Source organism: Candidatus Thiodiazotropha sp. AKAK3, from assembly GCF_058244645.1.
Genome location: NZ_JBSYOQ010000024.1, coordinates 57,179 through 114,849, shown reverse-complemented (window position 1 = coordinate 114,849; position 57,671 = coordinate 57,179). Strand labels below are relative to the sequence as shown.

Annotated in this window: 51 protein-coding genes (2 of these 51 running past the window's edge); 28 read left to right on the top strand and 23 right to left on the bottom strand. The window is 50.1% G+C overall.

Features of this window, described 5'->3' with window-relative positions; translation table 11 throughout:
- The 3 genes from AC4IE7_RS04370 to AC4IE7_RS04360 all read right to left on the bottom strand — a co-directional run.
- Window positions 1–228 carry the 5' portion of a c-type cytochrome gene (locus AC4IE7_RS04370; RefSeq protein ID WP_490775588.1) on the bottom strand. Its footprint begins 96 nt before the window's first position, so the window shows 228 of its 324 coding nt (coding positions 1–228); it begins with the start codon at window positions 226–228; its stop codon lies beyond the left edge, outside the window.
- 131 nt (window positions 229–359) lie between these two features.
- Window positions 360–821, bottom strand: coding sequence for a GIY-YIG nuclease family protein (locus tag AC4IE7_RS04365; protein WP_490775587.1), 462 nt, complete (start codon window positions 819–821; stop codon window positions 360–362).
- A gap of 18 nt (window positions 822–839) precedes the next feature.
- Window positions 840–1,355: a YqhA family protein gene (locus AC4IE7_RS04360; protein WP_490775586.1), complete on the bottom strand. Its 516-nt coding sequence runs from the start codon at window positions 1,353–1,355 to the stop codon at window positions 840–842.
- A 235-nt stretch (window positions 1,356–1,590) separates the two neighbouring features.
- On the opposite strand from AC4IE7_RS04360, the gene rapA reads away from it, so the two are divergent.
- From rapA to AC4IE7_RS04345, 3 genes are all read left to right on the top strand, one after another.
- Window positions 1,591–4,470 (top strand): RNA polymerase-associated protein RapA, encoded by a 2,880-nt coding sequence (rapA, locus tag AC4IE7_RS04355; RefSeq protein ID WP_490775585.1) that lies wholly within the window; start codon window positions 1,591–1,593, stop codon window positions 4,468–4,470.
- A 195-nt stretch (window positions 4,471–4,665) separates the two neighbouring features.
- The gene (locus AC4IE7_RS04350; RefSeq protein WP_490775584.1) at window positions 4,666–4,848 is read left to right on the top strand and encodes a hypothetical protein; all 183 of its coding nucleotides are present in this window, start codon (window positions 4,666–4,668) and stop codon (window positions 4,846–4,848) included.
- Between the two features lie 176 nt (window positions 4,849–5,024).
- Entirely contained in the window at window positions 5,025–5,282 is a 258-nt protein-coding gene (locus AC4IE7_RS04345; RefSeq protein WP_490775583.1) for a hypothetical protein, read from the top strand.
- A gap of 3 nt (window positions 5,283–5,285) precedes the next feature.
- Here AC4IE7_RS04345 and AC4IE7_RS04340 read toward each other — a convergent pair whose 3' ends face one another.
- The 3 genes from AC4IE7_RS04340 to AC4IE7_RS04330 are packed head-to-tail and all read right to left on the bottom strand — an operon-like array spanning window position 5,286 to window position 8,616.
- Window positions 5,286–6,212 carry an ABC transporter substrate-binding protein gene (locus tag AC4IE7_RS04340; RefSeq protein WP_490775582.1) on the bottom strand — a complete coding sequence of 309 codons (927 nt, stop codon included), beginning with the start codon at window positions 6,210–6,212 and terminating at the stop codon, window positions 5,286–5,288.
- Window positions 6,202–6,996 (bottom strand): PhnD/SsuA/transferrin family substrate-binding protein, encoded by a 795-nt coding sequence (locus AC4IE7_RS04335; protein ID WP_490775581.1) that lies wholly within the window; start codon window positions 6,994–6,996, stop codon window positions 6,202–6,204. Before AC4IE7_RS04335 ends, AC4IE7_RS04340 begins: the two co-directional genes overlap by 11 nt.
- Before the next feature lie 18 nt (window positions 6,997–7,014).
- The gene (locus tag AC4IE7_RS04330) at window positions 7,015–8,616 is read right to left on the bottom strand and encodes a sensor histidine kinase (RefSeq protein WP_490775580.1); all 1,602 of its coding nucleotides are present in this window, start codon (window positions 8,614–8,616) and stop codon (window positions 7,015–7,017) included.
- Window positions 8,617–8,812: 196 nt separating this feature from the next.
- On the opposite strand from AC4IE7_RS04330, the gene AC4IE7_RS04325 reads away from it, so the two are divergent.
- From AC4IE7_RS04325 to AC4IE7_RS04310, 4 genes are all read left to right on the top strand, one after another.
- Window positions 8,813–10,990 (top strand): TonB-dependent receptor plug domain-containing protein, encoded by a 2,178-nt coding sequence (locus tag AC4IE7_RS04325; protein ID WP_490775579.1) that lies wholly within the window; start codon window positions 8,813–8,815, stop codon window positions 10,988–10,990.
- Entirely contained in the window at window positions 10,987–13,245 is a 2,259-nt protein-coding gene (locus tag AC4IE7_RS04320) for a TonB-dependent receptor plug domain-containing protein (protein ID WP_490775578.1), read from the top strand. The genes AC4IE7_RS04325 and AC4IE7_RS04320 overlap by 4 nt, the downstream gene beginning before the upstream one ends.
- 95 nt (window positions 13,246–13,340) lie before the next feature.
- Window positions 13,341–13,655 (top strand): helix-turn-helix domain-containing protein, encoded by a 315-nt coding sequence (locus AC4IE7_RS04315; RefSeq protein ID WP_490775577.1) that lies wholly within the window; start codon window positions 13,341–13,343, stop codon window positions 13,653–13,655.
- Window positions 13,655–14,896 carry a type II toxin-antitoxin system HipA family toxin gene (locus AC4IE7_RS04310; protein WP_490775576.1) on the top strand — a complete coding sequence of 414 codons (1,242 nt, stop codon included), beginning with the start codon at window positions 13,655–13,657 and terminating at the stop codon, window positions 14,894–14,896. The genes AC4IE7_RS04315 and AC4IE7_RS04310 overlap by 1 nt, the downstream gene beginning before the upstream one ends.
- Window positions 14,897–14,909: 13 nt before the next feature.
- Here the strand turns inward: AC4IE7_RS04310 and AC4IE7_RS04305 are convergent, their stop codons facing one another.
- The 5 genes from AC4IE7_RS04305 to glnE form a co-directional block, all read right to left on the bottom strand.
- Complete coding sequence (locus tag AC4IE7_RS04305; RefSeq protein WP_490775575.1) at window positions 14,910–16,613, bottom strand: two-component system response regulator; 1,704 nt, start codon at window positions 16,611–16,613, stop codon at window positions 14,910–14,912.
- Window positions 16,610–17,038, bottom strand: coding sequence for a response regulator (locus tag AC4IE7_RS04300; protein ID WP_490775574.1), 429 nt, complete (start codon window positions 17,036–17,038; stop codon window positions 16,610–16,612). The genes AC4IE7_RS04305 and AC4IE7_RS04300 overlap by 4 nt, the downstream gene beginning before the upstream one ends.
- A gap of 292 nt (window positions 17,039–17,330) precedes the next feature.
- Window positions 17,331–17,519 carry a zinc-finger domain-containing protein gene (locus AC4IE7_RS04295; RefSeq protein ID WP_490775573.1) on the bottom strand — a complete coding sequence of 63 codons (189 nt, stop codon included), beginning with the start codon at window positions 17,517–17,519 and terminating at the stop codon, window positions 17,331–17,333.
- Between the two features lie 75 nt (window positions 17,520–17,594).
- Window positions 17,595–18,518, bottom strand: a complete 924-nt coding sequence (locus AC4IE7_RS04290) for a branched-chain amino acid transaminase (RefSeq protein WP_490775601.1) — start codon at window positions 18,516–18,518, stop codon at window positions 17,595–17,597.
- Entirely contained in the window at window positions 18,518–21,403 is a 2,886-nt protein-coding gene (glnE, locus tag AC4IE7_RS04285; RefSeq protein WP_490775572.1) for a bifunctional [glutamate--ammonia ligase]-adenylyl-L-tyrosine phosphorylase/[glutamate--ammonia-ligase] adenylyltransferase, read from the bottom strand. Before glnE ends, AC4IE7_RS04290 begins: the two co-directional genes overlap by 1 nt.
- A gap of 353 nt (window positions 21,404–21,756) precedes the next feature.
- Between glnE and AC4IE7_RS04280 the strand changes: the two genes are divergently transcribed.
- From AC4IE7_RS04280 to AC4IE7_RS04260, 5 genes are all read left to right on the top strand, one after another.
- Window positions 21,757–22,680 (top strand): ABC transporter ATP-binding protein, encoded by a 924-nt coding sequence (locus AC4IE7_RS04280; protein WP_490775571.1) that lies wholly within the window; start codon window positions 21,757–21,759, stop codon window positions 22,678–22,680.
- Window positions 22,681–22,683: 3 nt separating this feature from the next.
- A complete protein-coding gene (locus tag AC4IE7_RS04275) occupies window positions 22,684–23,874 on the top strand; it encodes an ABC transporter permease (protein WP_490775570.1) in 1,191 nt (396 codons plus the stop codon).
- Window positions 23,874–24,143, top strand: a complete 270-nt coding sequence (locus tag AC4IE7_RS04270; RefSeq protein ID WP_490775569.1) for an acyl carrier protein — start codon at window positions 23,874–23,876, stop codon at window positions 24,141–24,143. The genes AC4IE7_RS04275 and AC4IE7_RS04270 overlap by 1 nt, the downstream gene beginning before the upstream one ends.
- Window positions 24,144–24,259: 116 nt before the next feature.
- Entirely contained in the window at window positions 24,260–25,411 is a 1,152-nt protein-coding gene (locus tag AC4IE7_RS04265; protein WP_490775568.1) for a beta-ketoacyl synthase N-terminal-like domain-containing protein, read from the top strand.
- The gene (locus AC4IE7_RS04260; protein WP_490775567.1) at window positions 25,411–26,280 is read left to right on the top strand and encodes a hypothetical protein; all 870 of its coding nucleotides are present in this window, start codon (window positions 25,411–25,413) and stop codon (window positions 26,278–26,280) included. Before AC4IE7_RS04265 ends, AC4IE7_RS04260 begins: the two co-directional genes overlap by 1 nt.
- Here the strand turns inward: AC4IE7_RS04260 and darH are convergent.
- From darH to AC4IE7_RS04220, 8 genes are all read right to left on the bottom strand, one after another.
- Window positions 26,258–27,271: a BtrH-related acyltransferase DarH gene (gene darH, locus AC4IE7_RS04255; RefSeq protein ID WP_490775566.1), complete on the bottom strand. Its 1,014-nt coding sequence runs from the start codon at window positions 27,269–27,271 to the stop codon at window positions 26,258–26,260. The two genes, AC4IE7_RS04260 and darH, sit on opposite strands and share 23 nt — an antisense overlap.
- Complete coding sequence (locus AC4IE7_RS04250; protein WP_490775565.1) at window positions 27,264–27,671, bottom strand: DarG family dialkylresorcinol biosynthesis protein; 408 nt, start codon at window positions 27,669–27,671, stop codon at window positions 27,264–27,266. The genes darH and AC4IE7_RS04250 overlap by 8 nt, the downstream gene beginning before the upstream one ends.
- Window positions 27,668–28,816, bottom strand: coding sequence for a beta-ketoacyl-ACP synthase III (locus AC4IE7_RS04245; protein WP_490775564.1), 1,149 nt, complete (start codon window positions 28,814–28,816; stop codon window positions 27,668–27,670). The genes AC4IE7_RS04250 and AC4IE7_RS04245 overlap by 4 nt, the downstream gene beginning before the upstream one ends.
- Entirely contained in the window at window positions 28,813–29,766 is a 954-nt protein-coding gene (locus AC4IE7_RS04240) for a dialkylresorcinol condensing enzyme (protein WP_490775563.1), read from the bottom strand. The genes AC4IE7_RS04245 and AC4IE7_RS04240 overlap by 4 nt, the downstream gene beginning before the upstream one ends.
- 429 nt (window positions 29,767–30,195) lie before the next feature.
- Window positions 30,196–30,516 (bottom strand): CZB domain-containing protein, encoded by a 321-nt coding sequence (locus AC4IE7_RS04235; protein ID WP_490775562.1) that lies wholly within the window; start codon window positions 30,514–30,516, stop codon window positions 30,196–30,198.
- Between the two features lie 15 nt (window positions 30,517–30,531).
- Window positions 30,532–32,457, bottom strand: a complete 1,926-nt coding sequence (locus AC4IE7_RS04230; protein WP_490775561.1) for a methyl-accepting chemotaxis protein — start codon at window positions 32,455–32,457, stop codon at window positions 30,532–30,534.
- Window positions 32,458–32,614: 157 nt separating this feature from the next.
- Window positions 32,615–34,267 (bottom strand): chaperonin GroEL, encoded by a 1,653-nt coding sequence (groL, locus tag AC4IE7_RS04225; RefSeq protein ID WP_490775560.1) that lies wholly within the window; start codon window positions 34,265–34,267, stop codon window positions 32,615–32,617.
- A 71-nt stretch (window positions 34,268–34,338) separates the two neighbouring features.
- Entirely contained in the window at window positions 34,339–34,629 is a 291-nt protein-coding gene (locus tag AC4IE7_RS04220; protein WP_490775559.1) for a co-chaperone GroES, read from the bottom strand.
- Between the two features lie 432 nt (window positions 34,630–35,061).
- Here AC4IE7_RS04220 and ppk2 point away from each other — a divergent pair, with 432 nt between their 5' ends.
- The gene (ppk2, locus tag AC4IE7_RS04215) at window positions 35,062–35,895 is read left to right on the top strand and encodes a polyphosphate kinase 2 (RefSeq protein ID WP_490775558.1); all 834 of its coding nucleotides are present in this window, start codon (window positions 35,062–35,064) and stop codon (window positions 35,893–35,895) included.
- A gap of 96 nt (window positions 35,896–35,991) precedes the next feature.
- On the opposite strand, the gene AC4IE7_RS04210 is transcribed toward ppk2, so the two are convergent.
- Window positions 35,992–36,441, bottom strand: coding sequence for an FxsA family protein (locus AC4IE7_RS04210; protein WP_490775557.1), 450 nt, complete (start codon window positions 36,439–36,441; stop codon window positions 35,992–35,994).
- A gap of 132 nt (window positions 36,442–36,573) precedes the next feature.
- Here AC4IE7_RS04210 and AC4IE7_RS04205 point away from each other — a divergent pair, with 132 nt between their 5' ends.
- From AC4IE7_RS04205 to AC4IE7_RS04135, 15 genes are all read left to right on the top strand, one after another.
- Window positions 36,574–37,419: a CsgG/HfaB family protein gene (locus AC4IE7_RS04205; RefSeq protein WP_490775556.1), complete on the top strand. Its 846-nt coding sequence runs from the start codon at window positions 36,574–36,576 to the stop codon at window positions 37,417–37,419.
- A gap of 302 nt (window positions 37,420–37,721) precedes the next feature.
- Window positions 37,722–38,051 carry a divalent-cation tolerance protein CutA gene (cutA, locus tag AC4IE7_RS04200; RefSeq protein WP_490775555.1) on the top strand — a complete coding sequence of 110 codons (330 nt, stop codon included), beginning with the start codon at window positions 37,722–37,724 and terminating at the stop codon, window positions 38,049–38,051.
- Window positions 38,030–40,333: a protein-disulfide reductase DsbD gene (locus tag AC4IE7_RS04195; protein WP_490775554.1), complete on the top strand. Its 2,304-nt coding sequence runs from the start codon at window positions 38,030–38,032 to the stop codon at window positions 40,331–40,333. Before cutA ends, AC4IE7_RS04195 begins: the two co-directional genes overlap by 22 nt.
- Before the next feature lie 239 nt (window positions 40,334–40,572).
- Window positions 40,573–41,013 (top strand): type II 3-dehydroquinate dehydratase, encoded by a 441-nt coding sequence (aroQ, locus tag AC4IE7_RS04190; RefSeq protein WP_490775553.1) that lies wholly within the window; start codon window positions 40,573–40,575, stop codon window positions 41,011–41,013.
- A 21-nt stretch (window positions 41,014–41,034) separates the two neighbouring features.
- On the top strand, window positions 41,035–41,496 hold the full coding sequence (gene accB, locus AC4IE7_RS04185; protein WP_490775552.1) for an acetyl-CoA carboxylase biotin carboxyl carrier protein: 462 nt from the start codon (window positions 41,035–41,037) through the stop codon (window positions 41,494–41,496).
- Window positions 41,497–41,504: 8 nt separating this feature from the next.
- Window positions 41,505–42,845: an acetyl-CoA carboxylase biotin carboxylase subunit gene (gene accC / locus AC4IE7_RS04180; protein ID WP_490775551.1), complete on the top strand. Its 1,341-nt coding sequence runs from the start codon at window positions 41,505–41,507 to the stop codon at window positions 42,843–42,845.
- 19 nt (window positions 42,846–42,864) lie between these two features.
- Window positions 42,865–43,743, top strand: a complete 879-nt coding sequence (gene prmA / locus AC4IE7_RS04175; RefSeq protein ID WP_490775550.1) for a 50S ribosomal protein L11 methyltransferase — start codon at window positions 42,865–42,867, stop codon at window positions 43,741–43,743.
- 115 nt (window positions 43,744–43,858) lie between these two features.
- Entirely contained in the window at window positions 43,859–45,088 is a 1,230-nt protein-coding gene (locus tag AC4IE7_RS04170; RefSeq protein ID WP_490775549.1) for a DUF3426 domain-containing protein, read from the top strand.
- Between the two features lie 388 nt (window positions 45,089–45,476).
- Complete coding sequence (dusB, locus tag AC4IE7_RS04165) at window positions 45,477–46,463, top strand: tRNA dihydrouridine synthase DusB (RefSeq protein WP_490775548.1); 987 nt, start codon at window positions 45,477–45,479, stop codon at window positions 46,461–46,463.
- Window positions 46,460–46,756, top strand: a complete 297-nt coding sequence (gene fis, locus AC4IE7_RS04160; RefSeq protein WP_490775547.1) for a DNA-binding transcriptional regulator Fis — start codon at window positions 46,460–46,462, stop codon at window positions 46,754–46,756. Before dusB ends, fis begins: the two co-directional genes overlap by 4 nt.
- Window positions 46,757–46,943: 187 nt before the next feature.
- Window positions 46,944–48,503, top strand: coding sequence for a bifunctional phosphoribosylaminoimidazolecarboxamide formyltransferase/IMP cyclohydrolase (gene purH, locus AC4IE7_RS04155; RefSeq protein WP_490775546.1), 1,560 nt, complete (start codon window positions 46,944–46,946; stop codon window positions 48,501–48,503).
- Window positions 48,503–49,801 carry a phosphoribosylamine--glycine ligase gene (gene purD / locus AC4IE7_RS04150; protein WP_490775545.1) on the top strand — a complete coding sequence of 433 codons (1,299 nt, stop codon included), beginning with the start codon at window positions 48,503–48,505 and terminating at the stop codon, window positions 49,799–49,801. Before purH ends, purD begins: the two co-directional genes overlap by 1 nt.
- A complete protein-coding gene (locus tag AC4IE7_RS04145) occupies window positions 49,791–50,180 on the top strand; it encodes a VanZ family protein (RefSeq protein WP_490775544.1) in 390 nt (129 codons plus the stop codon). The genes purD and AC4IE7_RS04145 overlap by 11 nt, the downstream gene beginning before the upstream one ends.
- A 144-nt stretch (window positions 50,181–50,324) precedes the next feature.
- Window positions 50,325–52,799: a glycogen/starch/alpha-glucan phosphorylase gene (locus tag AC4IE7_RS04140; RefSeq protein WP_490775543.1), complete on the top strand. Its 2,475-nt coding sequence runs from the start codon at window positions 50,325–50,327 to the stop codon at window positions 52,797–52,799.
- A 242-nt stretch (window positions 52,800–53,041) separates the two neighbouring features.
- Window positions 53,042–54,799: a cytochrome C gene (locus tag AC4IE7_RS04135; protein ID WP_490775542.1), complete on the top strand. Its 1,758-nt coding sequence runs from the start codon at window positions 53,042–53,044 to the stop codon at window positions 54,797–54,799.
- 656 nt (window positions 54,800–55,455) lie between these two features.
- On the opposite strand, the gene ptsP is transcribed toward AC4IE7_RS04135, so the two are convergent.
- The 3 genes in view from ptsP to AC4IE7_RS04120 are tightly spaced (at most 8 nt apart) and all read right to left on the bottom strand, a layout consistent with a single transcriptional unit that may run on beyond the window.
- The gene (gene ptsP, locus AC4IE7_RS04130; RefSeq protein WP_490775541.1) at window positions 55,456–57,189 is read right to left on the bottom strand and encodes a phosphoenolpyruvate--protein phosphotransferase; all 1,734 of its coding nucleotides are present in this window, start codon (window positions 57,187–57,189) and stop codon (window positions 55,456–55,458) included.
- Entirely contained in the window at window positions 57,186–57,455 is a 270-nt protein-coding gene (locus AC4IE7_RS04125; protein ID WP_490775540.1) for an HPr family phosphocarrier protein, read from the bottom strand. The genes ptsP and AC4IE7_RS04125 overlap by 4 nt, the downstream gene beginning before the upstream one ends.
- 8 nt (window positions 57,456–57,463) lie before the next feature.
- Window positions 57,464–57,671: the 3' portion of a PTS sugar transporter subunit IIA gene (locus AC4IE7_RS04120; protein ID WP_490775539.1), read on the bottom strand. 191 nt of this gene lie beyond the right edge of the window; only the last 208 of its 399 coding nucleotides appear in the window; the start codon falls outside the window, past its right edge; it ends in the stop codon at window positions 57,464–57,466.

Sequence of the window (57,671 nt, the reverse complement as noted above, 5' to 3'; positions counted from 1 at the left end):
ACCAGCTTTAACCTTGGCTACCAACGCATCTACCGCACCGTCCTGACCTTTATATTTGGCAGCAACTTCTTTGTATGCTGGACCAACAACCTTAGTCTCAACCTGGTGGCAAGCCATGCAACCACGCTGTGTAGCAAGCGCAACAGGATCAGCTGACGCAGTAGCAACAGCACCAAGAGCAAGGAGGGAAGCGCTGGTAGACAGCAGCAATGATTTCATCTTATTCATCAGGGATTTATCCTCATGTAGTTCAGTTATTTAGGGTACACCTGCGGGGGTTAATTCAAGAGTCCTTTCCCACAAAAATGCTGGATTATACGTTAAACGGGCAGTAAATGCCTATAAACGATAATTGTCAATTAAACAATTTCACAAAAGATAACTTTCTGCCCGTTCAAAAGTTCCCCAGCCAGCCCTGCAAATCTACTCCAGTTGGGTTTGACATCAGAAATAGAGAGGTGACTCCCACAATCACAATCTGAAGCGCCGAATCCAGGAATCGGCTGCCTGAGTTTTAGGTGTTCGGCAAACAATCCAGCCCACTCATGCTCTCGCCGGCACGGGTCATGAGTGAACCATATCTCTCTCAACACCGTCTCAGCACGCAGATAATCGATATGCCAGTGGGGACGCTGACTGACGCGCTTATGGTGTCCACATCGCGCTGCCACCCCCCCAGGGCCAAAAGCACTGCCAACATAGAGATACCAGCCTTTTGGGAATTCACAATTGCCCAGACGCCCCACGTTGATGGCTTTCTGCCTGCTGTTTTTCAGTAGCAGAACATAGGTGCCAGGCAATTTGGGTTGCAGGCCGGTCACCTAGTGTGGTGCGTCATACTAGTGAGAGCCCTTATCCGCCATGTGCGATAGATAGAGGGCCAATCCAAGCAGGGCAATCCCCCCTGCGAACTGAAGCAGATCCAATGGGGTTGTGAACTCCATCCCCAGGGCAAATTCGAAATAGCGCACCACCAGGATCATCATCACCACCTTCGCCAGGCGGCTTTTCAGATCATCCAGACTGGTTATCATCAACACATTGGAAGCGCTTTCGGATCCTTCAGCATGACCGATCTTACTGATAAACAGCTCATACAGACCCAGAGAGAAGATCAGTAACACCGTGGCCAGCAGATAACCATCGACAATTTCCACCACATGGGTCACCGTGGATGAACGCAGAGCAACCCGCTCTTCGCCAGTCAATGCCGGCGATGCATATGAACCCAGATGGGAAATCATGTAGACGGCGTCAATAGAGGCCATATAAAACATAGCGACAGCTGCAGCCAGGCTTGCAATCACAGCTGCCAATACGATCAGGCGGCTGTTCCAGAGTATTTTCTCAAACATTGCTTCCACGATTCAATTATTCTCAGTCTTGTTAAAAAGCGGTCAAATCATACCAGACATGGCCCGCCAACTTAATATCACCCGCTCTCTGAGAAAAGAGCTTATCGGCGGGATTTTCTAATCATCCCAGAATCCATATCTGAGTCACGATCATCAGCTCCGAGCTAAAAAACCATATGGCATGCTGAGCGGATAGCCATTATCATCTGCCCCTTTTCGTCAGGACCATATCAACATGCCATCTTTTCTACCGGGCCAACGCTGGATCAGCGACACAGAATCTGAACTTGGCCTGGGGGTTGTTGCCGACTGTGAAGGACGACGTGTCAGCATCAATTTCCCCGCGATAGACGAAACCCGTGTCTACGCCATAGAAGGAGCGCCCTTGACTCGGGTAGCCTTCGCCACCGGTGATGAGATTCAAAGCCGGGAAGGGTGGCAGATGCAGGTTCGTGAAACCCAGCTCAACGACGGACTGATCACCTATCTGGGAGAAAAAACCGACGGCAGCCAGGCTCGTTTGGAAGAGATAGATCTGGACGATACACTACGCATTGATCAGCCCAAACAGCGCCTGCTCACCGGCCAGATCGATCCACCGCACTGGTTCAATCTTCGACAGCTTACCCTTAAACAGATTGGGGAGCGGCAACAATCATCACTGCTCGGTCTGGTGGGCCCCCGTATTGACCTGATACCCCATCAACTCTATATCGCTCATGAAGTGGCAAGTCGTCCCACCCCGAGAGTTCTGCTTGCTGATGAGGTTGGCCTCGGTAAGACGATCGAGGCCTGCCTGATACTCCATCAGCAGCTGCTGACAGGCCGTGCCAGCAGGGCGCTGATTCTTGTACCCGACCCTCTTGTACACCAGTGGCTGGTGGAGCTTCTGCGACGCTTCAACCTCAAATTCCGCATTCTCGACGAAGAGACCTGCCAAGCCATCCAGGACTCAGGCCAGGGGGACAACCCTTTTCACTCAGAGCAACTGGTACTCTGCAGCCTGAACCTGTTTCATCATAACCCCGACCGTCTCAGCCAGGCGCTGAATGGCGAGTGGGATCTGTTGATCGTGGATGAGGCCCATCATCTGACCTGGTCAGAGGAGGATCCAAGCGCCGAGTACCTACTGGTAGAGGCGCTCTCCCTGAGAACTCCAGGCGTATTGTTACTCACTGCCACGCCAGAACAGCTCGGCCAGGCCGGTCACTTCGCCAGGTTGAGACTGCTCGACCCCGACCGCTACTATGACCTGCAGAGTTTTTTACAAGAGGAGCGCCACTATCAACCTGTCGCCGAAGCGGTCGAGCACTTGCTGCGAAAGGAGCCCCTCCCTGAGCAGGCAACCCAGGCGCTGCTGAGCAAACTGGATGAGACCGAGAGCACTCCTCTGCTCAATCTGCTGAATGATCCTGGCAGTAGTGAGCACGAATGCAGTGAAGCCAGGGAGACATTGATCAATATGCTGCTCGACCGGCATGGCACAGGCCGAGTGCTGTTCCGCAATACCCGGGCACGCATCAGCGGCTTCCCTGAACGCGAGTTGTTAGCGACGCCGCTGCCACTTCCAGAGTCCTATGCAGATCTGCTGGAGAGCTCTGATATAGAGTCTGCTGAGTTACGTTTGACACCTGAGCGGATCTTTAGCGAGCAGGGGCACAAAACCTGGTGGCAGGATGACCCCCGCGTGCCCTGGTTGATCGAACTGTTACGACAACACCCTGAGACTAAGTTTTTACTGATCTGCACCCATGGGGAGACAGCCGTAGAGTTGCAGGAAGCGGTTCGCACTCAATCCGGTATCTCTGCCGGACTGTTCCATCAGGAGATGAGCATCGTTGAACGCGACAGGGCTGCCGCCTGGTTTGCTGACCCGGAAGGCACGCGTCTTTTAATCAGCTCAGAGATCGGCAGTGAAGGCCGCAATTTTCAATTCGCTCACCACCTGATTCTGTTCGATCTGCCCCTTGACCCAGACCTATTGGAACAACGTATTGGCCGACTTGACCGAATCGGTCAAAAGCAGACGGTAAAGATACATCAACCCTATCTCGACCCAGGCCCACAGTCGGTCATACTGCACTGGTACCGGGATGGTTTAGATGCCTTCAATCACCACGTACCAGGTGCCCAGCAGATCAGTGAGCAACTCAGCTCAGAACTTTGGCAGCTGATTGAAAATGGACAGGATAACGCAGCACTGCCTCAGCTGATTGAGCAAACCCGACAACTCAAGGAGGAGATCCAGACCCGGCTACAACAGGGCCGAGACCATCTACTTGAGCTGGGCGCCTGTAGAGAACCTGTGGCCAGCCAGGTGGTGGAGCAGCTCAAACAGCAAGACAGTTCCAAAGCCCTGACTGATTATCTAAGCCGTCTTTTTGACAGCTACAACATCGAAACCGAGGAGCTGGGCAAAGCCGGGCTCATCCTGCGTCCGGGAGAGCAGGTAGTCGCCGGTTCCCTACCTGGTCTGCCGGCAGATGGATTGACAGTAACATTCAGTCGACAGGATGCACTGAGCCACGAAGAGCGGCAATTCCTGACCTGGGAACACCCACTGGTACGGGGAGCCATGGAACAGGTCATAGGCATACAGACTGGTAACAGTAGCGTTATTGCCTGTGGTCACCCTAAACTGAAAAAGGGGCAGCTGCTGCTGGAGTGCCTCTTCGTTCTAGAGTGCCCTGCCCCACGAAAACTGCAGATTGGCCGTTTTCTACCACCAACCCTGAAGCGTATTTTCATAGATGCAAAAGGGACTCGATACGATCATCTGATCGACTGTGACAGCCTCTTGGAACATGCCCAGGATCTGGATCGACAAAGCCTTTTACCCGTTATCAACAGTTACCGGCAAGCGATCAGAGCTCTGATATCACGCGCTGAAGAGGTTGCACAACAGCAGATCGAAAAGACAGTCAAGCAAGCCTCAGCGGAAATGATGAGCCACTATACGACGGAGATCAAACGTATGCAGGCGCTGAAAAAGCACAATCCGTCAGTCAGAAGCGAAGAGATCGATCTGCTCCAGGATCAGGGATTATCACTGCACCAGCATCTTCAATCAGCCCGCTTGCGTCTTGATGCAGTGAGGCTGGTGGTTACAGTTTGAATAGAAATTCTTTAGATGTTGAATTAGAAAAGGAGCGGCGGTGACGTACTGTACGATTCAACATTACTTTTGGTGGGGCATGGCCCCACCCTACCCCAAATCGGAATAAAGTCGAGTGTAGGGTGCGGCCCTGCCGCACCATGCCCAACTGAAACAAAAGCCACCTGACGAACCGCTTTACTGACACTGCGGGTAATGAACCAAGTAACTGGTTTTTTGCGAATGCATACCCTGGGTGGTGCGGCAGGCCGTAAGTACGATTCAACATGGCTTTTGGTGGGGCATGGCCCCACCCTACCCCAAATCGGAAAAATTCGAGCGCTGGGTGGGGGGACGCCCCGCTATAAGTGGTCTCGAAGCCGTGCCCATCGTCGGTAATTTTGGAGAGTCCTGAAAAGCATTTTCATACAATCTTCCACCTCTATTGCTGGTGTAAGAGCATCTCAGTTGCTCGCAGTGACTTCATCGACATTTTTGATTAGAATCGACCATTCTGATCCATAGGATTGGAAACGGATTATTTAGGATATGATCGAGAAGAGGGACGTTTTCTCATGGCCAAGGAACAGAGAACAGGCTTACCGCCCGTGCCAGACGACTTTCAGCAACTGCTCAATCAATGGCAGCAAATGACCTTGCAGAAGATCGAGGGCTTTGGCTGGAAAATTAAATTTATCAGAAGACCGCTTTTTCAGGATGTAACGATTGTTGTCTCCAATCCTTCAGGAGACCAGATCGGTGTACTCGAGGAAAACGGCGAAGTAGTGGTTCATCCTGTTACGGACTTCCGAGATGCAACAAGCATCTCATAATTATTATTCGACCACCTCATCCGCCAACAACAGCACGCTTTCCGTTAGCTCAAGTCCTATTTTACTGGCTGTTTTTGCATTCAAGGTCATGCGGGTACCCAATGGGTCCTGCACGCCAATCTGTGACGGTTTCACACCATGTTGCAGTATATCTTCTGCCAGGCCTGCAGCCTGGGCCCCGACGCTTGGGATATCCGGATTGACCGCCAACAGCAATCCGAGACGAACGATATTGTCAGATTGGCCGATACAGATCAGACGATCTTTAACGCATTGGCGTTTTAACCAATGGATATTCTCCAGTGTGTAGAGCACAGGGTCGGTTGGCAGCCACACAGCATTAACCTTTCCTGCCAATCGACGGTATGCCTGCTTAAGCTCTTTTGCCCGCTCAATTGGTTCAGCTGATATTTCAACACCAACCAGTTCTGCGGCACTGATTGCCTCTTCAACACTCGCCAAACTATGTGTATTGCTATAGATAACACCTAAACGGGTGACATCGGGAAACAGCAGATTCATCGAAAGCAGTTGTGTACCAGGGGCGACCTCAGCATCGATTCCTGCAAGGTTGTCCTGTCCCTCCAGCAGTCGATAGCGTTGCCAATTAAGTACCATGGCAAAAATCACCGGTATCTCCTGCCTCGATTGGGTAGCCAATTTAGCAAAATAGGCGGCTTTAGCACCAAATGCCGCAATCAAACCAGGTTTGGATGCCATAACCTCTGCCATCACCTCTGGCGCCCGCTGTATATCCCCTTTTAGATTGAACACCTCAACCGGACGTTTCAATTTAGATCTGAATTGAACAAGGGGCTGTTCGTAAACTGCTTCTGAATCGGAGAGCAACACAACAACCGGTGCCTGATCTGACCAGGCAGACAAGGTCATCATAATCATGACTAAAAATAGCAGACACCTATCTCGCATGATCACTCCACCCATCAATCTGAAGAGTACGCATCACCGTACTGTCTTGGGATGAAAGTATGAATTTTATCAGTTGATCTGATTGCTCTTTAGTGACGGCACCATCCATGTAGCCCAATACCGGCATATCAACTGGAGTAAAATCGCTATAGACCCGTAGAGAATCGATCAGTTTTGGGTTAATGCTCTTAAACAGTTTCAAGTTTGTCTGAGTTACCAGAGCGACATCGACCTGCCCCAATGCAGCCGCAAAAATTGCATCCGCATCCTTGGGCACCTCAACAATACTGACCTGATCAACATCAATCAGATCACTAGCATCCAATATGCCACTCAGTAACTTTTTGGAGTCTGGTCCCAAGCTGGTCATCGCCAAAGTTTTCCTCCCTGACTTACGAAATTCACTATTCCCTTTACGCTTACTAACCAGCAATTTTTGGTAGTCGTTTCGTTGATGACGTACTGCTTGCAATAACGGATTGAACCCAAGCTCATCAACATAGCGCTTCAGATACCAATGGGGCGCAAACACAAATGCAGGTCGATCCTCACGTACCCGTTGATCAAAATCGTTCAGATGAGCAAACGGCTGAAACTCTATGGATATGCTGAAATCTCTAAGCAGCATCTCCATATCACTTTTCAATCGGCCCAGATTATTCTGTGGTGAATCGGGATTGAAATAATAGAAACGCAGACCGCTATCCCCAAGTAAGGCACCTGGGAAGATCAGCAGCCAAAGCCATAGCAGGCAAGCGTTAATGTTTAATGTAGTACGCAGCAAGACCACTCCAAGAGCATCTTATTCACCTGGCAACTCGAAATAGAAAGTGGCACCTTTATCTACCTCTGACTCAGCCCAGACGGAACCGCCATGTCGATGTATAATTCTGGCTACTGTTGCCAGGCCAATTCCGGAACCTTCAAATTCACTATTTTTATGGAGACGCTGAAAAGCACCAAACAATTTATCAGCATAGCGCATATCAAACCCAGCGCCATTATCTTTGACATAAAAGCATGGCATCCCTTTATTAACTGTTTTACCAAAAATAATTTCGGCCCGTTCGACACGACTGCTATATTTCCAGGCATTACCAATCAGATTATCGAGCGCTATCGCCAGTAAGCTTTGATCTCCACGGACTTTCAACCCAGACTCCACCTGATAGTGGATCTGTCGCTCAGTTTCCTCTCCCTTTAACTTCTCCACTACGTTGTTAGCCAGTTCACTCAAATCAATATCACTGATCTCCATCTCCTGACGACCAAGACGTGAGAGCCTTAACATGTCGTCGATCAAATGGCCCATGCGGGTAGCAGCCGACCTGACACGACGCAAATAGTCATGCCCCATCTCATCAATACTATCCTCATACTCCTCAGAGAGCGCCTGACTGAATCCCTCTATACTTCGTAAGGGTGCACGCAGATCATGGGAGACCGAGTAGTTAAAGGCCTCCAGCTCTTTATTACTCCGTTCCAGCTCAATCGTCCGCTCGGCCACTTTCTTTTCAAGCGATCTGTTGTACTCATCCAACTGACCATGGGAGATCTCCAGGTTGCTTGTCATTCGGTTGAAAGAAGTGGCAAACGAGCCAAATTCAGAACAGAGTAAGCCATCCATACTGAGACGATAGTTCAGGTCTCCTGCAGATACCTCCTTTACACCCTTATCGAGCTGACTGACCGCTCTCAGCAGACGTTGAGTAAAGATCAAGGCCACAAGAAAACCAAACAGGATAAATGCCGCTGCAACTGAGATGTAGAAAATGCGGATTTGGCGCATCTTCTCATCCCACTGTTCGATGCGCGCATCGATGCTTGCCTGTAAGCCGACCAGTGATATTCCACAACGTAAAACACCCCATAGTTCTTGCCCATTAAATACTGGTGTCACTACCTGCATCGACTCTTCAGCCAGTAAGTCATTTGATGAATCACTGACAAACCGTACCGAAAAGTCACTTACCGTATCGCCTGCAAAGTCACTCTCAATCAGAGAGAGCGCTTCGATATCAACAGCATCTTTAGGTGTGGCGCCCACCTGTTGCGGCAAACTGTGAGCAACAATCTGACCCAGTTTACTGACCACCAAACAGAACCGAATATCACCATCGCCATCTGCAACCCGTTTCATCAGGGCATTCAGAAAACTGAAATCATAACCAACAATCGCTTGATTTGAGCTGAGTGCCATACTGCGCACCAATGATGCGTTCCTTGCCTGCATAGCACTGTGTATGGCAGCAATATCCGCCTTATGCTCTGTTTGGCGAAAGTCACTGATTTGTTGCCAGAATAGAAGACTGATGGTTGTAAATAACAGCAGTAATGCCAGATTCATCGATACCAGATAGAGTCGGATCGAGGGCAGTTTTCCGGTGGGCAACAAGAATTTCATCACTCTCATAGACAAAAGAGTTTAAATAGTTACTTGCGCTATGTCAGCTAAGAATCCGATTTCTCTTGATTTTTCTCAATCGCGCTCCTAGCTTTATAAGCTCAATCAAGAAAAATGAGCGCAGATCTTATGGCGATAGCCTTTTTGGAATTCTTATTACTATCTCTTCAGCGACTTTACTGAACAGACTGTAAACATGCCCACTAGACGCCATAGTAAACTCATCTTCATGTTTTTTCTGAGCTGCCATTTCGCTGCCACAGCAACTGAAGCTCCCCTGATCTCTGATGAACAGATGCAGGAGGCAGAGCGTCTCTTCAGTGGTCCTGTTGAGGAGGACTACTATCGAACCGATGCTGTTTTGGTAAGCGCCACTGGCAGTGCAAAACCGGTATTCCTGGCACCATCTGTTGCAACGGTGATCACAAAAGAGGAGATCAGAGCAATGGGGGCCACTACGCTGGATGAAGTACTGGAAACCGTTCCGGGACTTCATGTCTACATGCCCCAGTCACCCAACTATCAGACCCAGTGGTCTATTCGGGGTATCCACACCAATGCCAATCCCCACGTCCTGCTGCTGTTCAATGGACAGCCGGTTCAGGATCTTCATCGGGGAAGACGCCCCAGTCAAGTTCAGTTACCGGTCAGCATGATCTCAAGAGTGGAGGTCATTCGTGGGCCAGGCTCAGCCGTACATGGCGCCAATGCCTTCGCCGGCACCATCAATGTCATTACCAAGGACGGGCAGGAGATTAATGGCAGTCAAGGTGGATACCGAGGCGGCTCCTTTTCCCGCAAAGATGCCTGGGCACTACAGGGAGGACAGTACCAGGGTTGGGACATCGCAGTCAGCTTAGACATGATGAAATCGGATGGCGATAACGACAGGGTCATCGAACGTGACCTCCAAACCTCGCTGGATGAGAGCTTCGGTACCTCAGCCTCATTGGCTCCCCGCGCCATGGACACCCAACATGACATTCTAAATGGCTACATCGGTCTCAATCGTGAGAACTGGCAGCTCTATCTCTGGGGCTGGCGTGAGAACGACGGGGGCGTCAGAGCAGGACTGGCAAACGCAATGGCCGACGACAACCGTCTTGAGAGTGATACCTTGTTGGGAGATATCAACTATAAAAACGATCAGTGGGCAGAAGAGTGGAGCTTCGACCTCAGTCTCAGTTATCTCTATCTGAAGGCCTCGACCTATTTACAGCTCTTTCCGCCAGGCTCCCTGCTACCCATCGGTAGTGACGGAAATCTCAGCTTTACCAACCCAGCAACTCTGACGCTGTTCACCGATGGATATATAGGTTTTCCAATACGTACTCAGAACCAGCTCAGTACTGAAAGCAGTGCTTTATATGATGGCCTGGCCCAGCATCAACTTCGGTTTGCACTTGGTTACCAGTACACTGAGACTCGCTATAAAGCCTATCAAAACTGGGGGCCAGGGGTACTCGACGGTACTCAAACCGAGGTTGATGGAACCCTGACCGAGCTCACAGGCGATCCGAGAGTATTCATGCCAGACGTAGAACGCAGGTTATGGTATGTCTCCGCACAGGATGAATGGAATTTTGCAAAAAATTGGGAATTGACACTGGGCGCCCGCTACGACCGCTATTCAGACTTTGGTGGCACATTTAATCCCAGAGCTGCCCTGGTTTGGCAAACCCGCTATGACCTGACGACCAAGCTGCTCTACGGACGCGGATTCCGTGCGCCGAGCTTTACCAATGTACATGCCCAAAACAATCCCATAGGCCTTGGTAATCCTGACCTGGATCCAGAGACCCTGGATACTCTGGAACTGGTCTTCGACTACCGCCCAACGGTAGATTTAAGACTCGCGGCCAATCTCTATGCCTATAATATCAAAGGGTTGATCGAGTTCTTACCCGACGATGGGGAGACAACCTCAACATCTCAAAATGCCCGTGACCAGAAAGGTAAGGGGGTCGAACTGGAGGGGGACTGGCAGATTACAGAAACTCTCAGACTCAACTCCAATATTGCCTGGCAGGACTCGAAAGACAAAGAGACAGGAGAGAGAGTGCCCCATGCCCCCAGGCTACAAGGCTACTTCTCTTCCGATTGGCGTCCTGTTCCTGACTGGTCCGTCAATGCACAATGGTTCTGGGTCGGACAGCGGGAGCGAGACAAAGGGGATCCCCGGGACAATGTCGATGACTACAGTATCGTCAACCTTACCCTGCGTCGTCAGCAGTTGTTTGAACATTTCGATGTTTCACTGGCAGTACGCAACCTTTTTGATGAGGATGTACGGGAGCCGAGCACTACAGCTATCCCCGATGATTATCCGATGAAAGGCCGTGAAATCTGGACTGAAGTTCAAGTAAGCCTATGAAATATAAACCAAAATCATCTGACAAACCAATCCATTTCGATGGTCTCTATACGGAGATAGCTCAACACCCTTTCACATCAAGCAGCAGAAATCTGTGTATTTCACTCTTTTTCATCCTTGCCCAGACTGCTACGACCGGCGCTTTTGCGGATACCCCTGTGATCACAGACCAGCAGATGAGAGAGGCTGAGGCGTTATTCAGCGGCCCAGGAGAAGATGACTACTACAGAACCGACGCAGTACTTGTCTCTGCCACTGGCAGCGCCAAACCAGTATTTCTTGCTCCATCGGTCGCCAGTGTGATCAGCAAAGAGGAGATCCAGGCCATGGGGGCCAGAACGCTCTTTGAAATTCTCGAAACCGTGCCTGGTGTTCATATATCTCCCTCCAGCAATTATGGCCCGCTGATCACCAACATTAATATTCGCGGCATCACTACTGCCCTTAACCCGCAAGTTTTAGTATTGATCAATGGGGTACAGATCAAGGATCTGTGGAATGGTAATCTCGGTCACCGCTTCGAAATGCCTGCTGAGATGATCTCCCGAGTGGAGGTTGTGCGAGGACCAGGGTCAGCAGTACATGGCGCTGACGCCTTTGCTGGCACCATCAACATCATCACCAAAGATGGTCAAGAGATAGATGGTGCCCGTGTAGGACTCCGTCAGGGATCTTTCAACACCTCCAATGGCTGGATGCAGTACGGCACCAACCACCAGGGCTGGGATCTGGTCGCCAGTCTGGAAGCCTTAAAGCAGGGCACAGACGATGAACGAGTCATTGAACAGGATCTTCAATCCACACTGGATGAAAGTTTCGGCACTGAGGCGTCTCTGGCCCCAGGTGCGATGAACCTTGACCAGCGCCTCATCAACTACCATCTCGGTTTGAGTAAGGATAACTGGAGTGCTCGTATCTGGGGCCTGCGGCAGAGGAATGTCGGTGTCGGCGTGGGTGCAGCGCCTGTGCTCGATTCTGAGGGAAGTCTGGAGAAGGACATTTACAACCTCGATCTCCTCTACCAGAACCAGGATCTTCACCCGGACTGGGCGTTAAATTTTCGCTTCAACTACAACTACACCGACTACACCAATAGATTCACACTCTTCCCTGCTGGCGCCACTCTGCCTATAGGCGCCGACGGCAACCTGAATTTCAATAACCCAGTCGGGCTCACCCACTTCACAGAAGGATATATTGGCCAGCCGAACAGCAGCAATAAAACTCTCGGCTATGAGGCAACAGGGTTCTACGATGGTTTTGCCAATCACCACTATCGTATTGCAACAGGCTATAAAAAGTTAACATTGGAACCCCATGCAAAGCAGAACTTTGGCCCGGGGGTGATCGACGGCAACCAACCGGTGGTGGATGGCGATCTGACTAATGTCGCCACACCTTATCTCTACGGCCCCAGCAAGACTCGTCATCTCCGCTACCTCTCCCTGCAGGATGAATGGACGCTGACAAGAGGGTGGGATCTGACCCTGGGGGCACGCTACGACAGCTATTCGGACTTTGGTGACACCTTCAATCCTCGGTTCGCCCTGGTGTGGCAAACCCGCTACGACTTAACCACCAAGCTGCTCTATGGCCAGGCATTTCGCCCACCCTCTTTTTCCGAACTCTACGCACAAAACAATCCAGTCCAACTGGGCAATGAGGCGTTAGATCCTGAGACTATTGATACCCTTGAGCTGGCACTGGACTGGCGACCAACCTCAGACCTGAGACTGGCCACTAACCTATATGCGTATCAGATCAATGATCTGATCGAGGCCGTCCCTGATGCCGACGGCGCCAGTAACACCAACCAAAACGCACGGGATCAAGAGGGACAGGGTGTCGAATTTGAGATCGAATGGCAGGTCAACCAAGCCCTAAAACTCCAGGCGAATGGTGCCTGGCAACAGAGTGAAGATAGTGACAGTGGAGAGGAAGTAGCCAACACGCCAGGATTTCAATACTACGCCCGTGCGAATTGGCAATTCCTACCTAAGTGGTCACTTGATAGCCAGTGGTTCTGGATTGGCGATAGAGCGCGTGCTGAGGGAGATAGCCGCCCCGACATTGATGACTATCAGATCGTCAACCTGACTCTGCATCGAAAACAGATTATGCAATACCTGGATCTGACCATGGCCGTCAGAAACCTGTTTGATGCCGATGTTCGCGAACCGGCCAATTCATCTATAGTCAATGACTACCCAATGGATAGCCGTGGCTATTGGGTTACAGTAGAAGTCAGATACTAACCGCCTAAGCCATGCTTTCATAGGGTTCATCCGCTGCTATACTTTCTTTAAATTGGTCACTATAATTACCATTATTTGAAATATTGGTAACTGTAGTGTCCATTAAAGTATCTAACCAAAAACGAAGCGCCGTGGTTTTCCCCAATAATCAAAAATACCTTTCGCAGTTGGGGGCAAACATCAAGCTTGCACGAAAGCGCCGGAATTACACTCAAACACTGATTTCAGAACGCACCGGTTTGAGCCGTTTGACCATTCGAAAAATAGAACACGGAGATCCCAAAGTCTCCTTGGGCCACTATGTGGCAGTGTTGAGCGTACTTGGCCTGGTGAAAGATTTAGCGATGGTGGCTAGTGATGATGAGCTGGGCCAAAAGCTTCAGGACATCAAGCTGATGAGTAAAAAATAATGGATACTGAAATATTCGTCTTTGCCAATTGGGAGGAATTCGCAAAACCGGTTTTAGTGGGGAGACTCCGTTCGGCGGTTAGTAACAAAAACAGGGAGCACTACAGCTTCACTTATGATGAAGCGTGGCTGAAGTCACCCAATGCCCAAAAGATAGATCCGGATCTCCATCTGTTCTCCGGAGAACAACACAATATGGATTCCAATAACTTCCACGTTTTCCTGGATTCCTGTCCGGATCGTTGGGGGCGGCTGCTGATGAAGCGTCGCGAAGCCATTCTTGCTCGTCAGCAAGAACGCCGGCCTCGGATGCTGTATGAAGTGGACTATCTTCTTGGCGTTCATGATATTTACCGCCAAGGCGCGTTGCGATTTAAAAGCTCACTGGACGGAGAATTTCTGGACAATGATGAACGACTATCCGCACCGCCCATGTCTTCATTGAGAGATCTTGAATATGCAGTTCAACAAGTTGAAGTTGGTGATAGGGATGATGCGGATTATTTAAAATGGTTGTTTATGCTGATATCGCCAGGCTCCTCCTTGGGTGGTGCTCGGCCCAAAGCAAGTGTGGTCGATGATGAAAATCATCTATGGATTGCAAAATTCCCAAGCCAGTATGATGATTACGATATCGCTGCCTGGGAATATCTTGCCTACAAGCTCGCACTGGATGCAGGTATTAAAATGGCACCCTGCCGAATCGAAAAATTTAATAACCATCACCATACATTCCTGACTCAGCGTTTTGACCGCACTGCAATGGGTCGCAAACACTTTACATCAGCGCTGACACAGCTTGGCTACTATGACGGAGAGTATGACGCCAGCTATCTTGAGTTAGCTCAATTCCTCACAGAACATGGCACAAATACTAAAAAAGACCTTGAACAATTGTGGCGTCGCATCGTCTTTAATATCGCTGTCTCCAATACGGATGATCATTTGAGAAACCACGGATTTATCTATCACAAAGGCGGCTGGCTCTTATCACCCGCTTATGACATCAACCCTGTCACTCCCACAAATGGATTACATTTAAACATTAGCGATGATGACAACAGCTTGAATTACGATCTGGCAATGGAAGTAAGTGATTTTTTTCAGCTGCAATACGCAGATGCTGAAAAGATAAAAGGTGAAGTGCTGACGAGTGTACGTCAGTGGGAAAGGGTGGCTAAAAGCATCGGGATCAGCCGTCATGAGCTGCAAATAATGTCCACGGCGTTTAATATTGGGTAGAGCTGCAACTCAATTATTGATTATCCGGTTCCAATGGTTCAGGCCGCTGAATACCATAACCCTGGGCAAAGTCGACCCCCATCTCCTGTAACACAACACGAGTCTCTTGCCGCTCGACAAACTCTGCAATGGTTTTTAAGCCGGCAACATGGCCAATGGTATTGATCGCATCAACAATCGCCCGGCTCATCTCGTCACCTTCGACCTGCTTAACGAAAGAGCCATCAATTTTCAGAAAATCGACCGAAAGGGACTTTAAATAGGAAAATGAACTGAGACCTGTGCCAAAATCATCCAACGCAAAGAAACAGCCCATCTCCCGTATCTCCTGAATGAAATTCTCAGTAGTACCAAGATTATTGATCGCTGCAGTCTCGGTTACCTCAAAACAGATGGCTTGTGGCGGCACCTTGAGGTGGTTCATCCGCTCCTGAATAAAATTAAAGAAGCCAGGATCACTCAAAGAGGTTCCGGAGAGATTGATAAAATAGAGACGCCCATCATCACAGCGTTCTCTATCTTTCCCCAGATAGGTAAAGATGGTATTAACCACCCAGCGATCCAAACGCTGCATCAGATCGTAACGTTCGGCTGCGGGAATAAACGCACCTGGGGGGATAATCTCACCATCACTGCTGAGCATACGCAGCAGTATCTCCATATGTTTGGGGCTACTGTCGTCAGCCAGAGAGACAATCGGTTGCCGATAGAGTAAAAATCGCTCTTCATTTAAGGCACTGTTTATTCGACTGACCCACTGCATCTCGTCACGTCGTAACGCCAGCTCATCATCTTCTGCGGTGTAGATATGCACACGATTGCGGCCTCGGCTTTTAGCGGCGAAACAAGCCATATCCGCATTACTCAAAACCTCATCACTACTCTTCGTATCTGGTGTAATATCCACCAGACCTATACTGACACTGGTACTAAAAGGCCGGGCATCCCAGATAAACTTGTGTTTCTCTACAGTCTCCCTGAGCATATTCGCCAATACTTCTGCTTGAGGAAGCGAGCAGTTGCTCAATATCACACCAAACTCATCTCCACCCAAACGGGCCAGGAGATCACTCTCCCGAACCTGCTTTTTCAGTAGCGTGGAAACCTGACGCAGTAACTCATCCCCAGCAATATGGCCACAGGTATCGTTAACCACCTTGAACTGATCCAGGTCCAGGTACATGAAAGCGTGGTGCTCCTGGTTACTCCTGGCACTATTGAGGTTCTGATTCAGAGCCTGATCCAGTTCCCTGCGATTTTTCAGGTCAGTCAAAGAATCATGGTAGGCCATATGCTGAAGCTGACTCTCTGCTCTACGTCTTGCAGCTCTGGATTGGGCTTCCAGCAACTCACGCTCGATAGCTGGTCCCAGTCGAGCAAGGTTATCCTTCATGATGTAATCAGCCGCGCCACTTTTCATCATTGATACAGCCAGCTCTTCACCGATACTACCCGAAACAATAATGACCGGAATATCCAGATCGGTGGTACGTACAATTTGCAACGCCTCCTTCGAATCGAAGGAAGGCATGTTATGGTCTGTTATAACCAGATCCCAATGAGTGCCATCCAATGCCTCTTGCAAGGATCTAGAGCTGTCGACCCGAATATAGTGCTCGATTACCCAATCATCTCTCTTCAGATGGTGCAGCAACAGCAAGGCATCATCTTCAGAATCCTCCGCAAGTAACAGACGAATCGGTTGCTTACGCTTCATTTAACGGTTCTCGGCGTCATATTCATGGCCATCCAGTAAGTCACCAGTTTCTGAACCGCTTCAACAAATTGAGTAAAACCCACAGGCTTGCGTATATAACTGTTGGCCCCCAGTTGGTAGCTCTCAACCATATCCTTCTCTTCATCAGATGAGGTGAGCACTACAACGGGGAGCAATTGTGTACGTGGCGACTCGCGAATGATTTTCAACACATCCAGACCACTTAACTTGGGCAGTTGAAGATCTAGGAGCACAACTTTTGGCAGGGGGGCTTTCTCACTCCTTCCAAGCAGATACTCCACAGCTTCACTACCATCACGAGCTACCTGAACCTTGTGTTTTAATTTGTTCTTTTTTAAGGCACGCAGAGCCAACAGCTCATCATCGGGGTTATCTTCAACCAACAGGATGAGATCATTTTTCATAACCGAAGTTTCCCAGGCGGCCATTCACTTTCAAGTAGCAATACAAATAGCAGCAGCCAATATTTTTTTATTAAGGGTATTACTACGCCCATTTGCGCATAGCAGCCAATCACAAAACGACTAATTTCTCCTGCATTGACTCCTGCGCTGTTCAAGCCATTCGAACTCCAAGCAGGCCTTTGAAAACAAATCAATGACTCGGTCCGGAATAGTTTTCAGGGCCAGGCTCCTACCCAACCAGATTAGAGAGGTGCCTCTAATTCAGAACAGTGCGGCCACCTTTACTTTATCGTTAATCACTCAACTGATAAATGGTGCCACAATAGGGGCAGGTAGCAGTGCCGCTCTTTTCAATTGGCAGGTAGACCCGCGGGTGGAGTGAAGCCAGGGTTTCACCAGGTCTTGGACAACTGAGAGGTAGATCGTTTCTGGTGACCTTGTGTACATCCTGCTGTGTTGATTGTTTTTCTGCCTGGGTCATATTTAATTCTCCTGATTAGGGAGTCTCAGCTTGATTTCGAACCGTGGGTGGTTAGAACTATCGGCCAGTGACTTATTAGACATAGGCCAGCCACTCGGGATGGGAGGCCAGACGTCCATGCACCAGATCGAAATAACGCTTCTGCAACTGTTCGGTGATCGGACCACGACCACCCTCACCGATGCTGCGGTTATCAACTTCGCGGATCGGGGTTACCTCCGCAGCAGTACCGGTGAAAAATGCCTCGTCGGCGATATAGACTTCGTCACGGGTGATGCGTTTTTCAATCACCTTGTAGTTCAGCTCTTCAGCAAGCTCAATGACTGTTTTACGGGTGATGCCGTCCAGCGCCGAGGTAAGATCAGGGGTGTAGATCACTCCGTCTCTGACGATGAAGATATTTTCACCTGAGCCCTCCATCACATACCCCTCCGCATCCAGCAGCAGCGCTTCGTCATAGCCGTCATGCAGCGCTTCCTGCAGCGCCATCATGGAATTCATGTAGTTGCCGTTGGCCTTGGCCCGACACATGGTGATATTGACATGGTGGCGTGTAAAAGAGGAGACACGGATACGGATTCCCTTCTCCATATTCTCCGCACCGAGATATGCACCCCACTCCCAGGCTGCAGCCATGCAGTGAACCTTGAGATTGTCAGCTCTAAGCCCCATCCCTTCTGAACCATAAAAACACATCGGCCTGATGTAGGCTGAATCGAGATTGTTCTCTCTGACAACAGCCAGTTGCGCCTCGTTCAAGGTATCCCGGTCAAAGGGCATTGGCATATTCAGTATATGGGCGGAGCGGAACAGACGGTCAGTATGTTCCTGCAGGCGAAAAATAGCGGTACCCTGCTCGGCGTGATAAGCACGCACCCCCTCGAACACGCCCATACCATAGTGCAGGGTATGTGTTAGTACGTGGGTTTTCGCCTCACGCCAGGGAACCATTTCGCCATCCAGCCAGATGACACCGTCACGGTCTGCCATTGTCGACATCATTGAAACTTCTCTCGCTCAACTTCTTTGTTCTGCATCAAGCAGGACCAAATGTCCTGCACCAAGGCCCGTTCTTCGGCAAGCTTTTCACTTTTCACCAGGGCTGGCTGATCCTGTAGCGCGCTACGATGGTAGGCTGCCCGCAGGACTTTGTAGACGCCCATCATACGCTCTGCAGCTTGATTACTCAGTAACCCAAGCTTGGAAAGCGTCTCCAACAGACGAATATTATCGGTCCAGACCAATAGTTCCGGGTGGTCATGAGCCCACCGAAGGACCGTGTATTGAACCATAAATTCTATATCGACGATACCGCCGGTACCCTGCTTTAAATCAAATAGGCCATCATTGCTCTTATCCAGAGATGCACGCATCTTTTCTCGCATCTCAACGACTTCACCCTGAAGCTTATCCCCATCCCGTTGCTCGCTGATAATGGTTCGCCGAATTTCGTTAAAACGTTCACCAACCCTAACATCGCCGGCTACCACTCTTGCCCGTATCAGTGCCTGATGCTCCCAGGTCCAGGCACTCTTCTGCTGGTAGGTTTCAAAGGTCTCTAAAGAGCAGACCATCATCCCGGAGTTGCCGTTCGGGCGCAGACGCATATCGGTCTCGTAGAGAATTCCGGAGGGTGTCCTTGTGGTCATGATATGGATGAAACGCTGGGCCATGCGGGCATAAAAAACGTCAACTGAGACAGGCTTCTTGCCGTCGGTAAAGGCATTTCTATCTTTACAGCCATGCAGAAACACCATATCCAGATCTGAGCCAAAACCAAGTTCGATACCACCCAGTTTGCCGTAACCTACCACGGCAAATCCTGTCTCTCCTTCAGATAGCCCAGGGGGCTGCCCATGCCGCCGGAACATCTCCTGATAACTCAGTTGAATCACCCGCTCAATGATCACTTCTGCGATCCAGGTAAGGTAGTCACTGACCACCATCAGCGGAATCTGCTCGGCAATATCTGCAGCTGCCACTCGTAAGCGATTGCTCTGTCCAAACTGACGCAGTCGCTCCATCTGACTCTCCAGATCATCTTCGTCGATGCGGGTGAGCTGTTCCGCCAACTCCTGACCGAGTGCCTCACGCTTGAGCGGCGAGTAGAGTCGCCGGGGATCGAGCAGTTCGTCCAAGAGTATAGGATGGCGTGTCAGCATACTCGCCACCCAGGGACTGATCCCAGCCAGCTTGATCAGTTGAGAGAGCACCATCGGGTTTTCGACCAACAAGGCAATATAAGAGGTGCGGCGAACGACTGCTGCCAGTAGATCGAGCACCCGTGGCAGGGCAACATCGGCACACTCTGATTGACCAACCGCCTGCAGAAGTAGTGGCATCAGTTGATCCAGTCGCTCCCACCCTTTGGCACTTAGCTGTCTACAGGCATGGCTATTACGCAATGCCCCTAACAGATGCAGGGCTTGGTCGGCTTGTTGAAATCCATTCTGCTGCAAAATGGAGGTCGACTGCGCCTCATCAAGCAGCTCATTCCAGACCCCAGTCAAGGGTTGACTCTGCTCCTCGGCTTCAGCTTGAGGTGCGGCAAAGACCATATCGAAATGGCCCTGAACCCGCCTTCTGTGTTGCTCCAGCACCTCAGAAAAGGGATCCCATGCATCAAACCCCATGGATCTGGCAAGACGCCCTCTCCCGGCATCATCGGAAGGCAGTAGATGGGTCTGTTTGTCCTGCCAGGCCTGAATACGATTCTCCACCAGGCGCAGGAAAACATAGGATTCGGTCAATTCACGAACTACATATTCCGGAACAAGCTCCCGCTCCTGCAATATCTGCAATACCGAAAGAATGGGGCGTGTCTGCAGTGCTTTGTCCCGTCCCCCTCTGATCAGCTGGAAGGCCTGGCCGATGAATTCGATCTCGCGAATACCGCCCGGCCCCAGTTTGATATTCGCCTCCATGCCTTTTTTATGCAGTTCACTACTGATCAACTGCTTCATATCACGCAGTGATTCAATAGCACTGAAATCGAGGTAACGGCGATAGACAAAGGGTCTCAACATGGCCATCAACTCATCACCGGCGGCCGAGTCTCCTGCTACTACCCGCGCCTTGATCATGGCATAGCGTTCCCACTCCCGGGCCTGAGAGCCGTAGTAGCTCTCCATCGCTGAAAAGCTCATCGCCAAAGGGCCGACACTACCAAATGGGCGCAGACGGGTATCAACCCGAAACACAAATCCCTCTGCGGTATGGTTGTCCAACGCCTGAACAAGCCGCTGGCAGAGACGGATAAAGAACTGTTCGTTGGTCAGGCGTCTTGCCCCATCTGTCGACCCTGTCTCTGGATAGGCAAAAATCAGATCGATGTCAGAAGATAGGTTGAGCTCGCGGGCACCCAGCTTCCCCATACCCAGTACTACCAAAGACTGAGCTTCTCCCTCTTCACTCCTGGGAACACCCATCTCCTTGCAACACCAGCTGTAGAGGTGCTCCATAGCGTGTCCGATAGAGGCGTCGGCAAGCGCGGAAAGATCCTCCAGGGTCTCATCGAGTTCTGCCAGTCGGTTAAGATCACGCCAGATGATGCGTACCATCTGCTCACGCCGGAAGTGCCTGAGATGTTTCGCCAGAGCTGCCTCATCTGAGACGCCCTCTAGAAGCTCAGCAAGCAGGGAAGAGATCTCTCCGGCCTGAAAAGAGCGATCCAGCAGATTTTGTTGAAACAGATCCAGAAGTAGAGCCGGGTATCGAGTGGAGACCTGAGCAACATACTCACTGGCCTCCCAAACAACCTTCAGGCGACTGATGAATGCTTTATCCTCAGGTGGGCTCAATTCGGCCTCAGTCAGCTTTTCACACCACTGTAGCCACTGTTTATTATTCTCTTTTTGCTCTGGCTCCACGGCTGCTCTCATCATCAGATTTATTGTAGCGGCATCCAGTCAGGTTACACCTGAGCGGGGTTTGAACCAACCCCACTATCGATCACGGCGAACCGGAACAGCGCGGAGTCTTGCATCAAATGCCGGATCAATCATAGATCGGGTTAACGATTATTGCCAAGTGGTAACAAATCACATAGGGTTGCAGCCTTCAGCAGCGGGTTTCGAGGCGTTACCAGAGCCGAAATTATAACCTGTAAGTACGCTTTGAGTTTCTACTCAGCTTGGTCAAACTACACTTTAATTACCCAAATTCCAGATGGCATTCAGAAGATACAAACAAGCCCCACTGCAAACCGTCCGGGTCTAATTTTCGGCTTAGGTCAAGCATGATAAACCTTCAACATATCGATTATCACTACCCGCAGAGCCCCCCTCTGTTCGATGATCTCAATCTGGAGATTCAGAGGGGCTCCCTGTTTGGGTTATTAGGACCCAATGGCGCTGGCAAGACCACCCTGATCTCATTGATGACTGGGCAACGTAAACCCAGCAGCGGCGATATCCGCATTAATGGCGAAACTTACCAGAGTAATCGGGGCAGGATTCTTGAAAAGCTGGCACACATCCCACAGGAGTATGCTTTTTATCCCCAGCTCACTGTGATGGAGAATCTGCAGTTTTTTTCCAGTCTCTATCCCAAACAGGGTCGCCAAAGCCCGCAGCTCATCGATGAAGCACTGAAACTGACCGGTTTGGCTGACCAGGCAAAAAAGCTGGCCAAACATTTTTCCGGGGGGTTGAAGCGACGCCTCAACCTGGCAATAGGCCTACTCAACAGACCTGAACTGATCTTTCTAGATGAACCCACAGTCGGCATAGACCCTCAATCCCGCCACTTCATCCTGCAATCGATCCGGGCCTTGAACAAGGCGGGCAGCACCATTGTCTATACCAGCCACTATATGGAGGAGATCGAACAACTCTGTGACGAGGTGGCGATCATGGATCATGGACAAATTCTGGTACATGGCCCTCTACAGAAGATTCTCGAAAGAGATCCCCTTTTGACTATCGAGCTGGAAGCAGAAAAAGATGAAAGTCTGCTTCATCAGCTCAGCGATGCGCTAGAGATACGCGGCTTTAAGTTGTCAGAACGAACCATTATCGGCCACCCCAAAGATGAAGGTGAGATCGCTGAACTACTTCAATCCATCGATGCCCTGGGTATCAATGTGGTCACACTCTCCTATGGCAAACATACCCTCGAAAAGCTCTTTTTCGAACTGACCCATACCCGGTTAAGGGACTGACCCATGCTGATTGCTGTAATCAAGAAGGAGCTGCTGCTGGTATCCAGGGATATTCACGCTCTGCTGGTTCTGTTTCTACTGCCGATTGTGTTCATTCTTATCATGTCCATGGCCCTCCAGGATCGTATGAGCCCGGAGAGCAAGGATCAGCCAAAGGTTGGGCTTTGGGTCGAAAACGGAGCCGATCAGAATAGTGACCTGACCCAGACATTCAGCCATCTCGAAGGTTTGAGGGTCGAACAAGTCAACAGCCAGGATCAGTTAACCCAACTGCTGGTTAGTGGGGAGATCCTTGGCGGGATCATTCTCCCTGCACAGTTTTCAAAATCCATCGACTCCCCGGTTACCGATAAGAGCGAAAAATTACAGATCATCTATGCCGCCAGCCTGCCCAACTCACTGCGACGCTCAATCCTGGGTGCAGTCCGTGAAGCCCTTGGCGCCTATCAGGTGAACAAACTGTTTGAATATGACGACCTCACCCAATCCCAACGTCAGGCCCGTGTCGATCACCTGCTCGGCCGATCGCTGGTCACATCCCAGACCCAGGGCAGCGACCTTGAATCACAACCCAACTCAGTCCAGCAGAGCGTTCCTGCCTGGTTGATCTTCTCCATGTTTTTTGTCGTCCTGCCGATATCCACCACGCTACTTACTGAGCGGCAGCAAGGCACCCTGCAACGGCTGCAAACCTTGCCAGTCCCCAACAGCTATCTGCTAATCGGTAAAATCATTCCCTACCTCGGCATCAATCTGGTACAGGCTGCATTGATGTTACTGGTAGGCATCTACCTCGTTCCTTTGGTAACAGGCGAAGGCCTTCATCTGGTTGGAGAGACCTGGCTGCTGGCGCCGCTGATTTTAACCACCAGCCTGTCTGCAATCAGTTTTGCCTTATTGATCGCGACCCGCGCCAAAACCACGGAACAGGCCACCACGCTGGGTGGTATTAGTAATCTTATTCTGGCGGCTATTGGTGGTATCATGGTGCCAACTTTTGTGATGCCCGAACTGATGCAGCAGATAGCCGCGCTCTCACCCATGAACTGGGCATTAGAGGGCTTCTTCTCCATCCTTTTGAGACAGGGGGGATGGGCCATGGTCGGGCCCGAGATCCTCAAACTGCTGGCATTCTCCGGCTGCTTGTTCTTACTCTCACTCTACTCATACCGAGGCCTGACGGACACTAAATAATGAAAGGTTCAACGGATACACAGTTTAAACTGGAACTAAAACAGATGATCGTGGATGAATGTCGGTTAGACGAATTCGATCCTCAGGAGATTAAGGATGGCGAATATCTTGCTGGGCCGGACGCCCGCTTTGGACTCGACTCAATCGACATGCTCCAGGTTATAGTGACAATAAAGAATCGATATGGGGTACATATCCAGAATGATGCGGAATCGAGAGAGATTCTCGCCACAATCAACAACCTTGCCGACCACCTGCACCCAGAGTAACCCATGAATTCTGCAAGTGTGCCTCGTCATAGATACTCTACCATTCAGAGCCACCCCAATAGGCCAGATCAAGGCGCGGCCAGCCCCTGCCAGACTTGCTGTATGGTAGAGCGTCTATGACGAGTCACTCTAAGCTATCCATCATCGGGCTATCCTGCGCTTCCCATCTGGGCGGGGAGATCTCCCGCACGCCTGATCAGCAAGCCAGGGAGGAGCATTTCAAACCATCAACTATTCATCTGGATTCGACAGATCTTCGGCTGCCCTACTACGCAATCGATGAGCAGTTCGATCAACCGGAGCGGACAGAAAGAATACTCTTCGAGGTCATAGAGAAGGCGCTGGAAAGAAGTCAATTAAACCCCGAGCAGATCGCCGAAACTGGCCTCTTCATCGGCTCATCATCTTATGATCTTCGTCGCAGTGAAATTGAATATAAACGGCAACTCAGGGAGAACAGTCAGCAGGCAATCCCAATGCCATTTACCGGCTACAACCACCTGGGTGAGTTGATCTGTGAGAAGTTCGGCATCAACACCGAACCTTTCAACATCAACTCTGCCTGCACCTCCAGCGCCAACGCCCTGTTGCTTGCCCAAAGCATGATTCAGCAGGGACGCTACCAACACGCCATCGTGGTGGGAATCGAACTCTTCAACGAGACCACAATCAATGGTTTTTCAGGTCTACAGCTGATTGCGCAAGAGCGGATTGCACCTTTCGATAAGAACCGTGATGGCATCATCCTCGGCGAGTCCTGCTCAGCGGTGATCTTGAGCGCAACGGAGGGCTCTGAAACAAGACTCTATCTACGTGGTGGTGGAAGCAGTTTTGATCCCTATAGCATTACCACATCAAACCCGGACGGCTCGACCATCGCCGAAACTCTGGAGATCGCCCTTAAGGAGACCGACACCCGCAAGGATGAGGTTGTGGCGATTAAAAGCCATGGCACCGCAACCTCTATGAATGATATCTCGGAGTCACGTGGCATTAAGGCTGTTTTCCCCCAGGATACGCCGGCGATCACAGCAATCAAACCCTATGTCGGCCACACTCTGGGCGCTTGCGGCACCCTTGAGCTTGTACTGTTCGGCCAGGCCATCAAGCAGGGATTTGTACCGAGAACACTCAATTTTGAAACCCTCGACCCGGAACTGGCTCTACTACCCTTGAGTGAGGATATTGACGCCCAAAACGGTGTCTATCTACTTAACTATTTTGGTTTCGGTGGGAGTAACACCGTTCTTGTTTTGGAAAAGGTCTAATGGAATTGAACCTGCCCCTGTTCGCCTATGGTGGCTATTGCCACACTGTTTCGCAGCAACTACCCAAGTTGAATTCGCTATTGAAGGCGCTTCCTTTCAAGCTGCCACGCCGCTCAGACAGGCTAACTCAACTCAGTCTGCTGGGGTTGGCAAACACTCCGGGCTGTTTGCCATTGAGCGAGCATACCAACTTGGTTCTCACCAGTGGCGATGCCAATTTGAGCAGTACCATTGCCAACAGTGAGCAGATCTTTGACAGCGGAACCATCCCCAACCCAATCGGCTTTATCAACACAGTTAACAACTCTACCTCATATCACATCTGTATGACTCTGGGCATCCATGGCCAGGTAATCACCGTCTCCAGAGACCACTGCTCTCTCGAGGCGGGAATAGAGATAGCGAGTACGCTGCAGCACAGCGCTGTCTCTCCCATCCTGCTCGGTACAGTTGATGAGATCCCCAATGACCTGGAGCAGCACAGACGCCGTCTGAATATGAGTGACGATAGTCCATTGGCTGAGGGGAGTTTCTGGTTTCTCTGCGGAGACCAGCCCGCCTCACAAACAGCACTGGCCACAATCAAATTTTGCGGCCCGATGCTAGACAAGGATGAAGTAACCTCTTTTTTCAGGGAACATCAGATCACTCACCACCTGCTGGGAGATTTCATCCAAAACTCACCATTAAAGGATCTGAAGTTACCCGGCAAGCGGTTTGTAACAGCAAGCTGTGGGCACTACCTCACTCAAAACGCCTACTATCTGCAAAGCTGGTTAAAGAGTGCCCAACAGGGGGAGCGCCTGGGCATGTTGAATGGCACTGCCGGCAGTCAGCGTCTGAGTATCACTTTGATTGAAAAGCACTGAGTCGGCCAAATAGAGCTGCCTCTTTCTCAGCAATCCTGTCCAGCTGATCAGCTATTGAGTCGAAGGTATCGTCATAGCGCGCTTTACTTTTACGTGCGCACATCAGTGCGAACAGACGCCACTCATCACCGATGGAGGACATCTCTTCCGCGGCCTCAGAGAGTTGTTCAGAAGCCAGGATCTCTGATGCCTCCTGCAGGAAGGCTGCATACATAAAGCGAAATCCACCACCCCCGGTGCCAATCTCCTCCTGCATGCGAACTATATGTCCCAGATAGAGATGAGCATAACGTTCTTCAGCATCCGCCAGCTTACGAATCTTTTTGGCAACCATGTGAATCCCTTTGGAACCGGCGATGGGTACCGGGCTTTTGGGGCCATTGATTTTGGCCGTAAATCGAATCGATTTGGGCAATACCGTCTCGAAATCTATCTCTGCCGGAACCTCTTCTGGATAGTAGAGTAACCCTTTGGGCGCCAGCGCACCTTTGGCAAACCGAGCCTTGCTCAAACTCTCCCTGTCAACGGTCACCAGATGGGAAAAAACCGGGTCACTGACCTGAAACTCCTGCGCTTCCCGGCCATACACCAACAGATTGTGGGCATTAAAGTGGAAACGCATATCCTCAGGAAAATAGGGGAGGAAAAAGACAGAGGTCTGCAACCCTACGATCCGCCCATCATCCAACAGTCGATCCAGCGCCTGCTCACCCTCGGCAGGTTTGCGGAATTTCTGGAAATTCATCTTCAGGCCACTGATACGCTTCGACAAGGCACGTATTATCATTCGTGGTGGTGTGCGATAGGCGATCAGCGGCAAACCATTGATTTTCACCAAAGGAATATAGGCATAGGTCAAACCACTGGCGAGGCCAAAGGCCATCGGTTCTGACACCGCCAAGCCATAGTGACGGAGCATGGCAGACATTACACCGGTTTCACAATGTGCCGCATGTCGGTGTTCGAAGGTTGTATTATTCTTATCAGTCATATTGTTCAGGCAGTTGGCTCAATGTCTTGCTATCAATACCCAGCACGTCAGCATAATTTGCCAGTTTTTGTGCAGAGAGCCGGGAGAAGCGCTGCGGGGAGAAATCCCGCTTAACCATCCATTGAAAACGCCCCACCGCCTGGGCCAACATCGCCAGATCCATTCTCTGGTGATACATATGAAATTCCAACGGAGAGGTAGTGCCCTGATTTGCGCGGGCATAGGCATCCTTAGTCAGGCGCTTGATCTCATCCAGAGCTTGACCCAGCACGATCTCTTCAACCTCCCACCCGCTGGTCTCCGAAGATTCAATCCGGCCAGCTTCCGATTCAGCGTAAATCACTTTGGTCTCACCGCCCAGCGAATCAGCCTTATCCTGGGGCACATCTTTTATCTTCATACCACACTCAGCAACATGAAAGAGCTGGAGAAACGGCCACTCTCAGGCACGAAACAGAGCAACCTGTCACCACTGCGCAATCGCCCGGATTTGAGGATCTCATCCAGCATGATGTAAATAGAGGCAGAACCGGTATTCCCCTTGCTGGTGAGGTTGGTAAACCACCGCTCCCTGGGAATCTCAAAGTTCAGTTCAACCAGCGCTTCGTAGACCTTTTCATCAAAATACATGGAGGATATATGGGGTAGAAAATAGTCTACCTGATCAGCCTGTAAGCCGGTCTTGGCGATCACCCGCTTCAGTGTCTCCTTGACGGCCATGGGTACAATATTTTCATTGAGCAGCTTAACATCCTGTTTGATACTCATGATCGAATGATCAATCAGCCCCTGCTGGCTATAGAGTTTCCAGCTCTTCAGACTGCCATCTTCGAACTTTTCAGCCCCTGAGTACATACAGGTCTCAAGCTCGTTGGCATAGGAGTAGATCTCTATCCAGTTTATTTCGAGCACTGGCTGTTGTGCACGCTGATTCGGTTCGCTTTCCAAACGAAAGGCCCCAGCCCCGTCGGAGAGCATCCAGCGTAGAAAATCTTTCTCAAAGGCTATCTCTGGTTTTTTCTCCAGACTTTCAACTTTATATTTTGATTCGCCTTCAAAATGGTTGGCACGTAATACCGGGGAGACCAGCTCGGAACCGGTCGAAACAGCCTGAGAGAACTCACCACTTTTAACTGCCAGATAGGCATACTTCAGTGCAGCTGCGCCACTCAGGCATATGCCGGAGGTGGAGATAACTTCACAGCAGGCATTACCCAGCTCACCATGAACCATCAGTCCATGGCCGGGCATGATTTGATCCGGTATCGAGGTTCCGGAAACCAGGCACTGCATCTGATCAAGCTCATCATCAGAAGCGAACAGGCCACGCACACAGGATGCAGTCATTTCTGCATTATTGTGGCTCATCTCACCACTCTCTGGATCGATGGCGTAGTAACGTTGTTTGATACCATTGCTGCGTAACACCAGGCGCTTGGCTCGGGACGGCTTGCCCCCCACCATACCCAGTACAGCTTCGATCTGGTCGTTTTCAACGGGTTGATTCGGCAGAAAAGCCGAAGTATTAGTGATATATGCCCTCATTTACTGCAACCGAATTCTTCCATGCGCTCATCTCCTGAACCAGAAGGCGCTTCAAAATAGTATTTGCTCTGTAGATGCTTTTGTTTCATAAGCGGCGCTAAAAGCACCTTCAATAACATACTGATTGGCACCACGGTTATGATCATCAGAATCAGAAATACCACATAGATTGCCAGAACCGGAACCCGCTTTGGATCCCCCTGTTTACCGATCGAACGTAAAAATTTACCCCAAACCTTAAAACTGCGGAAACCAACCTTTTCCGACTGAATCTGGCTCACATCCGCCTCAACAGCCTTCAATCCATATAGCATAGGGCCTTGATCCTTCTCTTTATCTTTTGCAAGTCCTGCCTCAATCGCTTTTCCGAAACGGCAACACGCTTCAATATCCTGGTTGGAAACACCCGCTGCGGGGAACCCCCAGAAAGCACCCTTTTTACCCGTCCACAACCATCGTGGGGTGGTCACAAAGGAGGCCAATAACGAACCTTGATCGGTCAATACCACATTATCAAGCAAACGGGCGCCACAGTCATCCAACATCGCCTTCATGGTCTCCTGAGCCCGGGTCCACATATTACGGCAGCCGATGATGGTAATCACAGGTTTACCCTTAAGCAGCTCTTTACCCTGTTCACTCTGCATAAAACTGGTGATTGGCAGTGCAGGCGCGAGAAACCAGACCTGATAGGCAATAATTACCAGATCAGCATCACTATGTGCTGCCAGGTCAGAGGGTTGAAGCTCTGGCGCATCCAAAGCCACACACTCTGGAAACACATCCAGAAATTTGAAAAATGGCCAGGGAAAAGGATAGGGCTCAACTGGCTGAAGGGTCTCTATGGAGACCTCCAAATCGGGGGAAGCAATCAGCGGCCGGGAAACAGACTCAATGATACTGGATAGCTGGCCGGTCTGAGAATATTGAATGACAAGTATTTTTTTCATATCTGGACAGGTATTAATCAGGCATTTCCACTTAACACATCCAAAGGAGGCGCAAGACACTTACTAACCGGCAGCATCTCCATATTTTTACCGGATAGCCTGACTATCTGAGCAAGAGACTCAGCATGATCAATTTTTAACCCGACAACTGAGTATGCCGAATCTATAGGGGTGCATTCGAATCACACCCGATTCCGCTTGCATGGTACTGTCTCGGTTCGCCCCAAATAAGGACATCAGGATACAGTCAATTATGTCAAACCATAGTGTCTGAAGCTTTCCAAAACATGATGATCACTGAGACAGGGCCAGTCTGCCTATGGATAGGAGTTCTGTCAATCGAGGAGGGATAGAGTAGAAGAGTCTGGTGCAGATCAAAAAAAAGACCACCGGGCGTTGATCGGCCCGGTGGTCTGGTCTGTTTATGCTCTACAACTTGCTCTTTATCGACCCCATCAGAGCAACAATATTTTCTGACATCGGGCCGACCCGCTGATACTCGCGCTCAGCCCCAGCGAGGTCGCCGCGTTTCTTTAACTCAGCAATGGTCTTTATCAGTTCGTGAAGCTCCTTGTGAGGCTTCTCTATCTCACGAATCTCACTGATATGTCCCAGATCAGTTCGACCATGCGCGTCATACCATTTACCAAAGCCACACTGGGTATGATCAAAGGCAACCCGTTCATCCAGAGCGCCCTTTCCATCCAGGAAACTACGCAGCTTTGTTTTCCAGCTCAGATGGGCGAGCATCGCCTGTTGCAGATGCTAGCCATGAGTATCACCGATATTGAACTGACCCAACAGGTGACTCAGCTTATCGACTTCATCAGACATCTCTGTGCTGGCCTGATAGCTCTTATCAGAGTCTTTATAGGTCTCATCCGCAATCTGGGTAATCTCGATAATATTGCGATTGATATCCTCAGCCACTGCACTCTGCTCTTCCGCTGCAGTGGCAATCTGTGCACTCATACCAGAAATTGAGTCGATAACCTGGTTAATCTCCTCAAGGGAGGCGTGTGCCCGTCCAGCCTGCTCCACGCTTTCCGCTGCCTGCTGTTGACTGGTCTCCATTACTGCAACCGTCTTATTCACCCCTGATTGCAGGCTCTCAATCATCTCCTGGATCTCTTCTGTAGAATCCTGGGTACGCTTGGCCAGTGTACGAACCTCATCTGCAACCACCGCGAAACCACGCCCCTGCTCTCCAGCCCGGGCTGCCTCGATGGCTGCATTCAGTGCCAGCAGATTGGTCTGATCAGCAATACCGCGTATGACATCCAACACAGAACCAATGCGTTCACTGTCCCCGGCCACATGCTGTACTGTCTCTACCGCCTTACCAACATCCGTTGCCAGGCGATCGATACTCTTGGTTACATCCATGACGACAGTACGCCCTGAATTTGCCTGCATATCTGCCTCTCGAGCCGCTTCTGCGGTCTGGGTGGTATTGTGCGCCACCTCATGTACAGTGGCTGACATCTGCGTCATGGCGGTAGCTACCTGGGTGGTCTGTTCATGCTGTTGACGAATTCCACTATTGGTATGCTCAGCCAGGTTAGCGAATTCACCGATCTGCACACTCAGGTTACCTGCAGAATTGGAGACACTTTTCACCATACCTTCAATCTTTTCAGCGAAGCGGTTATAGGCCTTGGAGAGACGGGAAACCTCATCTTCTCCACTTTCATCCATACGTACTGTCAGGTCACCATCAGCAGAGGCGATACCCTCCATTGCCTTAGCCGCGACACAGATGGGTTTAACCACGCCACCACTGATCACCCAAACCAGAAAACCGATTACGATCACAGAAACCAGGCCCAAGGCAAATAACATCCAGGTAAGACTGGAGATTGCATTTGCTGCTTCAGAGCGATCCTTGGCAACGACCAAAACACCAATGGGATCACCGGAATAGTTGTTGATATTCGCTGCATAGAAGGCTACTGGTTTGCTGTTAAGCTCACCTCGACCATAGTGACTTTCACCACCTAGAATCGCAGATAACTCATCTGAGGAGATCAGGTTATTACCTTCCATTGTGGAGGCGAATCGATCCATGGCGCCTTTGCGATCAATATAGAGCTCCAGATCCACATCATGATGCTTGGCATATTCATCGAAAAAAGCCTGACCAAACGACATGCCAAATTCAACCGTACCGATATGCTTGCCCTGATGACTTACAGGCACCAACCCTCTGATACCAAGACCGGCAACACCGACCTCTAACCCCTGGATTGGATTTTTCTCACGATTACCCTCTACTACGGTAAGGCGAAAACCAGATAGATCGTCGCCAAATTTTGCTGGTTTGTGTACCCGCAGAAAGGAAGTAGCAGGCGGTTCATGAAATTGGAACTGCCTAACCCCATACTCCTTCTTGAGCTTTGCGAAACCTGGTGCAAAGAGATCAGACAGGGCCTCCCTGTCCTTATTGCTAAAGGCCTCCTGAACATCGGGAATACCTGCCACCAAGGCGCTCATAGCCCGAGCCAATCGCCCCTCGGATTCAATTCCTGAAACTACATTTTCGAAGATTTCGCTGATTTCATTCTCTTCAGAGGTGCTGAGAATCCCCCCCATGAAGTTGAATGTTGTGAAAAGTGTAATGGCCAGAACAACCAATACAGCGAATACAGTCGCGTAGACAAAGCGAGCCGAAATGCCAATACTGCGTAACATTAGCTTTTCCTCAGAAAATGACGACTCCCTTCGTGCAAAATAGATTTTTCAACATTGGTAACGGCTAAATCAGTAAAATATTTAATAGAGTTTACAAAAAAACCCGCCTCCTGACGGAGGCGGGTTTACGGTATTGAACGTATCAGCTGTAGGGCTTTTACATCATGCCGCCCATACCACCCATGCCGCCCATGCCGCCCATATCTCCCATTGGAGGTCCAGCAGCATCGTCCTTAGGCTCATCAGCCACCATGCACTCGGTGGTAATCATCAGGCCAGCTACGGAAGAGGCATTCTGCAACGCAGAACGGGTAACCTTGGTAGGATCCAGAATACCCATATCCATCATGTCGCCGTAGGTGTCATTCGAGGCATTGAAACCGAAGTTACCTTCACCATTGCGAACTTTGTCCAGCACTACTGAAGGCTCACCACCAGCATTGCTGACGATTTGACGCAGAGGCTCTTCCATGGAACGACAGGCGATGGTAATACCGACATCCTGATCGTGATTTTCACCAGTCAGATCAGAGAGGGCCTGCAAAGAACGCACCAGAGCGACACCGCCACCTGGAACAACGCCCTCTTCAACTGCCGCACGAGTAGCATGCAGAGCGTCTTCGACACGAGCCTTCTTCTCTTTCATCTCAACTTCGGTAGCAGCACCGACCTTGATCACGGCAACACCACCGGCGAGCTTGGCTACACGCTCCTGCAGTTTTTCCCGATCATAGTCAGAAGAGGTCTCTTCAATCTGAGCACGGATCTGCTCGACTCGGGCCTTGATATCACCCTCAACACCAGCACCATCGATAACGGTGGTCTCTTCTTTGGTGATGGTTACTTTCTTAGCGCTACCCAGATCATCAAGAGTAGCTTTCTCCAGAGAAAGACCCACCTCTTCTGAGATTACAGTACCACCGGTGAGGATAGCGATATCCTGCAACATCGCCTTACGACGATCACCAAAGCCTGGGGCTTTGACAGCAGTAACCTTGACGATACCGCGCAGGTTATTGACCACCAGAGTAGCCAGCGCTTCGCCTTCCACATCTTCAGCGATGATCAGCAATGGCTTACCCGCTTTGGCAACACCTTCAAGCACTGGCAGCAATTCACGGATATTGGAGATCTTCTTGTCGTGCAGCAGGATAAAGGGTTCATCCAGCTCAGCCGCCTGACTCTGCTGATTGGTGACGAAGTAGGGAGAGAGGTAGCCACGGTCAAACTGCATACCTTCCACAACATCAAGCTCATTCTGCAGAGCAGAGCCTTCTTCGACGGTGATAACACCCTCTTTACCCACTTTCTGCATGGCTTCAGCAATGATGTCGCCCACATTGGTGTCAGAGTTGGCAGAGATGGTGCCTACCTGGGCGATCTCTTTATCGTCTGAACAAGGACGGGAGATGTTTTTCAGCTCCTCAACTGCGGTGATCACTGCTTTATCGATGCCCCGCTTGAGATCCATCGGGTTCATTCCCGCAGCGACGGCTTTTAGACCCTCGCGAACCATGGCCTGAGCCAGCACGGTAGCAGTGGTGGTGCCGTCGCCAGCAACATCAGAAGTCTGGGAAGAGACCTCTTTAACCATCTGCGCACCCATGTTTTCAAACTTGTCGGCAAGCTCGATCTCTTTGGCTACTGAAACACCGTCTTTGGTTACGGTTGGCGCACCGAAGCTCTTCTCCAGAACTACGTTACGACCTTTAGGGCCGAGGGTTACCTTAACCGCATTGGCCAGGATGTTGACGCCTTTCATCATACGTTGGCGGGCATCATCACCAAATTGTACTTCTTTTGCACTCATGTCTTAATTTCCTTGGAAAATGTTGAGATTCGTCATCAGGCTAAGCCTGCAGGGATATCGCTGCTGAGCGATCAGCCCTCGATCACACCCATGATGTCTTCTTCGCGCATGACCAGAACTTCCTCGCCACCCACTTTCACTTCGGTACCGGAGTACTTGCCAAACAAGATCTTATCTCCAACTTTGACATCCAGAGGGCGGGCTTCACCGCTATCGGTGATTTTGCCGTTGCCTACTGCCATCACTTCACCCTGAATGGGTTTCTCAGTGGCAGCATCTGGGAGTACGATGCCTCCAGGACTGGTGCGCTCTTCTTCCATACGACGAACGATTACGCGATCGTGCAGCGGACGAATATTCATCGACTGTTCTCCTAACTATATTTGGTGTTTTAATTCGAATGTTTTACGTGGTTAGCAGGCAATGTTGTTAGCACTCGCCTTTACTGAGTGCTAATAATAGTGGCAAATATCCGAGAGTCAAGACCATAGCGCGAGATTTTCACTATCAGACTCCAGCTCTGACTCACCCTGCCGCCATTCTGTGTGATAATAAGGTTACAAGCTTGTCTAGAGCCGCAAAGCAGAGCCGACATACTGGGGTGGCTCCGGATGCAACATACTCAATAGCGAGGCATATTCAGTAACCACATAGGGGAGGCAAGATTTGAGCACGCCTGAGTGAGTTTCCTCATTTAGAACCGCTTATCCATCTGTCTATCAGTTTAATAATCCAATAGCTCATTTTGCCGCTATATTAATAGCAGCCAATAAGCCTTACTCCGGGAGATCGCCATGGCAGAAGCAAAGCCAGAGAAAAAAGAGAAAAAGCAGAAAAGTGAAAAGCCAAAGAAGATCGACAACAAGGTCTACGAAAAGGAGCTTTTCAAACTCCAATTGGAACTGGTCAAGCTACAGGAGTGGATCAAGCACGAAGGTTTGAAAGTAGTCGTCCTTTTTGAGGGGCGGGATGCTGCCGGCAAGGGTGGCGTAATCAAACGTATCAATCAACACCTCAATCCACGCATCTGTCGGGTTGTTGCCCTACCAGCCCCCACAGAACGGGAAAAGACTCAGTGGTACTTCCAGCGCTATGTGCCCCACCTGCCTGCAGCGGGTGAAATGGTGCTGTTGGACCGCAGTTGGTATAACCGTGCAGGGGTTGAAAAGGTGATGGGCTTTTGTACCGATGACGAGTACCAGGAGTTTATGCGCTCCTGCCCAGAATTTGAGCGTATGCTGGTTCGCTCAGGCATCATACTCATTAAATATTGGTTTTCAGTTTCAGATGAAGAGCAGGAACGCCGCTTCCAAAGTCGCATGGAAGAGCCTCACAAACGCTGGAAACTGAGCCCTATGGATCTGGAATCACGCTCCCGCTGGCTTGAGTATTCCAGAGCCAAAGATGAGATGTTTGCCCATACAGATATAAAACAGGCCCCTTGGTATGTGGTTCATTCAGATATCAAAAAGCATGCAAGACTGAACTGCATAGCACACCTCCTGAGCCAGATACCCTATAAGGATCTGACCCCTGAGCCTATTGAACTACCCCAAAGAACAGAAAACACCGGCTATGTAAGACCCCCCATCACTGACCAAACATTTGTCCCGGATGTCTATCCTTGATCGAGTGGACCGCGGGGTAAATCAGGTAACGCTCAGACAATCTGTAAGGTGGGGCTACTCCCCACCACTATCCGCGAGTAAAAGGGGATCGCCGGTTCAATCATCATCCCGGCGATACTCTCCTTCTATGACCCGCCTATTCTGATCAGACCCCGAATCATCACGAGGCGATTGCATCGGCCGCATGACTCCACTACTCTGTAAACCTACAGTCAGCAGCCAGCGCCTGATCCAGGGAATGAGAAAGATAAAGCCAACGATATCGGTAATAAAGCCAGGCAGCAGCAACAGAAAGCCGCAAACCAGCAATACCGCACCCTCCATCATATCAATCGCGGGCACCTCGCCTCGATTCATGGCATCTTGCACCCGACCAAAGGTTGAAAGTCCCTGGGCACGTACCATCCACCCGCCTAATGCGGCCGTAAACAGAGTTAGAAACAGGGTAGAGAAAACACCTATCTGAGCACCTACTTTAATGAGAAAATAGAGCTCGACGAGTGGTGTACCGACGAATAACAACAGAATTAAGAGTATGGGATTCATAGCTGAAAGCTTACGCTGCGGGAATATGACACACAAGTGAGAGTGACTTTCACACTCACTTTATATATATAACCAAGTAATTTATCTTTTTAACATCAGGTTTATAACCTACTGGACTCATAGGGGAGAAGAATGAGAATGCATATCCAGAGCAAGATATTTAGTTCTTTCAAAACAGCAACCTGGATCACTGTCGCCGCAGTAATTGGACTCAGTGGCTGTGGTGGCAGCATGCCCACCTTAGGCGGCTCATCAGGTAATACCGTCACCGGTGCTGCCGGTGGTGAAACTTCTGCGGGAGAAAACAGCGCACTTGAAAGTTGTGAAGAGACCCTCGGCACATTGTCTGTTGTAGAGGACCAGGCCGCACCCTGGTGGCATACCTATAGAAGGCGTTACCCAACTCTAGGTACCACCGTACCGGTGTTGCGCATGATGATTCAACAGTCCAACTGCTTCGTGGTGGTCGAACGTGGCAAGGCGATGAACAACATGATGCAGGAACGGGCGCTTATGCAATCCGGTGAGATGCGCCAGGGCAGCAACTTCGGCAAAGGCCAGATGGTAGCAGCTGACTACACCATGAACCCCAGCATCCAATTCTCTGAGAAAGGCACTGGTGGCCTCGGCGCCACTGTCGGAGGCTTGCTTGGAAACTACCGACTCGGCAGGCTTGCAGGCGGTTTAAAATCCAATGAAGCCGCCACCACGCTACTGCTGATCGACAATCGTTCCGGGGTGCAGGTTTCCTCATCGGTAGGTAACGCCAAAAATTTCGACTTCAGCCTGTTTGGCGGCTTCTTCGGCGGTGGCAGATGGGGCAGTGTCGGTGGATTTACCGATACACCTGAAGGAAAAGTCGTCACTGCAGCTTTTGCCGACTCCTACAATCAGATGGTCAAAGCGTTGCGCAACTATAAAGCCCAGAAGGTTAAAGGTGGCCTGGGTAAAGGTGGCCGATTGAAAGTCAGTGACTAAGCTGTAATCAAAAACCGATCAGACTAGCGGCCGGTTTACCGGCCGCTTCTGTTTACAGCCCAGAAACAGGAAAAAACATCAATCAAGACACTACAAAGCCGATAGTCGATCAAGATATTTCGACCCTGCAGCTGGGTTAATTACATAGAAATCACCCTCCAGAATCATCTAACAGCTCCCTGAATAGAGCATTTTCCATATATAAATTATGGTTTTATCATCATAAAAGTGGCTCCCGAAAGCCTATACAGATCACCAGTTCAAACTTTGCTTGCTGAACCCGGATAGTGTATTTTTCGCGGATGCCTACACCACTCCTCCTGATACTCTGCACCGCCCCCGACCGCGGGACAGCCGAGCGTCTTGCAGGAACACTGGTAGAACAGGGGTTAGTCGCCTGTGTCAATTTATCTGCGCCGATCACTTCAATCTATAAGTGGCAGGGTAAAACCGAACAGTCTGACGAAATCCAGTTATTCATAAAAACAACAAAAGATCGCTACCAGGCATGTGAGTCGGCACTCCGGGCGGAACATCCCTATGAACTTCCGGAAATCATCGCAGTCCCTGTAGAGCAGGGGCTGGATGACTATATAACCTGGGTGGAAAGATGCACAAACCAAACAAATTAATTGCCCTGCTGTTGCTGCTAACAGGGCTGGCAGGCACAACTCTGGCTGAGTGGAATGAAGATGACCTGCTGATGCCGGATCAGGCTTTCCAGATATCTGCAGAGAGCCTCACGCCGGACTCACTCAGAGTCGAATGGCTTATTGCTGATGACTACTACATGTATCGGGATAAGATCTCTTTTGATACAGAATCCATCGGCATCGAATTGGGCGAAGCCAGCCTCTCCAAGGCAAAAATCAAACAGGACGAATTCTTTGGGGAAGTGGCGATCTATCGCAATAAAGCCGTTGCTGAGATTCCGATCAAACGCATCCAGGGCGCCCCGGAAACCCTGCTTCTGAAAGCCCGCTCTCAGGGCTGCGCCGATCAGGGCATCTGCTTTCCTCCTCATATGCAGGAGGTCCGACTGGCGCTGCTGCCGATAGCAGAGGATGCTGCCGCTGCCGAGACCAATGACCCACTCGCCTTGCTTGGAGATAGTGACCCTGCTCCCTTGTTCGACAATAGCGAAGAGGATGAATTGCTCGAACCCGATGAAGCCTACAAACTTACCGCTTCAGTCGAAGATGGCACACATATACGACTCTACTGGTCCATTGCAGACGGTACCTATCTCTATCAGGATAAGATAAGACTCTCCCTGAAGCAGAATGAGACAGCGCTGCTCGGGCAGATCGATCTACCAGAAGCAGAGATCAAACAAGACTCTATCCGACCGGACGGCTCCTTCGGGGATGTCGCGGTCTACCACAACGAAGTTGACTTGACTGTGCCATTGGTGCGAAGCAGCGTCGATGCTGGAGAGATCGTAGTTGAAGCCAACTATCAGGGATGCGCCGAGATCGGAGTCTGCTACCCACCAATCAGCAAGCAGTTCACACTCAGTCTGCCTGGTATATCAGTGGCCCAGGCTGAAGCGTCAACCACTGCCCTGAGCAGTAGATCATCCTCAACAACCCAGGCACCAGCCCAATCGGAAACCGATGAGATCACCAATACCCTGAAAGGAAACTCCACGCTGGTGATTGTTGGCGTATTTTTCCTGCTTGGACTGGGTTTGGCGTTCACCCCCTGCATCTTTCCAATGATCCCAATCCTATCGGGCATCATCGCAGGTCATGGTGATCAGATCACAACTAAAAAGGCATTTACACTGTCACTGGTCTATGTCCTCTCAATGGCAGTGACATATACTTTTGCCGGGGTTCTGGCCGGACTGTTTGGAGAGAATCTTCAGGCCTATTTTCAGAATCCCTGGATTCTTTCCAGCTTCGCCCTGGTATTTGTACTACTCGCACTCTCGATGTTTGGATTTTACGATCTGCAACTGCCCAGCAGCCTGCAGAGCAGGCTCACCGAAGTGAGCAATAAACAGCAGGGGGGATCCCTGGTTGGTGTGGCCATTATGGGTTTCCTGTCCGCCCTGATCGTCGGCCCCTGCGTCGCCCCACCCCTGGCAGGCGCCTTGATCTATATTGGACAGACAGGCGATGCCTTGCTCGGTGGTCTGGCGCTGTTTGCCCTGAGCATGGGTATGGGCGCACCGGTGATTGCCATCGGCACATCTGCCGGGAAACTCCTACCCAGAGCCGGAGGCTGGATGGATGCAGTGAAGGCGGTATTCGGCGTTGCCCTGCTGGGCGTTGCCATCGTTATGCTGGAACGCATAATTATTGCAGAAATAGCAATGGTGCTTTGGGGCCTTCTTCTGATCATCTCCGCGATCTATATGGGCGCCTTGCGTAACCTGGAAATTGAAGCCAGCGGGTGGCAGAAACTCTGGAAAGGCGTGGGCTTCGTGTTTCTCGTCTACGGTACTTTGATGCTTGTCGGCGCAGCTGCAGGTGGCAAGGATACGGTGCAACCCTTGAGGGGCATTGTGATGGCTGGCGGCTCGGGATCAGCCCATCAGGAACTGACCTTCAAACGAATCAAGAGTCTCGAAGATCTTCAACGGGAGGTTGATTCTGCTTCTGCAGCAGGCAAACCGGTGATGCTCGATTTCTATGCGGATTGGTGTGTCTCATGCAAGGAGATGGAAAAATATACATTCAGTGATTCAGATGTGATTAGCGCGCTCTCGAATACAGTTCTACTGCAAGCGGATGTGACTGCAAACGACGATACGGACAAAGCTTTGCTGCAAGAACATTTCGGTCTGCCAGGCCCACCGGCAATCATCTTTTACGGGGCGGATGGCCAAGAGCGCAAAGCCTTCCGTGTCGTGGGTTTCAAGCCAGCGGACGAGTTTGCAGAGCATGTGCAAAGGGCCATTCAATAGCGTAAAAAACCTGCACCTTATTGGTGCAGGATCTCCCTGAAAAGCCGAAATATCTCATTTATACACTGACAAACTGTAACGATCTTGATAAGTTCTGCATTGAAACTGGACAAAACCGCGCTTATCTTGCAAAATTAGTCGAATCTTATTCAAACACCGCCGAATCACTTCCCATGCACAGAAATTGGGAATAAAAAGAGCGGTTTACTTCGCAACTCATTGTCCGGGACAGCAGAATTATGGCGACCATTCTGATACTCAATGGCCCCAATCTGAATCTACTTGGCGTTCGTGAACCCAATCACTACGGTCATGAGTCTTTGAATGAGATAAGCCAACACCTGGAGTCCATAGCCAAATCGTTAGGCCATGAGATCGACTTCCGTCAAAGCAATGCTGAGCATGAGTTACTGACCTGGATACATCAGGCTTACGAGAATGAGGTGGCTTTCATTATCATCAATCCAGCCGCCTTCACCCATACCAGTATTGCCTTACGGGACGCCCTTCTGGGAACAGGCATACCCTATATCGAAGTTCATCTCTCAAATGTACACGCCAGAGAGGAGTTCCGCAGACACTCCTATTTTTCTGACAAAGCCGAAGGTGTCATCGTCGGCCTGGGCGCTCAGGGATATGAACTTGCATTGCAAGCCGCTGCTACGCGGCTCAACAAATAAACAATCTAGAGACAGAACATCATGGATATTCGCAAAGTAAAAAAATTAATTGAATTGCTTGAGGAGTCGGATGTTGCGGAGATTGAAATCCACGAGGGTGAGGAGTCGGTCAGAATCAGCCGCAACAACTCCATACCCATGACAATGGCGGCACCTGCAGTTGCCCCTGTTGCTGCGCCTCAACAAGCTCAATCTCCCTTGCCCGCCGCTTCAGCTCCACCAGTAGAAGAGAGTGCTGCAGAGATCCAGGGACATGCGGTACGCTCGCCAATGGTAGGCACCTTCTACCGCTCACCTTCACCAGGCAGTAAGCCTTTTGTTGAAGAGGGTCAGCAGGTTGCTGTGGGTGACACCCTATGCATCATCGAAGCGATGAAGATTCTGAATCAGATTGAATCAGACAAAGCGGGAACAGTAAGGAAAATACTGCTCGATAACGGCCAGCCGGTGGAATATAACGAACCCCTTTACATCATTGATTGAGTGAAACCATGATAGACAAGATTGTAATCGCCAATCGTGGTGAAATTGCACTTCGCATTCTACGAGCCTGTAAAGAGCTGGGTATCAAGACTGTTGCCGTTCATTCCGAAGCTGACCGGGACCTCAAGCACGTACTGCTTGCTGATGAATCAGTCTGCATAGGACCCGCACCTTCCAGTGAAAGTTACCTCAATGTGCCTGCAATAATCAGCGCCGCCGAAGTAACAGACTCAGTTGCAATCCATCCTGGATATGGCTTCCTCTCCGAGAATGCAGATTTTGCAGAGCGGGTTGAGAACAGCGGCTTCATCTTCATCGGCCCCAAAGCTGAGACTATTCGTGTCATGGGCGATAAAGTCGCAGCCATCGATGCCATGATAGAAGCCAAGGTACCAACAGTACCCGGCTCCAATGGCCCACTGGACAGCAACTCCAAGCGCACCAGAGAACTGGCAAATGATATAGGCTACCCGGTCATCATAAAAGCGGCTGGTGGTGGTGGTGGACGCGGCATGCGTGTCGTGCACAGTGAAGCCACCCTGCTGAATGCCGTAGCAATGACCAAGGCTGAAGCTGATGCTGCATTTGGCAATGCGACAGTCTATATGGAGAAGTTTCTTGAAAATCCACGCCATGTAGAGTTCCAGGTACTATCTGATACTCACGGAAACGCCATTCATCTGGGTGAGCGTGATTGCTCGATGCAGCGCCGTCACCAAAAGGTGGTCGAGGAGGCACCAGCCCCTGGTATCACCGAACAGCAACGCAGGGATGTCGGCGAACGCTGTGCAGAGGCGTGCCGCCAGATTGGCTATCGCGGAGCAGGCACTTTCGAATTTCTCTACGAGGATGGCGAATTCTACTTCATCGAAATGAATACCCGTGTTCAGGTTGAGCATCCTGTCACTGAGCTGATTACCGGCGTCGATATCGTTAAAGAACAGATACTCATCGCTGCAGGTGAGCCTTTGCGATTCAAGCAGAGCGACATCAAACTCGAAGGTCATGCTGTTGAGTGTCGTATCAACGCGGAAGATCCTGTTAATTTCATGCCCAGCCCTGGCACCATTACCCAACTGCACACACCAGGCGGCCCAGGTATTCGGGTCGATACGCATATCTATAACGGATATAAGGTTCCACCCTACTACGATTCGATGATCGGCAAACTGATTGCCCATGGTGAGGATCGTGCGTCTGCTATTGCACGTATGCGTATTGCACTTCATGAGATGGTGATCAGTGGTATCAAAACCAATATACCCCTGCACCTCGACATCATGAAAGACAGCGCATTCAATGCTGGTGGTGCCAACATCCACTATTTGGAAAAAAAGCTGGGGTTATAATCCTGGTCAGTAAACAATCATGTCCTGGCTTCAACTCTCACTTGATACCGATGAGGATCAAGCACCAATCCTTGAATTGGTCTTTGAAAACCTTGGCGCTCTCTCAGTCACCCTGGGCGATGCAGGAGACCAACCACTTCTGGAGATTCCGCCAGAGACAGAGCAGCTATGGCAGCATACCCGGGTAACAGCGCTTTTCGAGGGTGAACAGGACCAGCAACAACTGCAACTCGCGCTGACTGAGGCACTCAGTGAACCACTTGTAAGGCGGCTTCACTGGGAACGGATTGAAGACCGTATTTGGGAACGGGTCTGGCTGGAGCACTTCAAACCCATGTCTTTCGGTCAACGCTTATGGGTCTGTCCAGTAGGGGAGACCATTAAACAACCCGATAGCATAGTCATTCAATTGGATCCCGGGCTGGCATTTGGCACAGGAACCCATCCCACTACTGCACTCTGTCTTGAATGGCTGGATGGCCAGCCACTTAATGGCAAGAGAGTCATTGATTATGGTTGTGGATCGGGAATTCTCGCCATCGCCGCACTTAAATTAGGCGCTGCTTCGGTGATAGCCATCGATCACGACCATCAGGCACTTCAGGCCAGTCAGGATAATGCAGAGAAAAATGGGGTTGCTGAACGATTGTCCACCTTTCTGCCTGAAGAGGCACCAAAACTAAGTGCCGATTACCTGGTAGCCAATATTCTTGCTGGCCCCCTGATAGAGCTTGCATCGCATTTGGCTGAATGCATCAATTCAGGTGGAGAGTTTGCCCTTTCGGGAATCCTTGCTGAACAGGCGGATGAAGTTGGCAATCACTATCAGGCTTTTGCTGAGCTCTCACCTGTCAAACAACGAGAGGAGTGGATCCTGATCAGCGGTACTAAGCACTAAAAGGCCCCGCTAATAAATAATTCCTAGGGACAAAAGAGGTTAAGACTTGCCTAGGATTTTAGTACAGTCTAACGTAGGCTTAACAGGCCCTAAGTAACTGACCGATATTCAACACATGTTTACCCAGTGTCCACACTGCTTAACTCTGTTCCGCATCAACTCGGAGCAACTCAAGGCCGCCGAGGGTCAGGTCAGATGCTGTCAGTGCAACCAGATCTTCAATGCATTGGAGACCCTTCAAGAAACTCCGAAACCATTCAGCAATCAAGAAGAGATAGTGGATGTCGCGACAGATGAAGAGCGTGTCTCAGATGATCAACTCCTCTACTACCCACCCCAACAACATGATCATGACTCAGCACTGATCAATGACAGTGAAGTTGAGAGGTCACTTGATGATCTAGCAGATGACTCATCCCCTGTTCCTCCATTTTCAGATGATTCAAATTTGGAGAGCGACGAACCAGGCTTACTGGAAGAGAGTAGCAACCCGTATCTCTATGAAGTGAATGATGGTCTGGAGACAGAGCCTGACTACTTCGCCTCCGGCTCAGAATCCCAAATGTCTGAATTACTGGACAAGGACTCGGCTTCATTACTCCTCGACAGTGAACACCCGAATTCCAGCCTTGCTGAGATTATCGAGCTGGACATCCCCGAGTCTCATCATAAATATGAAGCGTCATCGGATAGCCTGATCAATGATAGCAGTGAACTTGAAGCTGAACGTCAAGGCGATACGGATAGCAGTGAGTTGGCAGAGGAAGAGCCGCCAATTGAGTCGGTGGAAGAGGAGCTCCGAAACATCGAGGATCAAATTGAGAAGGAGTTACCCTTCACTTTTGAAGCTCAGGATGATGAGGAAGCAGATTCAAACGGCGCCTCCATCTTCTGGACCATCGGATCATTGCTATTGTTGATACCGCTATGCGGGCAGATGGCATGGCAGTATCGGGATAACCTGATACATCATGAAACAGGCAGACAACTATTGGATGTTGTTTGCACTGTTGCCGGCTGCACCACACCGCAGCGAAAAGACAGAAGTAAGATACTGGTTACCGAGCGCTCGTTAAGCGCTCACCCTGAAAAAGAGAATACGCTTTCCATGCGTCTTGAGATAGTCAATACCGCACCGTTTCAACAACCCTTTCCTAAACTTCAACTAAGCCTGTTCAACGATATGGGGGCACTCATCGCGCGTCGAACTTTTAGCACGTCTCAATATCGCCCAGCATATACCGGAACAGATGAGTTGATGCCCAAACTGAAACCGATCCAAATCGATCTTGAACTGGTCGATCCCGGCAAAGAGGTCACTGGTTTTAAATTTGAGTTTCTTTAAATTCGATTGACTCATAACCTCCATTAGTACTTGACCATTTTATTAACCCGGCAACTGAATATGTCGTCGGCTTGTAATAAATAAGACAACCCTAAACTTTCACCAACCCTGGTTTGAATTAAAAACGACATCACAATCAGGGAATTTACTTCTCAAAAAAGTTTACATTTTAAATGTATATTCATTTTCATCCTCTTCAGCCTATATATCTAAAGGAGATTGAATAGCTTACTCAACACCCTTCCAGCCGATTCACAAGTTTCATCTCTTTCGAACCCCTGCACTGGATCAATTCAACTCGATTTTGCCTTTGCTTCCACCCCGATTTACGGGTAGTATCCCAACCCCTCCTTATCCTGTGAAAAGCCCTCTAAGAGGGGCGATTTAAATGCGCATTGGGCCCTATAAAATTGCAAATAATCTGTTCTTAGCGCCGATGGCAGGCGTAACGGACAGGCCGTTCAGACAACTATGCAGAAGTCTGGGTGCAGGTGTTGCCGTGTCAGAGATGATCTCTGCCGATGCGTCCTTATGGGGTACTAAAAAAAGCGTAAGGAGACTAGACCACGAAGGTGAGGATGCACCAATCAGCGTACAGATTTTAGGCTCTGATCCTGAGATGATGGCTCGGGCCGCCTGCGCCAATGTAGAGATGGGCGCCCAGATCATCGACATCAATATGGGTTGTCCAGCAAAAAAAGTATGTAAACGTGCCGCCGGCTCTGCACTGCTTGAGGATGAACCACTGGTCGCTGAAATACTAAAAGCGACTGTTGATGCTGTGGATGTCCCGGTCACCCTTAAAATACGTACCGGCAGTGATCCACAAAACAGAAATGGTCTACGAATTGCCGAGATAGCCGAAGATGCTGGCATCCAGGCATTGAGCATTCATGGCCGTACTCGAGCCTGCAAATTTTCAGGTCATGCCGAGTATGAGACCATTAGACAGATTAAACAGATGATAACCATACCGGTTATTGCAAATGGAGATATTGATTCCCCGCATAAGGCTGCGGAGGTATTTGAAAGAACAGGCGCTGACGCCCTAATGATTGGCCGCGCTGCGCAAGGACGCCCCTGGATCTTTAACGAGATCGACAACTATTTAAAAACCGGCAGGCTATTGCCTGAACCGGAACTCGAATGGGTTGCTGGCATCCTTACCAAACATGTCCAGCAGTTGCATCTATTTTATGGGGAGTACCTTGGCGTTCGCATTGCCCGCAAACATATCGCCTGGTACAGCAAAGGGCGCCCTGAAGGCGCCGTTTTCAGGAACAAAATAAACTATTCAGAATCACCTGCAGAGCAAATGCAGGCAATTCAGGAATATTTTGAGTTCCTGTATAACAAAAGGGACCTGGCAGCATGATGATTGAAGCGGCTCTACCTGACCAACAAAGCGAAGAGTATCTGACAGTTACTCACAGCAAAAAATCTGAACCCTTGCGACAGTGTGTCAGCGACGCCATGCAGCGCTACTTTAGTAATTTAGACGGACATGGTGCCAACAATCTTTATCGGTTGGTAATGAATGAGGTTGAAGCGCCACTACTTGAAAGTGTCATGAAGCATACCGGCGGGAATCAGACACAAGCTGCCACCATCCTGGGCATCAGTCGCAGCACCTTGCGCAAGAAACTTTCCCAGTACGACCTTGATTGAACTTCAGAATCATCTTATGTGAATTAAGCGGCTATATCTGACTACTTTGCAGATCAGGCCAAAACGATCATTTACGTCATATCAAATCATTGAAGCATCCGACAGATTTAATTGTAGATTCCCTTCATAGTGATTTTTTTTAACGTGACCAAACAATATTTCTAAATAACAACCAACGGTATCACTCATGGCATCGATAAAACGCGCACTGATCAGTGTCTCAGACAAGACGGGGATTGTTGAATTCGCCCGCAATCTGGCAGAAAAAAATGTGGAAATACTCTCCACTGGAGGCACCGCAAAACTACTTACCCAAAATGATGTGCCTGTTATCGAGGTATCAGAATATACAGGCTACCCGGAAATGATGGATGGCAGAGTCAAGACTCTACATCCAAAAATCCATGGCGGAATCCTTGGTCGCCGTGGTACCGATGATGGCGTAATGAAGGAGAACGGCATTGGTCAGATCGATCTGATCGTGGTTAACCTCTATCCATTTGAAGAGACTGTGGCAAAACCGGATTGCGATCTGCCCACCGCGATTGAAAATATCGACATCGGCGGCCCAACCATGCTCAGAGCGGCGGCAAAGAATCATAAAGATGTCACTGTCGTTGTAGATGCATCTGACTACCAGAGAATCAACGACGAAATGGCGGCTAATGACAATCAGGTAGGTGACTCCACCCGCTTTGACCTGGCAGTCAAAACCTTTGAACACACCGCTCGCTATGATGGTGCAATCGCCAACTATCTTGGTGCCAGAACTGAGGGTGAGGTGATTGATTTTCCTCGTACGCTATCGTTACAGTTCAAACAGAGTCAAACCATGCGCTATGGTGAAAATCCCCACCAGAAAGCCGCTTTCTTTGTTGAACACAATATTGAGGAAGCGAGTGTTGCCACAGCTACTCAACTACAAGGCAAAGCACTCTCATATAACAACATCGGCGATACCGATGCAGCTTTGGAGTGTGTTAAGAGCTTTGATGAAGGCCCGGCCTGCGTCATCGTCAAGCATGCCAATCCCTGCGGTGTCGCCTATGGTAAAAATCTGCTTGAGGCCTATGACCGCGCCTATAGCACCGATCCTGAATCGGCCTTTGGCGGAATTATCGCCTTCAATGGTGAATTGGATGGGGATACAGCAAAAGCCATTGTTGAGCGGCAATTCGTAGAAGTGATTATTGCCCCCAAGGTCTCTGCTGCTGCAGTCGAAGCGGTAAGCAGTAAAAAGAACGTTCGCCTACTGGCCTGTGGTGAGTGGCTCAGCGAATCTGTGCATCGTACTGAGTACAAACGTGTCAACGGCGGCTTACTGGTTCAAGATGCCGATCTGCAATTGACACAAGAGATTAAGATTGTCACTAAAAGACAGCCTACTGAACAAGAGATGCAAGATCTTCTGTTTACCTGGAGAGTCGCTAAATATGTCAAGTCCAACGCAATTGTCTATGGCCGTGACGGCATGACCATTGGCGTGGGCGCAGGACAGATGAGCCGGGTTAACTCTGCACGCATCGCAGCAATAAAAGCAGAACATGCCAAGCTGGAAGTCAAAGGCTCGGTGATGGCATCTGATGCCTTCTTTCCTTTCCGCGATGGTATAGACAATGCTGCCGAAGCTGGCATTGTCGCAGTCATTCAACCCGGTGGCTCTATGCGTGATGACGAAGCCATCGCTGCAGCTGACGAGCACAACATGGCGATGGTATTCACTGGCATGCGTCATTTCCGTCACTGATGAATATACTGGTAATCGGTTCGGGCGGCCGAGAACACGCCCTTGCTTGGAAAGCTGCACAATCTCCCCTGGCAGAGAAGGTGTTTGTAGCCCCAGGTAATGCTGGTACTGCGCTGGAAGATAAACTTGAGAATGTAGAGATTGGCGTAGAGGCCCTTGACCAACTGGTGGACTTTGCCAGGCAGAATCAAGTTGGCCTGACCATCGTAGGGCCTGAAGTACCCCTCGTAATGGGTATAGTCGACGCCTTCCAGAAGGCCGGCTTGCGCTGTTTTGGACCCTCACAGGGCGCTGCTCAGCTTGAAGGCTCAAAATCTTTTACCAAGGATTTCCTCGCTCGCCATAAAATCCCCACTGCTGACTATCAGACCTTTACTGAGATAGATCCCGCTTTGGATTATCTACATCAATGTGGCGCACCCATTGTAATCAAAGCCGACGGTCTGGCTGCAGGTAAAGGGGTCATCGTCGCCATGGAGATGGAGACCGCCGAGTCTGCAGTACGTGACATGCTTGCCGGCAACGCTTTTGGGGAAGCTGGCCATCGGGTGGTTATTGAGGAGTACCTCGAGGGCGAGGAGGCAAGCTTTATTGTCATGGCTGATGGCACACATGTCCTGCCCATGGCCACCAGCCAGGACCATAAGCGAATCGGTGATGGTGATACGGGCCTCAATACCGGTGGTATGGGTGCCTACTCACCTGCGCCGGTAGTTACCGATAGCGTTGAGAAGCGCATTATGGATGAGGTCATCTATCCAACCATCAAGGGTATGGCGGATGAAGGGTTACCCTATACCGGCTTTCTGTACGCCGGCCTGATGATCACTGCCGATGGCACCCCTAAAGTGATTGAATTCAACTGTCGCTTTGGAGATCCGGAAACACAACCCATTATGTTGCGCATGCGTTCTGACCTGGTCAAACACTGTCTCGCCGCTCTGCAAGGAGAGCTGGATCAGGAAACAACTGTCTGGGATCCCCGTGCATCGGTTGGCATCGTCCTGGCGGCAGGAGGTTATCCAGGAAGCTACGACAAAGGCCTAACCATTACCGGACTGTCTGAATCGTCATCAAGTGATCAGAAAGTGTTTCACGCAGGCACTCGCCTGGATGGTGATAAAGTTCTGACTGCAGGTGGGCGAGTGCTCTGTGCCACGGCTCTGGGAGAGAGTGTTACCCAAGCCCAGGAGGACGCCTATCGGCTCACCCGTACAATTCAATGGCAGGATATCTACTTCCGCTCTGATATAGCCTACCGGGCCATTGCCCGGGAAAAGGCTGCTGATGGCGGTTGAAAAACCCAGTCGGAAACACTCTACTCATCGCACCCTGTTTCGGGGTGCCTTGGGTGTCTCAATAGCAGTCATCAGTTATCTGGCTTTCACCCCTTTGGATCTACCGGGTGTCAGCAGCCTGAATGACAAAGTCTCTCACATAATCGCTTTTTTCTGCCTTGCTTTTCTGGCGGACTTTTCCTGGCCTGAATCCCCTTGGAATCAGTTAAAGTTTTTTTTACTTCTGGGTTACGGTCTCGCCATTGAGGTGGTGCAGGCCTTTCTCCCCCATCGCCTCTTTTCTCTCTTTGACCTGTCAGCAGACGCCTTTGGGCTAATTCTCTACACTCTACTTCTTCCTTGGTTTATGCGACATAAGTTGCTTAAATCACTCAGATAACAAACGGCTTAAATAAAACACTCGCACAATCTTTCACACTTACCCACAGCAACCCCAAAAACCAATATAATTCTTATAGGGATTGGTATATTCATTGAGAGATCTCGAAATCAGTCAATAAATCCACACAACAAGCAGGCAGTTATGAGCAGCGACGTTAAACACAGTGCTTTTAAATATGACTACCTGGGCTCTGATCCTAAGGCAATTCAGAGGTCAGTCTCCAACCATTTGGTCTACACCATCGGCAAGGATCCATTCACAGCAACAGATCACGATTGGATGATGGCATTCAGTCATGTGGTTCGGGATCGCTTGATCGAACGCTGGATGGAGACACAACGTAACTACTACAAACACGATGCCAAGCGTGTCTACTATCTCTCGATGGAGTTCTTGATCGGTCGCAGCCTGATCAACAGCCTGTTGAATATGGATATTTACGATGCGTGCGGCCAGGCGCTGCACAAACTGGGCATCGAACTTGAACAGCTGCGAAACCTGGAACACGACGCAGCCCTTGGTAACGGAGGCCTGGGAAGACTTGCTGCCTGTTTTCTCGATTCCATGGCGAGCCTGAATATTCCCGGTTATGGTTATGGCATCCGTTTTGAATATGGCATGTTCCGCCAGAAAATTGAGAATGGCAGCCAGGTAGAGCTACCGGAAAACTGGCTGGTGCATGATAACCCGTGGGAGTTTCCACGTCCGGAAGTCTCCTACCGGATTCGCTTCGGCGGACGGGTCATGGAGTACCAGGATAGCAGTGGCCGTAAGCATTTCGACTGGATCGATGGCGACATTGTTATCGCACAGGCTTACGACACCCCGATTCCCGGTTTTCAGAATGATACGGTAAACAATCTGCGCCTGTGGAGCGCCAAGGCCCACGAAGCCTTCGACCTCAATCAGTTCAACCAGGGGGAGTATACAGAGGCGGTAGTCGGCAAGACCTTCTCAGAAAACATATCCAAAGTACTCTATCCCAACGACAGCTCCACCATGAATAAGCTGCTTAGATTAAAGCAGCAGTACTTTTTCGTCAGCGCCTCACTGAAAGACATCCTGCGACGCTTCTTCACAGACCATGAAGATCTGAAGGAGTTACCATCCAAAGTCGCCATCCAGCTCAATGACACCCATCCAGCCATTGCCATACCGGAAATGATGCGACTGCTGATGGACAAGCATCAACTGGAGTGGCAACCGGCCTGGGAGATCACCACCAGGGTCTTCTCATACACCAACCATACCCTGCTGCCGGAGGCCCTGGAGACCTGGCCGGTGAAGATCCTTGAAGAACTCCTTCCCCGCCACTTGCAACTGATTCTCGAAATCAATCGACGCTTCCTGCTGGTGCTGGGACACCTCCATCCTGGAGACATGGATATCCTGCGCCGCCTCTCAATCATCGATGAAGGTGGGGAGCGACGTATCCGCATGGCTCATCTGGCGATCATCGGCAGCCACAAGGTGAATGGTGTCTCTGCCATGCACAGTGAGCTATTGAGAGAGTCGACTTTCAAGGAGTTCAACCAATTCTATCCAGGCAAAATCATTAATATCACCAACGGCATCACCCCTCGTCGCTGGTTATACCTCTCTAATAGAAAACTCTCATCTTTGATTAGTGATGCTATCGGCCCCGAGTGGATAAAGGATCTCAGCCAGGTAAAAAAGCTTGAGGCATTCGCCCAGGACAGCAGCTTCCAGGACAAATTCCTTGATATCAAAAAGGCCAACAAGGATCACATGGCCAACCTGATTGAGTACTACCTGCATAAACAGGTCGATCCCACTACCCTGTTCGATGTCCAGGTAAAGCGAATTCATGAATACAAACGCCAATTGCTGAATCTGTTTCGCGCAATCGAACTCTACAACCGAATGGTCGATAATCCAGGTATCGATTGTGTTCCCCGCACCATTCTTTTTGGTGGTAAGGCAGCCCCTGGCTACAGTATGGCGAAAATGATCATACGCCTGATCAATGATGTTGCAGATGTAATCGACAACGATCCCGCTGTCAGCGACCGCCTTAAGATCATCTTCATCCCCAACTACGATGTCACTACCGCCACCGACATCATTCCCGCCGCTGAACTGTCACAGCAGATCTCTACCGCAGGTATGGAGGCATCGGGAACCGGCAACATGAAGCTGGCGCTGAATGGTGCCTTGACCATGGGCACTATGGATGGTGCGAATGTGGAGATGCTTGAGCAAGTGGGAGATGAAAATATCTTTATATTCGGACTCACCACTGATGATATCGCCCGGCTCAATCATCAAGGCTATCATCCACAGAGATACTATGAATCCGATCCCAGACTAAAACGCATCATCGATATGATCGCGAACGGTTTCTTCTCACCTGAAGAACCCTCCCGCTATCGCATGATCACCGATAACCTGCTGCGCAGTGACCATTTCAAAGTCCTGGCCGATTTTGATACCTATATGTCCATCAGTGATAAAGCAGATGGCATCTATCGGGAACCCTCATCCTGGGTCCGAATGGCAATACTCAATACCGCGCGTATGGGTTATTTCTCAAGTGATCGCACCATCAGTGAATATGCCAGTAAGATATGGCAGGTGGAGCAAGTGTCGGGTTAATCAGAAATGCATACGAAAGTTGTTATCATATTTTTAAGCATCTTAGCCCCCCCCAACTTGAGCTACTCGGTAGGGTGGGGCCCTGCCCCACCAATCTGTTGAAGAGAAATAAGAGACTCAAAGACGCAAAGAAACTTGAGAATCAATAAAAAGCACCCAGCAAGACAATTATTCTAAATATGGGATATAATTCCCATACAAACCAACACTGGATCATCTGCCTCTACAAAGGGAGTGATGGCATGAATGGAAAGCATAGCTGGATAACCCTGTTAACACTAAGTCTCTCACTCTTTGCCTGTGGTGGAGGCGGTGGAGACGACGACAGTGATGACGATGATGATGACAACAGCGGTCCAGGCGTAACTGAAGTCAGCGGCAGCCATCGCGTTCTGGCCTTTAATGACCTGGGTATGCACTGTGCGGATCTCGACTATTCGACATTCGTCATCCTGCCCCCCTTCAATGTCATACACAGCCAGGTGATTGAACGGGGTAATCCTCCGAAACTGCTTGATGACAATAGCGTCGAAGTCAGCTATCTCGCTACATCTGATCCGAGCGGCTCGATCAACACTACCAGCCAGAACCTGGCCGGCAGTGTCAATAAAACCAACTTTTGGAGCATTAACCCGAATTCGGGTAATAGCTATGTCTTCGATCTGTTCGGAGATAACCCAGTGCCGGACGAGGGCTTGGTATTTGGCCAAAACATGCCTGGCATTCTCAACCCATACAGCGCCAATGATCCCCAGCTGTTCAACGAATTCAACAGATCCAAAGGCTGGTTCTCTGCTGAGGGTATTCCAATTCTGCCGGTCGACGACAACGGACAACCCAACGCCTATCCTTTGATGAGAGTCACTGCCCAGCAAGTGGGTAGCGAAACCGCCCTTGCCACGCTTGATGTCGTCTTACCCGTCGCCTCAGAGGCAGATTGCCAGAACTGTCATGCAGCAGGTGAGATTGCGGCACCCATCTCCAGCGAAATCCCCTACCTGATCCCGGACGACATCAATGATTCCAATGCTGTATTGCAGGCCGCAAAAGAGAACATACTGCTACTGCATGATGCGGAACACGCTACCAACCTGGTAGCAAGCAAACCCGTACTTTGTGCCGCATGCCACTACTCTGCTGCCTTGGATTTAAGTGGTTCCGGACCTGCCGGCAGCCAACTCGGAAATGACACCATGTCAGAAGTCATGCACAGGCATCATGGTCAGCTGACTGATGAAACGAGCGGTGAACCGATCTTCCCCAGCAATGGCGACCTGGAAGAGACCTGCTACCAGTGCCACCCAGGAAAAGTTACCCAATGCCTTCGTGGCGCTATGGGTGGTGCAGGTATCGAATGTGCCGATTGTCATGGGAGTATGCTTGCCGTAGGCCAGGAGACAAGAACACCTTGGCTTGACGAGCCTCGCTGCGAATCCTGCCATACCGGTGATGCAACCAGTCATCTTGGTGCCAGCCTGAGACTGAGCCAGGCCTGGGAAGACAACATCGACACAGCAACACCCCGAATCGCGACCAACAAACGCTTCGCAGAAAACGATTTGACGCTCTATCGCAACAGTCTCGGTCATGGCGGTGTTGCCTGCGAAGGCTGTCATGGCTCAACCCATGCCATCTGGCCGAATGCCAATGAGGCTTCCAATGACAACCTGGCATCGATACAACTCCAGGGACATGTCGGCACAATCAGTGATTGCAGCACTTGCCATACCAGCCTGCCTCTGACCACGTCCGGCCCCCATGGCATGCATAACGTCAATAGCCGAGGCTGGAACCTTGATCATGAAGACTTTTACAAAGATAACCCCAGCAGTTGCCAAAGTTGCCATGGCGTTAACCTGCAAGGTACCGTGTTATCCCAAGCTGCTGATGACAGAAACTACCTGCGGGACGATGATGGAGAGAGAACCATCTTCGTGGCGAAAGGTACGCAAGTGAGTTGCACCTTATGCCATGAATACCCCGAGGAAGATGATGACTGATAGGCATCGTAGAGTCTGTCGAGCTCTGATTCAGATACTCCTGCAGAAGACAATTTATAATCCAAACAGCTGCTCATCATCACTCTCACCCAACCGCACAAAGGTGATACCTATACCGTAGATACTCTGTTCCATTGCAACTCTAAAATGGATTTTGTCGATAACCTTGGTTTATAAGGTGGCGAGTTTCGGTATTTCATAAAATCTTGAGCTATCGAACTGTGCCCGGATGTTCAACATGCCATGGATACCCAGGTAGCCTGGATGGAGCACAGCGGAATCCGGGATGGTTGGTGCGCTGTTCCCCAGGATTCCGTTGCACTTCATCCAGGCTACGGACTTATTATGTTTGTACCGTAGGGTGGGGCCATGCCCCACCAAATAGGTTAGAAGTAGACAAATAGTGGATGATCACTCTGGATCTTGAATGAACTTCTCTGCAACTTATCACTATTTCCCACCATATATGGTGGGGCATGGCCCCACCCTACGGAAGGTAAGGGAGAGATGGTATCTGACTCTCTCATTGTGATAGGTAGTAGGGTTGGCTATATCTTGCGATTAGTTGCTGGTAATAGATAAACAATTATCAACGCTTGAAAACTAATTAGATGAGTTTCATGTGCAGCTAAATATCATCTTATGAGCGCTTTTTATTATACAAACAGCTTATCGAACAGCTGCTCATCATCACTCTCACCCAGCTGCTCAAAAAAGAGATCAGTTCTCTGCTTGAGATCTGTCAGGTTACTCTGGCGGATCAACTCTCTGCTCTCAAGCAGGGCACTGGGCTGCATGCTGAGTTCGCGTAATCCCATCCCGATCAATAACCTTACATAACGCGGATCACCTGCCATCTCGCCACACATACTGACTGGTATATCTGCCTGACGAGCTGCATCAATGGTATTTTGAATCAGTGACAGCACAGCCGGGTGCAGCGGATCGAAAAGAAAATTGACCTCTTCATCCATTCTGTCCACCGCAAGGGTGTATTGAATCAGATCGTTAGTACCTATCGAGAGAAAGTCGAGTAATTGGGCAAAACGATCCGCTATAATCGCAGCAGCCGGAACCTCTATCATACCGCCGACAGGAATCTCAGAATCGAAAGGGATTCCCTCTTCAGTCAGCTCATGCTTGGTTTTGTCGATGATATCCAAAACCTGCTTTAACTCTTTAATCCCAGAGAGCATCGGTATCATCAGTCGAACCGGCCCCTCTGCAGATGCGCGGAGAATAGCTCTCAGCTGTGGCACAAACAGTTCAGGCTCCTTCAGGCAGAGCCTGATCGCCCGCAGCCCCAGTGCTGGGTTGATGGATGGCATGCAACTCGATTCGGCGATTGCGCCCGTGGTCTTGTCCACCCCCAGGTCGAGTGTACGTATCGTGAGCGGAATACCGCCCAATCCTCTTACAGCAGCGATATAGACATCCAACTGCTCAGCTTCAGTCGGGGGTTCGCTACGATTCATATAGAGAAATTCAGTGCGGAACAGACCCACCCCATCTGCTCGGTTTTCCATCGTTATGCCGATGTCTTCTGGAAGCTCAATATTGGCATAGAGAAATATCTGATCGCCGTCTGTAGTCAGAGCAGGCAGGTCTACCTGCTGGCGAAGCTCTACCTCTCTTCTTCGGCGGGTCTCTATTCGCTGCCGGTAGTAATCCAGGATTCGTTCGGTAGGATCAGCCAGCACAACACCCTGTGCGCCATCAACAACCAGCGGCTCTCCCTGTCGAAACAGAACGGTTGCCTGGTGAATACCCACTACAGCAGGAATACCCAGACTGCGTGCCAGGATTGCGGTGTGGGAGAGCGGCCCACCATACTCGGTGATAAATGCGGCAACCCCCTGATTTTTCATCATGATAGTTTCAGCAGGGGTCAGATCCCGTGCCACGATGACCCGCCCTTTGAGATCACCCCTCTGTTCAGGTTCTCCACCGGCCAAAACAAATTGCACGTGCCCCACAACATGATTCACATCATCTTTGCGGGTACGCAGATAGGGGTCGTCCATCTCATCGAAGACCCTAACCAGCTCATCTCGCCGTACCTGCAATGCCCACTCAGCGGTGTATAACTTCTCCTGGATCAGGCTTATGGTTGCCTGACTGATGGCATTGTCCTCCAGCATCAACAGATGAGTATCAATAAACTCGCTGATATCCTGGGCAGTATCCTCAGGGATCAGGTTGCGTACTGAACGTAAATGACTGGTGGTGGTCAGCAAGGCCGTTTCAAAACGCTCTACCTCGGCATTAATCCGATCCCTGGTAATCTCTCGATGAGTGATCTCCGGTACGCCTTGCTGTAAAAGGTAGGCATCACCAATTGCGACCTCGCGGGTCGTCTTGATACCGATGCCCTGACAGGAGAGCGTCATTGTTCCTCCCCAAACTTATTGTTGATGAGAACTATTAATGCCTCCATCGCCTGCTGTTCATCGTTGCCATCGATTTCGAGCTTCAATACAGAGCCTTTATTTGCTGCAAGCATCATCACACCCATAATGCTTTTACCATTAACCCGTTGACCATTTCGGTTCAAAAATACGTTACTGTCGTAACCATTGGCGCAGCTGACTAGCTTTGCTGCAGCACGGGCATGCAATCCAAGTTTGTTTACTATTTCTATCTCTTTTTCAAGCATGATTAATACTATTTTAGTGGGCTTTTACAGCAATGAATCCCATCCCTGCCACCACTGACGGCTTTTTCCGTTAGTGATTTAAGGTCGAGATCCTGATAATTGAGCGTACGAATCAACATCGGCAGATTAAGCCCTGATACCACGTTCACTCGATCTGACTCAGCCAGACTATAAGCAATATTGCTGGGTGTGGAGCCATACATATCGGTAAACACC

Bases quoted from the DNA above. Each gene is read 5' to 3' on its own strand.
- rapA (WP_490775585.1), top strand. From the start codon at position 1,591: ATGCCATCTTTTCTACCGGGCCAACGCTGGATCAGCGACACAGAATCT.
- ptsP (WP_490775541.1), bottom strand. From the start codon at position 57,189: ATGACGCTCTCCTGTCAGGGCATCGGTATCAAGACGACCCGCGAGGTC.
- AC4IE7_RS04250 (WP_490775565.1), bottom strand. From the start codon at position 27,671: ATGAAGATAAAAGATGTGCCCCAGGATAAGGCTGATTCGCTGGGCGGT.
- AC4IE7_RS04205 (WP_490775556.1), top strand. From the start codon at position 36,574: ATGAGAATGCATATCCAGAGCAAGATATTTAGTTCTTTCAAAACAGCA.
- AC4IE7_RS04290 (WP_490775601.1), bottom strand. From the start codon at position 18,518: ATGTCGACAATGGCAGACCGTGACGGTGTCATCTGGCTGGATGGCGAA.
- AC4IE7_RS04125 (WP_490775540.1), bottom strand. From the start codon at position 57,455: ATGCTTGAAAAAGAGATAGAAATAGTAAACAAACTTGGATTGCATGCC.
- AC4IE7_RS04325 (WP_490775579.1), top strand. From the start codon at position 8,813: ATGCCCACTAGACGCCATAGTAAACTCATCTTCATGTTTTTTCTGAGC.
- AC4IE7_RS04295 (WP_490775573.1), bottom strand. From the start codon at position 17,519: ATGACCCAGGCAGAAAAACAATCAACACAGCAGGATGTACACAAGGTC.
- AC4IE7_RS04245 (WP_490775564.1), bottom strand. From the start codon at position 28,816: ATGAGGGCATATATCACTAATACTTCGGCTTTTCTGCCGAATCAACCC.
- AC4IE7_RS04305 (WP_490775575.1), bottom strand. From the start codon at position 16,613: ATGAAGCGTAAGCAACCGATTCGTCTGTTACTTGCGGAGGATTCTGAA.
- glnE (WP_490775572.1), bottom strand. From the start codon at position 21,403: ATGATGAGAGCAGCCGTGGAGCCAGAGCAAAAAGAGAATAATAAACAG.
- accB (WP_490775552.1), top strand. From the start codon at position 41,035: ATGGATATTCGCAAAGTAAAAAAATTAATTGAATTGCTTGAGGAGTCG.
- AC4IE7_RS04310 (WP_490775576.1), top strand. From the start codon at position 13,655: ATGGATACTGAAATATTCGTCTTTGCCAATTGGGAGGAATTCGCAAAA.
- AC4IE7_RS04330 (WP_490775580.1), bottom strand. From the start codon at position 8,616: ATGAAATTCTTGTTGCCCACCGGAAAACTGCCCTCGATCCGACTCTAT.
- AC4IE7_RS04210 (WP_490775557.1), bottom strand. From the start codon at position 36,441: ATGAATCCCATACTCTTAATTCTGTTGTTATTCGTCGGTACACCACTC.
- ppk2 (WP_490775558.1), top strand. From the start codon at position 35,062: ATGGCAGAAGCAAAGCCAGAGAAAAAAGAGAAAAAGCAGAAAAGTGAA.
- AC4IE7_RS04240 (WP_490775563.1), bottom strand. From the start codon at position 29,766: ATGAAAAAAATACTTGTCATTCAATATTCTCAGACCGGCCAGCTATCC.
- AC4IE7_RS04270 (WP_490775569.1), top strand. From the start codon at position 23,874: ATGAAAGGTTCAACGGATACACAGTTTAAACTGGAACTAAAACAGATG.
- AC4IE7_RS04320 (WP_490775578.1), top strand. From the start codon at position 10,987: ATGAAATATAAACCAAAATCATCTGACAAACCAATCCATTTCGATGGT.
- AC4IE7_RS04345 (WP_490775583.1), top strand. From the start codon at position 5,025: ATGGCCAAGGAACAGAGAACAGGCTTACCGCCCGTGCCAGACGACTTT.
- AC4IE7_RS04220 (WP_490775559.1), bottom strand. From the start codon at position 34,629: ATGAATATTCGTCCGCTGCACGATCGCGTAATCGTTCGTCGTATGGAA.
- cutA (WP_490775555.1), top strand. From the start codon at position 37,722: ATGCCTACACCACTCCTCCTGATACTCTGCACCGCCCCCGACCGCGGG.
- AC4IE7_RS04265 (WP_490775568.1), top strand. From the start codon at position 24,260: ATGACGAGTCACTCTAAGCTATCCATCATCGGGCTATCCTGCGCTTCC.
- AC4IE7_RS04360 (WP_490775586.1), bottom strand. From the start codon at position 1,355: ATGTTTGAGAAAATACTCTGGAACAGCCGCCTGATCGTATTGGCAGCT.
- AC4IE7_RS04140 (WP_490775543.1), top strand. From the start codon at position 50,325: ATGAGCAGCGACGTTAAACACAGTGCTTTTAAATATGACTACCTGGGC.
- AC4IE7_RS04340 (WP_490775582.1), bottom strand. From the start codon at position 6,212: ATGCGAGATAGGTGTCTGCTATTTTTAGTCATGATTATGATGACCTTG.
- purD (WP_490775545.1), top strand. From the start codon at position 48,503: ATGAATATACTGGTAATCGGTTCGGGCGGCCGAGAACACGCCCTTGCT.
- AC4IE7_RS04300 (WP_490775574.1), bottom strand. From the start codon at position 17,038: ATGAAAAATGATCTCATCCTGTTGGTTGAAGATAACCCCGATGATGAG.
- AC4IE7_RS04350 (WP_490775584.1), top strand. From the start codon at position 4,666: ATGAACCAAGTAACTGGTTTTTTGCGAATGCATACCCTGGGTGGTGCG.
- purH (WP_490775546.1), top strand. From the start codon at position 46,944: ATGGCATCGATAAAACGCGCACTGATCAGTGTCTCAGACAAGACGGGG.
- prmA (WP_490775550.1), top strand. From the start codon at position 42,865: ATGTCCTGGCTTCAACTCTCACTTGATACCGATGAGGATCAAGCACCA.
- darH (WP_490775566.1), bottom strand. From the start codon at position 27,271: ATGACTGATAAGAATAATACAACCTTCGAACACCGACATGCGGCACAT.
- fis (WP_490775547.1), top strand. From the start codon at position 46,460: ATGATGATTGAAGCGGCTCTACCTGACCAACAAAGCGAAGAGTATCTG.
- AC4IE7_RS04170 (WP_490775549.1), top strand. From the start codon at position 43,859: ATGTTTACCCAGTGTCCACACTGCTTAACTCTGTTCCGCATCAACTCG.
- aroQ (WP_490775553.1), top strand. From the start codon at position 40,573: ATGGCGACCATTCTGATACTCAATGGCCCCAATCTGAATCTACTTGGC.
- AC4IE7_RS04235 (WP_490775562.1), bottom strand. From the start codon at position 30,516: ATGCTCGCCCATCTGAGCTGGAAAACAAAGCTGCGTAGTTTCCTGGAT.
- AC4IE7_RS04195 (WP_490775554.1), top strand. From the start codon at position 38,030: ATGCACAAACCAAACAAATTAATTGCCCTGCTGTTGCTGCTAACAGGG.
- AC4IE7_RS04135 (WP_490775542.1), top strand. From the start codon at position 53,042: ATGAATGGAAAGCATAGCTGGATAACCCTGTTAACACTAAGTCTCTCA.
- AC4IE7_RS04230 (WP_490775561.1), bottom strand. From the start codon at position 32,457: ATGTTACGCAGTATTGGCATTTCGGCTCGCTTTGTCTACGCGACTGTA.
- accC (WP_490775551.1), top strand. From the start codon at position 41,505: ATGATAGACAAGATTGTAATCGCCAATCGTGGTGAAATTGCACTTCGC.
- groL (WP_490775560.1), bottom strand. From the start codon at position 34,267: ATGAGTGCAAAAGAAGTACAATTTGGTGATGATGCCCGCCAACGTATG.
- AC4IE7_RS04280 (WP_490775571.1), top strand. From the start codon at position 21,757: ATGATAAACCTTCAACATATCGATTATCACTACCCGCAGAGCCCCCCT.
- dusB (WP_490775548.1), top strand. From the start codon at position 45,477: ATGCGCATTGGGCCCTATAAAATTGCAAATAATCTGTTCTTAGCGCCG.
- AC4IE7_RS04275 (WP_490775570.1), top strand. From the start codon at position 22,684: ATGCTGATTGCTGTAATCAAGAAGGAGCTGCTGCTGGTATCCAGGGAT.
- AC4IE7_RS04260 (WP_490775567.1), top strand. From the start codon at position 25,411: ATGGAATTGAACCTGCCCCTGTTCGCCTATGGTGGCTATTGCCACACT.
- AC4IE7_RS04145 (WP_490775544.1), top strand. From the start codon at position 49,791: ATGGCGGTTGAAAAACCCAGTCGGAAACACTCTACTCATCGCACCCTG.